Below are 57,671 nucleotides of genomic sequence, written 5' to 3' on the forward strand. Positions count from 1 at the left end.
CGGCGACGAGGAGCGCAACAATCTGGTCGGCCACAATTTGCGAGCTTACATCGAGGACCTTGAACAACGTATGCGCAACGCCGCTGCCGATCTGGAGTTTGAAAAAGCGGGTCGGCTGCGAGATGAAATCCGGATGCTGCAAGCCGATGAGCTTGGTTTGCCCGATGCTGACAGGAAAGCGCAAATTGTCGGTCGCAGCACCGAAGGCAAACCCGGCACGCGCAAAATGAGTTACGGCCAAACCAGACGAAAGTGGAAAAAGTGAAGCAATTGCTCGCAGTGATATCGGTCGCCGCGTTATGCGCGTGCAACCCGCCAGCGGCAGGCGAGGTCGACGAGCGTGATACCACCGAGGCGGCCGGTCTGGGCCCGCTTGCTCCACTTGCATCGCCTGACACTCAAGACGCAGTCTGGGGCACTGGAACGGGCGAACGGCGCTTGATTTACGGAAACCCCGGACAGCCGCCGCTGATATCCTTGGCCTGTGAAAATTTCAACACTGACAAAGCGGTGGTACGGATTGTCCGCTATGTGCCCGGACAATCCGGGGCAAAAGCGCTGTTTGCATTGGTCGGTAACGGAACTGTCTCGCGTTTGAAGATGGACAGCCGGTGGACGGGAAAAGGCTGGCAGTGGGAAAGCGCTGTCGATCCCGCCAGCCCGGATCTGGACGTCTTGACGGGCATCCGCAGCGTGGAGGCGACATTGCCTGGCGGCGGCAGTGTTATTCTCAACCCCAGTCAGGCCCCGCGTGATTTGATAAACCAGTGCCGCAGCGGGATTATTCCCCCGGCGGAAGCGGACGAGATTTTGGAGGAGGAACAATTTCTCGTCGAGGACGGTTTGCCAGATTGACCAAGGTAGCCTGGGTCAGTACCTGCGGCAAAACCTCCTCGGCACCCGACGGCGATATCCAGACATATAGCGGCACGCCTGCAGCGCCTCTGCTTTCCAGATATTCGGTTATCGCAGGATCGCGGCGGGTCCAGTCACCGCGCAACACCTTCACTCCCGCTTTCGCAAAGGCATCGCGCGTTGCCGCGCGCTCTATCGCCGCGGCTTCATTGACCTTGCACGTAACGCACCAGTCGGCCGTAAACCACAGGAACACCGGCGCGCCGCTTGCCCTGGCATCGGCCAGCGCAGCCACGCTATAGGGCTGTTCCTGCAGCAACCCGCTCGGCTGGGCCTGATCGGTAAGCGTGTAGGCGCGGGGCAGCATGATCATGGCCAAAATTGCGACAATCGAAAGCCGCAAAAACAGGCCAAGTCCCGTCTTGTGTCCGCGCCTGCGTTTCCGGTCCGAAATCACGAATGCGACAATAACGCCGCCCGCCAATGCAACTCCTAACCCTGCCAATGGCACGCCGCCAAGCCGCCACGTAAGCCAAAGCAGAGCCAATGCCGTCAGCCCCATGGGGATTGCCATGAGCTTCCGGAAAGTCTCCATCCACGGTCCGGGCTTTGGAAGAAGGCGGCGCACTGCCGGCACAAAACCCAGCAGCAGGAAAGGCAGCGCCAGCCCCAGCCCAAGCATCCCGAACAAAACCATCGCTTGCGCTGCCGGAAGCAGCAGCGCTGCGCCCAGTGCAGCGGCCATGAACGGTCCGGTGCATGGAGTCGCGACCACTGCCGCCAACAATCCGGTTGCAAACGCGCCTAGCGGTCGGCCTGAACGGGTAATTTGCACGCCGGGCAGTTCGAACAGGCCTGCGAAATTTGCGGTGATCGCTGTCGCCAGCATCAACAGCGCGGCGACCACGCCAGGTTCTTGCAACTGGTATGCCCAGCCCACCTGCTGTCCTGCTGCACGCAGAGCCAGCAACAAACCCCCAAGCGCGAGGCAGGCCAGAACCACGCCTGCGCTATAGGCTATGCTGTCCTTGCGGGCAGCCCCCTCGTCGCCGCCGGCGCGCACAAGGCTGATCGCCTTGAGGCTGAGGATGGGAAATACGCATGGCATGATGTTAAGCAGCAGTCCGCCCGCCAGCGCACCCAGTATCAACGTCCATAAAGGTGCGGCCTCCCGGCCGGTACCAGCAAGCGGAGCGCCATTTTTCGGTACCGGTCCCGGCAAGGCGGATATTCTGACCCCCTGATTGTCGCCAAACGCCAGCACGGCTTCGAAAGGCCCGGCCGCTGCGCGCTCGCTCGCCTCGAGTTCGGCGACCAGCAGATCGCCGACCTTGCTAAACCTTTGCGGTGCGGCATATTCGATCAGCCCGTCGTTGCTGACGAACAGATGCGGGGTTCCGACATCAAGGCTATTTGGCAGCGGCACCGCGACCCGCAACAATCCTCCGGTTATTGCAAACGTAGCGTTCCTGTCGATCCGCGGCGGTATCGCCGATTGCCACGTTGCGAATTGACGCACATCTGCGGGATCGACAGGATTGCCGACAGCCGCGGTCAACACGGCGTTTTCAGGCACGCAAATCGCATCGGTGCAGGCCAGCCAATCTGCCGCTACCGATATCGGCGCCGGGCCCAAAACAGCAGCGTTTGGTCCGGCGATTAACGGCACCAGCACCGTATATTTGCCGTTATAGACATGGTTCATCAGCCCGCCGATGAGCAACGTTTCGGGCACCGGGTAGCGCGGGTTTCCGGCCCGCCATCCTTCGGGAAGCCGCCATTCCAGCGTCATCCCGAAACCGGCATCTCCCGGGTTTTCCCAATAGCCATGCCAGCCTGGCTTAGGCTCGAATACCAGTGCGGCCTCACGTGTCTGGCCGGCTTCCTGTGGGCCGGATATCACCAGTCTGGCGGCGATATTGTTCTTGCTTTGCGGCAACGCAGATTGCGCGTTCGCAACCGGCAGATCGGGCACAATCGCCAGCAGCAGGAATACCGCGAACACGCGCATGAATGCGGGCACATACACCAAACTGGATCGTTGTGATTTCACCGTGCTCCTCGTAGAACGGTCAGTCTGAACCTTCAATGGCCTCCACAATCCGCGGCCCAGTCATTCACGGAACCACGCATGGACGAAAAACGCGACCTCCTGATTATCGGCGGCGGACTGGTCGGCATGACCCTGGCGCTTGCTGCCGCGCATAGGGGAATTTCAAGCCATGTGGTCGATCGCGCCGATCCGGCCGAACTGACCGCCGAAGGTTTCGATGGCCGCGCTTCGGCCATATCCACCGCCAGCTGGAACCTGTTCACCAATATCGGCTTGGCATCGCGGCTGGAACCCCATGCCTGTCCGATCACCAGCATCGCGGTAACCGACGCGATGCGCCCCGGCCAGATCGACTTTACGCCCGAAGCGCATGAGGGAACGCTTGGGCGAATGTTTGCCAATCGCATATTGCGGCTGACGCTGTTCGAAGCCGCGCGTGAGCAGCCGTTGATAAAATGGCATTCGAACGCCGATATCGTTGATCGCGCGCGCAGCGAATTCGATGTCTCGGTCCAGCTTGCCGATGGCCAGACAGTCTGCGCCGATTTGATGGTTGCGGCGGAAGGCCGCGGATCACCCACCCGCGAGGAAGCCGGCCTGAATGTGGCGAGATGGGATTATCGCCACCGCGCAATCATTGCCGGGCTGGAACACGAATTGCCGCATGAGGGTGTGGCGTGGGAAATTTTTTACGAAACGGGTCCGTTCGCCTTGCTGCCGATGCGCGATCTTGAAGACGGAACGCATCGCAGCGCGCTGGTCTGGACGGTTGACGAAAGCGAAGCCGCAGGCACGCTGGCAATGGGCGACCGGGCGTTTCTGGCCGAAGTGCAAAAAAGGATGGGATCGATTCTGGGCGAAGTCCGCAAAACCGGGCCACGTTCGTCCTATCCGCTTGGGTTTCACCACGCAGCGACGATTACCGGCAACCGTCTGGCATTGATCGGTGATGCAGCCCACGGCATCCATCCGATCGCCGGCCAGGGGCTGAACCTTGGGCTGCGTGATGTCGGCGCCTTGGTTGAAGTGATAGCAGACGGGCAGCGCATCGGCCTGAGCCCGGGTAACGCGCAAATTCTCGATAAATATGAACGCTGGCGCGGGCTTGATGCCTTTAGCGTGGCACTGGCGACTGACGGTTTGACACGGCTGTTCGGCATCCCTGGGCGCACGGCATCGGCTGTGCGCAGGCTAGGGATGGCGGGTGTGCAACGCGCGCCGGTGTTGAAGCGCTGGTTTATGGACGAAGCGCGCGGCGTGTCGGGCGATATGCCGGACTTGCTGCGCGGTTGAATTACTGGTTTCCGCTGCCTGCGGGGCTAAGCTGTTCGATCCTGTTGCCAGCACCGTCGCGCAATTTGCGTGGTTCCAGTACAGCTGAGGTTTCCACCAGATCGAGCGCGCGCATCGTCGCAGAATAACGTTCCGCATCGGCAACCCAGCCGGATGCATCAGCCGCTCCGGGCAAATTCCTGACTTCCGCAATGGCTGCTTCAACGCGCCCGCTTTCCAGAAACAGCCGCGCGCGTTCCATCCGGCGGGTCGGCTGCGGCGACGGCGCACTTTCGCGGCGAACCACAAATAACCCGCTCACTTCGCGCTTGATGCCTTCCCACCCGCCAACACCGGGTGATTGTGCCAAGCGGGGCGATAATCCTTCCAGCCGCGCGACCAGCTGTTCCAGCGTTACGGGATTGCGCGAGTTGGAAATTATCGTCGCCACCGCGTTGGGTAAGGCATCACCGAACCTGAGCCGCAATTGATCAGCCAGGTAACCCAGTTCGGCACCCCGCTCGATTGCACGACGCGCTGCAAACGCGATCAGCAAACCTTCGGCACGGGCGGCGTTGCCGGCCGCTGCCTGCGCCTGAAGATCAAGATTGGCCAATCGTTGTTCCGCCGCCGCCAGCCGCTGGTCGAGGCCGCCTTGCGTTTCGGCCATCTGCACTACAGCTTCGGCAGCTTCTGCCACATTCGTCGGCGCGGGGCTGGGCGAAATAAACGGTTGCGGGTCCGCATCGCCGGGCACTGATGTTACGCCGGAATCGACGCCGGTAACCGATTGCGCCGGACCATCGGTCCAGTAGCCATGTTGCCATGCATAATATGTCAGCGCCGCCCCGCCAAAAGCAATTATGCCGATACCGAGCAAGAGATTGGAGCGGAGACCGCCGGTTTTTGCAGTTTGGGTAGAAGCGTGTTCGTAAGCCATAAATCGGGGCGCCCGAAACCGGAAGTGACAGGCACCAATATCTCCGCGAAGTTACCGTCAGGACGGTTCATGGCACATGCTGCGGGCCAGCGCCAGCAGCGCAGCATCTGACGGACGTGCTGCAACCGCGACCTGCGCCCATCCGCCTCCGGCAGCCGACGCAATCCGCGGCCCCAGTGCCACAAGCGTAATGTGCGATGGATCGATATCAAGCCTTCTGCATTCATTGGAAAAATGCTGCGCCGCCGCCGCAGAATGAAGCAGCACCATAGCTTTTCCGCGTAAAATGTCTTTCAGCGAATGCGGCATTGGCCGCGCGCAAGAACGGTAAACAATTCGGCGGGTGATGTGCACATGGTCTGGCGGTTCAAGCGATATGTGGTTTTCGCCTGCAAGGCGGAGCAGATTGATCGGCTCTGCAGGAAGTTGATCGACCAGTTGCTGCAACCCGCCCTCGCCGGCCAGTCTGACGGTAAAACCGTGCGCCGCGGCAATATCGGCAGTTGCGGCGCCGACAGCAAGGACCTCCAGCCCCGTATATTGCCGCAACTGGTCGCCGCCATGCCGAAAGACGTTCGCACTACCCGCCAGCAATGCGCCAAACCCTGCCGGCGGCGGACCGTCCCAGCCCACCGGTTCGATTTCGAAAAGCGGATAAGCCTCAATTGCCAGACCGAGCCGGGACGCAGCGATGACTGTCTCACCCGATCCCGGTTCGGGACGGATTGCAACGATTTTCACGCGTCTGCCTGTCCGCTAAACACCGTGCGTATATTCGCGGGCGCTCGGCCCAGCAATTCCTGCGCCAGACGTGCCGCCGCCCCGGTATTGCCTGCGGTTATTATGGCCGAACCTTCCACTTTCACCGCACCGTCCGGACTGAACAGGACTACCCGAAGCACGATCCGGTCCGCGCCCCCGCTTGCGTGTGCAGCAACAGGGCTGTGACAGGTGCCGCCAAGCGCCAGCAAAAGCTCCCGCTCTGCCGAAACTTGCGCGCGCGTGTCGGCATCATCTAACGCTTCCAGCAGGTTGCGGGTACGCGCATCTGCGCTGCGGCATTCCAATCCGATGCAGCCTTGCGAGGCGGCAGGCGGCCAGTCATCGATGCCCAGCGGGGTTCCCACACCGGTCTCGCCCAGTCGCTGCAAACCGGCTGCCGCCAGCAGGGTTACATCCGCCTCTCCGGCGGCCAGCTTGGCCATGCGGGTCGCAACATTGCCGCGAAATCCGACAATTTCCACATCCGGACGCAGATTTAGCATCTGTGCTGCACGCCGCGGCGAACTTGTTCCGACCTTGGCCGCTCTGGGAATTGCGCGGATTGACGCCGCACCAAGCAAGACATCGCGGACATCGGCGCGCGGAAGCATTGCCGCAATCGTAAGCTGCGGCGACCGAACCGTCTCGACATCCTTGAGCGAATGGACCGCTGCATCTATTTCGCCGGAGGCAAGCCAGGCATCCAGTTCCCTGGTCCACAGCGCCTTCCCGCCAATATCGGCTAGCGGACGATCCTTGATTTTGTCCCCGCTGGCCAGCACCGGAACCAGTTCGACCTGATCTTCTCGCCAGCCATGCGCCTGGCAAAGCCGCGTGCGCGCCTCAACCGCCTGCGCCATCGCCAGGGGCGATCGCCGCGTGCCCAGCCGAAGCTTGATATCGGGATTTTCGGTTTCGTTCGTCATGTCGCAAGGCTTGCCCTAAACAAGCCGCTCGTTCAGGGGAAGCCGCGATGGCATTGATGCTCGGAATAGAATCCAGCTGCGATGAAACCGCAGTGGCGCTGGTTGACAGCGAACGCCGGATTGTGGCCCAGCGGATCGCGTCGCAGGACGAAGAACACGCGCCCTATGGCGGTGTTGTCCCTGAAATCGCAGCGCGCGCCCACGCCGAAAAGCTGGCGCCAATGGTGCAGGCCGTGCTTGATGATGCACAAATAACCCTGGCCGATGTTGACGGGATTGCGGCGACCGCAGGTCCGGGATTGATCGGCGGTGTGATGGTCGGTCTGGTGACCGCAAAAGCGCTCGCAATGGCCAGCGGCAAACCGCTCATCGCCGTGAACCATCTGGAAGGGCACGCCCTGTCGCCGCGGCTGGCGGACCCTGCGCTGCAATTTCCCTATGCCTTGCTGCTGGTATCGGGCGGCCATTGCCAGATCTTGCGGGTGGACGGTGTCGGGCAATATTGCCGGTTAGCCACCACGATCGATGATGCCCTTGGCGAAGCGTTCGACAAGACTGCCAAAATCCTGGGGTTGGGGTTTCCCGGCGGCCCTGCGGTTGAGCGGCTGGCGCGTGACGGTGATCCCGCTGCCGTCCCACTACCCCGCCCGCTTTTGCGTAGCAAGGAACCGCATTTTTCCTTCGCCGGCCTGAAAAGCGCGGTGCTGCGCGCAAAACAAAGCGGCAAATATGTTGACGCCGATCTTGCAGCAAGTTTCCAGCAGGCGGCAATCGATTGTGTAATTGACCGGCTGGGGAAATCGCTCGGCCTGATGGGTCATGTCACTGCATTTGTGGTTGCTGGCGGCGTGGCTTCCAACAAGGCAATCCGTACCGCGCTGGAGGTTCAATCGCGCGCGCACGGGCTGCGATTTGTCGCGCCTCCGCCTGCACTTTGCACCGATAATGCCGCGATGATCGCATGGGCCGGGATCGAGCGTATCGGACAATCCGATCCGCTGGATATTGCCGCACGCCCCCGCTGGCCGCTAGACGCCGACGCGGAACCCGTCCGCGGTGCAGGAGTGAAAGCATGATCGGCGTATTGGGAGCAGGTGCATGGGGGACTGCGCTGGCGCAGATGCTGGCGTCGGACGGCCGCGAAGTGATCCTGTGGGCCCGCGAGTCCGAACTGGTTGCCGAAATAAACGCGCTGCACACAAACAGCATATTCCTGCCTTCTGCCAGACTTGCCAAAACTATCCGGGCAACCGGAAATCTGGCCGATCTGAACGGGCTGGACGCGTTGCTGGTCGTCACGCCGGCACAGCATATGGGCGACATACTTGGCGCTATGGGTTCCATTCCCCGCGATCTGGTGCTGTGCAGCAAAGGGATCGAAAAGGAGACCGGCCGCCTGATGAGCGACGTCGCATCCGATGCGGCGCCCGATAGCGAGGTTGCCGTACTCTCGGGACCGACATTTGCCCATGAAGTCGCCGCCGGCCTTCCTACCGCTGTCACGCTGGCTTGCGGCGGCAAGCGCAGTCAATGGCAGCGCCTTTCGCCCGCCATCGCCCGCCCCAGTTTCAGGCCATATTATTCGGATGATGTCGTCGGCGCAGAAATTGGCGGATCGGTGAAAAACGTCCTCGCGATAGCGTGCGGCGTGGTCGAAGGGTTGCAGCTTGGCCAAAATGCCAGAGCGGCACTGATTGCCCGGGGATACGCCGAAATGCAGCGGTTTGGTGATGCGCTCGGGGGAAATGCGGAAACATTGGCGGGTTTATGCGGTCTGGGGGATCTGGTCCTGACCTGCTCATCGACAGCCAGCCGGAATTTTTCGCTCGGCAAGGCGCTGGGTGAAGGAAAATCTGCCGAAGAATTGATGGCTGACCGCCGCACGGTGGCGGAGGGCGCACACACCGCACCCGTACTGGCCCAACTGGCCGCGAGCCACGGGATTGCCATGCCGATTGTAAGCGCAGTGAATCGTTTGCTTGACGGCGCTCCGGCGCGCGAAGTCGTCTCCGGTCTGCTCGCTCGCCCGCTGAAGGACGAACAAGGGCCGTCTGCGTGAGCACCCAAACCTCACAGGCTGATATTGCCGCACTGGCAAAGGGCGGGCGAACAAACTTCTTCGGGTTCCTGCTTCGCCTCGCTGCCCGCTTGCCGTTCCTGTTCATTGCCGGCCGGCTGTACGGTGCCGACGCGCTTGGACGGTTTGCCTCTGCGCTGGTGGTTGTCGAACTGGTTTCGCTGGTTTGTTCGATGGGCGAAAAGCGCGGACTGGCGCAGCGCCTGACCAACGGGACTACCGACGAGGTCGGGCTGGTTTTCGATGGCATGCTGGTGGCCTTCGTGTTTGCCTGCGGTGCGGCATTGATACTGTATCTGTTTCCGGCACCACTTTTCCCGAGCGGTAATTATACCTCGCTCGACAGGCTGATCGTTATCGCAATTCCCGGATATGCGTTGACCGAAATCGTGCTGGCTGCGCAGGCTTATAAATTCGACATCGGAACGACTGTGCGTGCGCGCGCCGTGGTCGAGCCCTGGACCATATCAATCATGGCCGGGATACTGTTTTACCTGTTACCGGCTTCTGGCCTTTCGATGGCATATCTGTCAGCCATCTATGCCGGTTTGCTGACCGGCCTGTGGTCGTTTTTCCGGACATACGGGTTGCCCAAGGCATGGGATCCCAACCCCGCCCGGATTATCAGAATGATCGCGCGCGCCTTTCCGCTGGCGGTTTCCGACGCGATCGAATGGGGTACGCGGCGCGTCGATATTCTGATCCTCGGATTTTTTGCATCACCGGCAGTTGTCGGTGTTTATTATGTTGCACAGCAGGTCGCCAGCCTGCCGCAAAAGCTGAAAACCAGTTTCGAGCCAATTCTTGGTCCGGTGATTACCCGCAATCTGAAGGAGAACAATCTGCCCGCCATCGCCGCTCAGGTTTGTCAGGTCGGATTCTGGATCATCGCCGCGCAAGCAGGCATTGCGCTGGCACTGGGTATTCCCGGCGAAGCGGTCATGGGGCTGGTCGGACCAAACTTTGTTTATGGTACGGCTGCGCTGGCGTTTTTGCTCGCAGCGGAAGTCGTGGCGGCAACAGCGGTCGTGTCCGAGGCCGCGCTGGTCTATGTTGCGCGACTAAGGAACCTCTGGATTTCCATTTTCACCATCGCCTTACAGGCAAGTTTGACTCTGGGTGCCATGGTGCTGGTTGATAATTACGGATTGGGTGATGTTTACCGCGCGGTCGGCGCTGCCATGTCGCTGATGGTTGCGCTGGGCATTGCATCGCTAATCAAGGCCACCCTGCTATCGCGGATATTGGGCGCATCGGTCAACAATTGGCGCTGGGCACTTGTTTATGCTGCGGCGCCGGCAGTCGTGGTCGGATATCTCGCCACGTACCTGCCCGAATGGGCGGAGCTGCTATTCGGCATCCCGGCCATTCTCGGCGTGTATGGCTGGGTGATCTGGCGCCGTGGTTTCGGGCCCGAGGACCGGGTGCTGTTCCGCAAAAGTGTCGTCGAGGCGGAACCCGAGGAAAGCTGAGCTTTCGTTTCCCTGATCTGCCAGCTAAAGGCGCTTGATGTTTACCAGACCCATCACCGCAATCGCTGCCGGAGCAATTCTGACTGTAATTACGGCGCTTTTGGGCGCCAGCGCGAGCGATCAGGACCTTTCGGCATCGCTTTCTGCCCAGGCAGGACAGGCGATTGCGAGAGTAGGCGGCGGCGGCGTCACGGCAACGTTCGCATCGATGAACGGTTGGCCGTCGCGCCATCCGGTACTTTCGGGCGGGGAAAATGTCGATGACAACAAACGGGCCGAAATTGCCCGGTCCGTTGGCAATATTCCCGGTGTGGGCGGCGTGTTCTGGGCCGATGGCACGATGATTGCCGAACGCGGGCAAAGCAGTCGGGCGCCTACACGGTGCCAGGGTGATATCGAGGCATTGTTGCAGGCCCGTTCGATCCGGTTCGAAGAATCGTCAGCGCGGATGGACCCGGCCAGTTATGAACTGGTCAAGGAAGTGGCGCGGGCCCTCAGGCCCTGCCTCGGCGCGATTATTGCTATAACCGGCCATACCGACACGTCCGGCGACGAAGAAGCCAACCAGACGCTGTCCCGTCAGCGCGCGCAGGCTGTGCGCCGCGCGCTGATCGATCTGCAAATTCCCGGTGCAGGCCTGAAAGCCAGCGGATCAGGGTCGAGCGAACCTGTCGAAGGGTTGGAACCAACCGATCCTGCAAACCGGCGGATTGAATTTTCGGTTATCACGACAATGCCGCTGGTCCCCACCCCTGTCGATACGCCGGGAGCACGATAATGGCGATTTGGGGAGAGCTTCTGTTTCTTATGCTGGCCACTTATGTGATCGGACTGGGCATCGGATGGATTATCTGGGGCCGGAAAAATTCTTGATATGGAGCAACTGGAAATGATCGAACTGGTCGAAGCCAACTGGCTATTGTTCGTAATCGCCCTGATTATCGGCATTGCGGTCGCCTGGTACGTATTCGCGGCGACCCGCCGGACTCGCGTTGAAACCGACAAGCGTGACGTGCTGGACGACAATGCCGCACCTGCCGCGCGAAACCAGGCCTTGCTGGACGCTGCGCCTGCCGCTGGCCCCGCGACGGTGGTTCCGGCGGCCAACCCGGGCATTACCGCTGCCGCGGGATCGGCCGTCGCTGCTGTGGTTCAGGAACAGACGGCCAAGGCTGACAGCGCCCCGCCGGCATCCGCACAGGACGATGATCTTGCCCGCATCAAGGGCGTCGGGCCAAAGCTGCGCATGCTGCTGGCCGAACTGGGTGTTACTTCGGTGTCGCAGGTCGCCGCATGGACCCAGGACGATATCGACCGGATTGATCCGCTGTTGGGCAAGTTTGCAGGGCGCATTCGGCGCGACCAATGGACCGAGCAGGCGAGGTTGCTGGAAGGCGGGGACCGCGCTGCCTACGAAGCGAAATTCGGCAAAGGCTGAAAGCGACGCGCAGCTTGGCAATTTTACTGCCCGACGCTAGGGCGGCATAAACCCCTAGCTAGGATAATAAACATGGCCGGTATGGCACCTTTCGACTGGGCCGATCCTTTCGATCTCGAAACCCAGTTGACCGAAGAGGAGCGCATGGTGCGCGATGCGGCCAATGGCTTCGCGCAGAGCGAGTTGCAGCCCCGCGTCCAAGCGGCGTACCGCGGTGAAGTCGATGCGCCGGAACTGTTTCCGCTGATGGGCCAGGCGGGTCTGCTTGGCGTCACGGTTCCCGAAGAATATGGCGGCTCCGGCGCAAGCTACGTGGCCTATGGGCTGGTTGCGCGCGAGATCGAGCGGGTGGATTCGGGCTACCGCTCGATGGCCTCGGTCCAGTCCAGTCTCGTGATGTATCCAATCCACGCCTACGGATCGGAAGAACAGCGCCGGAAATATCTCCCGGGCCTTGCCAGCGGCGAATTGATCGGCTGTTTCGGCTTGACCGAACCTGATGCCGGTTCCGACCCGGGCGGAATGAAAACCGTTGCCAGACAGGACGGTGACGGATTTATTCTCAACGGAACGAAAACGTGGATCAGCAACGCCCCGTTTGCCGACGTATTTGTCGTCTGGGCCAAGTCCGAAGCGCATGGCGGCGGTATCCGCGGCTTTGTTCTGGAAAAGGGCATGGCAGGCCTGTCAGCCCCGAAAATCGAAGGCAAGCTGAGCCTTCGCGCATCAACCACCGGCATGATCGTGATGGAAGATGTGAAAGTCGGCAATGACGCGCTGCTGCCCGACGTACAGGGGTTGAAAGGCCCGTTTGGCTGTCTCAACCGCGCCCGCTACGGAATTAGCTGGGGCGCGATGGGCGCAGCCGAGTTCTGCCTCCACGCTGCGCGCCAATATGGCCTCGACCGCCAACAATTCGGCCGCCCGCTTGCTGCAACCCAGCTGTTCCAGAAGAAACTGGCAGATATGATGAGCGACATCGCGCTGGGCCTGCAAGCCAGTCTGCGCGTGGGCCGCCTGATGGATGAAGGCCGCTTCGCGCCGGACATGATTTCCATTGTCAAGCGCAACAATGTCGGCAAGGCGCTCGAAATTGCGCGCCACGCGCGCGATATGCATGGCGGCAATGGCATTTCCGATGAATATCAGGTGATGCGCCATATGGTGAATCTGGAAACCGTGAACACGTATGAAGGCGCGCATGATGTGCACGCCCTGATTCTTGGCCGCGCGATCACGGGGATCTCCGCATTCTGATTTTCTCTTGTTAGGCAGGCTGCAACGGCTAGGTTACATCGCTGGTCCTGTGGGAGAATACGAGTGAGCGACGCGGTCTATCCTGTGCCTTCGGACTGGGCCGAGAATGCCCTGATCGATGCTGCCACTTACGAGGAAAAATATCGCCGGTCGTTAGATGATACGGACGCTTTCTGGCGTGAGGAAGCCCGGCGGATCGACTGGGCCACGCCCTTCGACACTGTGAAAGACACCGGTTTCGACGAAGCTGATTTCCGCATTCGCTGGTTTACCGGCGGCAAGCTGAACATTGCCGCCAATGCGCTCGACCGCCATCTTGATATGCGGGGTGACAGGGCTGCAATCATCTGGGAGCCGGATGATCCATCCGAACCGGGCCGCACGATAACTTACCGCGAATTGCACCGCGAGGTCTGCCAGTTCGCCAATGGGCTGAAGGCCAAGGGTGTGACCAAGGGCGACCGGGTCACGATCTATCTACCGATGGTCCCCGAAGCCGCGGTCGCAATGCTCGCCTGTGCCCGGATCGGCGCCGTCCATTCGGTCGTGTTTGCAGGATTTTCCCCTGATGCGCTGGCCGGCAGAATACAGGATTGCCGCTCCGATATCGTGATCACGGCTGACGAGGGGCTGCGCGGCGGCAAGACAATACCGCTAAAGGCCAATGTCGATGCTGCGCTGGAGAAAACGCCGGTTTCGACGGTCATCATGCTGCGCCGCACCGGCGCCGATGTACCGATGACGCCAGGCCGCGATGCGGATTGGGCAGAACTTGTCAGCGCGCAGTCCGGCGAATGCCCGCCCGAGATTATGGATGCCGAAGATCCGCTGTTCATCCTGTACACATCAGGCTCGACCGGTAAGCCCAAGGGCGTGCTGCACACTACCGGCGGCTATGCAGTATGGACCAGCATGACGCATGAGGCGGTTTTTGATTACCGGCCCGCCGAATCGGGTCCGGCTCCGGTCTATTGGTGTGCTGCGGATGTGGGCTGGGTAACCGGACATTCCTATGTCGTTTACGGCCCGCTTTTGAACGGAGCCACGCAGGTCATGTTCGAAGGCGTTCCCAATTATCCCGACCATTCGCGGTTCTGGAATATTATCGACAAGCACATGGTCGAAATTTTCTATGCAGCCCCCACCGCGCTGCGCGCATTGATGCGTGAGGGTGATGAATACGTCACAAGAACCAGCCGCAAGTCACTTAGATTACTCGGTTCTGTGGGCGAGCCGATCAATCCGGAGGCCTGGGAATGGTACCACCGCGTTGTCGGCGAGCGCCGCTGTCCGATCGTGGATACATGGTGGCAGACAGAAACCGGCGGGGCGATGATTACCCCGCTGCCCGGCGCGACCGATCTGAAACCCGGCAGCGCGAGCAAGCCGATGTTCGGTGTCCGGCCCGCGCTGGTCGATCCCGAAACCGGCAAGCTGCTAGATGGTGCGGCTTCGGGCGCGTTGGTCATCCAGGATAGCTGGCCCGGCCAGATGCGGACGGTTTACGGCGATCACGAACGCTTTTTCCAGACCTATTTCAGCACTTATCCCGGTTATTATTTTACCGGAGACGGATGCCGCCGCGACGCGGACGGATATTATTGGATCACCGGCAGAATAGATGATGTGATAAATGTGTCAGGTCACCGGATGGGCACTGCGGAGGTTGAAAGCGCGCTGGTGGAACACCCGGCTGTCGCCGAAGCGGCGGTCGTGGGAATGCCGCACGATATCAAGGGACAGGGCATTTATGCCTATGTCACCACCAATGCCGGCACCGCCGACACCGACGGGCTGCGCGCTGAACTGGTGATGTGGGTGCGGAAGGAAATCGGACCCATCGCCGCGCCCGATGCGGTGCAGTTTGCGCCCGCTCTGCCCAAAACCCGCAGCGGCAAGATCATGCGGCGTATCCTGCGCAAGATCGCCGAGAACGATACGGATAATCTGGGCGACATCTCGACGCTGGCCGATCCGTCGGTGGTTGACGATCTGGTTAGGAACCGTCAGGTTTGAACAGTCTTTCGGCCGTAACAATGGGGGAATCCGATGAGAAAAACAGTGACCAAACTCGGCATCGCAGCATTTGCCGCGGCGACATTTACGCCGGCACCCGCAATGGCGGGCACAGATGTCTATCTTGGCGAAATCTTCGCGGTCCCTTTCAATTTCTGTCCACGAGGATCGGCGCTGGCTGACGGGAAGTTGATGGCGATATCGCAGAACACCGCGCTGTTTTCACTTCTCGGCACACAATTTGGCGGAGATGGCCGGACAACTTTCGGCCTGCCTGACCTGCGGGGCAAGCTGACAGCGGAAAATGGCGGCAATATCCGCTACTGCATCGTGACGCAGGGAATATTTCCGCCCCGCAATTGAGATCTGGCTGCAATCGAGAACCGGCCGCTCTGTTAAACGCCCGCGACTGATAAACGGCCTGGCTAACTAACCGCGCGCATCATGGTCGCCGCCAGAATTGCGCCATAGGTGCCCAGCGCATATCCAAGCACCGCCAGCAGCACCCCGACAGGCGCCAGCGCAGGATGGAAAGCGCCCGCGACCACGGGTGCAGAGGCCGCGCCGCCGACATTCGCCTTGCTGCCCACAGCAACAAAGAAAAAAGGCGCCTTGATGAGCTTGGCGACCGCTAACAACAAAATCGCGTGAAACAGCATCCAGATCATGCCCACGGCCATAAACAGCGGGGCATCGCCAAGCTGGAAAATATCCATCTTGGTGCCGATAATCGCAACCAGCAGGAAAATGAACACGGTGCCGAATTTTGAAGCGCCGATCCCCTCCAGACTGCGGGCGCGCGTGAAACTGGCAGCCAGACCGATGGTTGTGGAAATGACCACAACCCAGAAAAATCCGCTCGCCAGCACAGCATCCGGTGTGCTGAACAGATTTTCGAAAAAGCCTGGCAACATTCCGGCAAACAAATGCGCTGTGCCGACCGCTGCAAATGTCACCCCCATCAGCACGATCAGGTCGTTCGAGCTAGGTGTGCGTTCAACCTGCGCGGAATATTCCGCCATCGTATCGCGCAACCGGTCGATCGACGAGCTGTCGGCCCCAAGCCATTTGTCGATCTTGTCCGACATTCCGGCACCGTAAAGCAGGAACGCCATCCAGATATTCGCTACGACGATATCGACCGCGACCATCGCGCCGTAGCGTTCGGGATTATACTGGTACACTTCCAGCATTGCGGTCTGGTTCGCGCCGCCGCCGATCCAGCTGCCCGCAAGCGTCGCGAAACCGCGCCATGCCGCATCGTTTCCTGAACCCAGGACTGAAGGTTCGAAACTTGCCACCAGCCACAGTGCCACCGGGCCGCCCAGCACAATGCCGACAGTCGCGGTAAAGAACATGACCAGCGCCTTGGGTCCCAGCCCGATGATCCCCTTCATATCGATGCTGAGCGTAAGCAGGACCAGCGCGGCAGGCAGGAAGAAATCTTTCGCTACCGTCCACAAATTCGATTCGGACGTGTCGATAAGACCGAAACTGACCAGCAGCGACGGCAGCAAATAACACAGCAGGATAATGGGTATGAAAGTGAACACGCGGTCCCACACCCCGCCCTTCTGTCGCAGAAAAAACAACAATGCGAGGATGGCCGCAAGAATGCCGAAAATCACGATGTCATTTGAAATCATCGCTTAGCCAAGCCGCTTTGCAAGTTTGACGAACAGCGCAATCAGCGGCGGCACGAAAAGGAATGACAACACGACTTTGGCCAGCATCTGTCCCGCCAGTAGCGAGCCGATCGGAAATTCGCCGTAAAACGCCAAAGTCACGAAAATCAGCGTGTCGATGGCCTGGCTCAGCGCGGAAGCAATTGCCCCGCGCAGCATGATCGAAACCTGCCCACTTCCTTCACCGCTGCCGCGCAGCATGGAAAATATTTTCACGTTAAGCAGCAGCGAAACCCCGTAAGCCACCGGCCCCGCAGCCATTATTCGCGGCGTCTGCGACAATACGGTTTCGAACGCAGCAATATTTTCAGGCGGCATATTGGCTGACGGCGGCAGCAGCAGCACGAATGAAATCAACAGGATCGAAACACCAAGTGGAACAAAGCCCCAGAACACCAGACGCCGGGCCAACATATCGCCGTAGAGTTGCGAGACAGTGCTGGAAATCACCACCAGCATCAGGAAGGCAAAGATGCCCGCTTCCACGGCAAGCGGCCCCAATGCCACCTGTTTGAAGCCCAGAACACCGGCAGCCACCGTCATCCCGCCATATAACAGCGCCAGAAAAAACAGCCCGCGCGGAAGGGGTTTGTTGTCGGCCGCAGCGGCCATTTGCGAAGATGTGTTCTGGGTATCGTCCATTTGAGATTGCTATGGCGGCTGGACACAAAAGGGAAGACTTGTCCCCCGCATAGCCCACAAGGCTGTTTGACCTTATGCGCTCACGCGGCAAGAAACACCCATCTGTTTCGCTGCAAGCGAGTAACCCTATGCCTCCCTTCATTATCAACATTATCGGCATCGTCGTAATTCTGCTGATCGCCTTCCTGCTTTCGGTCGGCAAACGGCGGATCAGCCTGCGGATCGTCGGCGCCGCTTTTGCCCTACAGGCGCTGCTCGCGTTTCTGGTTTTGCGAACGCCGTGGGGCCGCGCGGCTATCCAGTGGATGGCCGACGGGGTTTCGGCGCTGCTTTCCTATGCCGGCAAAGGAACCGAATTCCTCTTCGGTCCGAACGAGACAAATCCGCTTGCCAATACATTCGCGCTAGGCGCCCTGCCGGTAATCATCTTTTTCGCATCGCTGGTGTCGATCCTGTATTATCTTGGCATCATGCAGCGGATCGTGCGCTGGGTTGGCGGCGCAATCGGCTGGATCACCGGCATCAGCAAGGTCGAGGCGCTGGGTTCGGCCGCCAATATCTTTGTCGGGCAATCCGAAAGCCCGCTGGTGGTGCGTCCGTATCTGGCGGCACTGTCACCCTCGCGCCTGTTCACGCTGATGACAGTCGGCATGGCGGGCGTCGCAGGCACCATTCTGGCAGCTTATGCAGGGCTGCTCGGCAGTGATTACCTGCCTTTTCTGTTGGCAGCCGCCTTCATGTCCGCGCCCGGCGGCATATTGATGGCCAAGATCATCATGCCCGACGATGGTGAACCCAGCCCCGAGGCAGAAGGCGAACTTTCGTTACCCAAAAAACGGATCAGCGGCGAAGGTCCGGCCGCCATGGTCGAAGGCGGCAAACCGCATGAAGTGGAGATTGCCGAAACTTTCGAAGATGGCGAAGCGCCTGCCAACATCATCGAAGCGGCCGCGCAAGGCGCGCAAACGGGCGTGAAGCTGGCGGTGGCGGTCGGCGCAATGGTGCTGGCATTTGTCGCTCTGGTCGCGCTTGCGAACGGGATGCTTGGCGGTATCGGCGGCTGGTTCGGCTATCCTGAATTGTCATTCCAGCAAGTCGTCGGCTTCGTCTTTGCTCCGGTCATGTTTCTGCTCGGGATTCCGTGGGACGAGGCGCTGGTTTCGGGCGGATTGTTCGGGACCAAGATTGTTCTCAATGAATTTGTCGCATTCATCGATCTGGGTGCGCTTGAACCCGGCACGCTGAGCGCGCGCAGCCTGGCAATCGTCACTTTTGCGCTATGCGGATTTGCCAATTTCAGTTCCATCGCCATCCAGATGGCGGTGACGGGCGGGCTCGCGCCCAACCAGCGTCCGGTTATTGCCCGGCTCGGCCTGCGCGCGCTGGCTGCCGGCTCGCTGGCAAATCTGATGAGCGCAGCACTAGCGGGACTGTTCCTGCCGTATTAAGAGCGTGGGCATGACAAAATCCATGACTGAAATAGCTTCCGTTTCCCTGGCCCGCCCGCTGGAGGAATTATCCGACGAACTGGGGCAGAGTTTTGCCGAATACGGTTTCGCCATCGTGCGCGACCACGGCGTGCCGGCGGATCTGATCGCCAAAGGCGAACAGCTCAGCCGCGATTTCTTCGCGCTGCCCGATGACGCCAAGCGCGCATATCACAACCCCGGACAAGGCGGCGCGCGCGGATACACTCCGTTCGGAACCGAAAAGGCCAAGGATGCCGAGGTTAAGGATCTGAAGGAGTTCTGGCACGTCGGCCGCAGTTTGCCCGATAGCCATCCGCTGGGCGAATATATGGCGCCCAACAGCTGGCCGGCCGAGGTGCCCGGCTTTCGCGAGACTTTCGAAGCCCTGTTTGTCGCGCTAGAAGAAAGCGGCAAACGCATCTTGCGTGCAATTGCCCTGCACCTCGGGCTGGCGGAAGATTATTTTGATGCCACCGTGCTGGACGGCAATTCCATCCTGCGGCTGATCCATTACCCGCCGGTATCCAAAGAGGCCGAAGGTGCGATCCGTGCTGCCGCGCACGAGGATATCAATACAATAACCCTGCTGTTGGGGGCCGAAGAAGCGGGGCTGGAACTGCTATCGAAGGATGGCGAATGGATCCCGGTATCGCCTCCCCCCGGCGCGCTGGCGGTGAATATCGGCGATATGCTTCAGCGGCTCAGCAATAACCGGCTGCGTTCGACCACGCACCGTGTGGTGAACCCGGTTGGCGATGCTGCCCGCCGCGCGCGTTATTCAATGCCGTTTTTCCTGCATTTCAGGCCGGATTTCGTGATCGAAACATTGGCCGAATGTGTCGGCGAGGATGGCGCGAATCACTATCCCGATCCGCTGAGTTCGCACGAGTATCTGCAGCAGCGTTTGCGCGAGATCGGTCTCGCCTGACCACCTATTATTCCACAGTGTGGCAATATCTAATCTATGTTGCATCGCGGCAACACACCTCAAAAGACCAGTGAAACTGCGACTTTGGGTCAAATTGGAATCGTCGCACAGCCCCCGCTGCGAACGAGTCATCAAGCTGTCACAAAAGTTCCCTCTTGCCGAGTTGAAGCCAGCCTAGCAGGGGCTGGCCAGCGCGCGTGGCTTCGCGATTTGGGCCCACGCTACCGATTGCTCACCACTAGTGCCAAGGGGCTCTTGTCCAATGAAAACCATGTTTCTCCGCAGCACCGCACTGATCGCTCTGGCGATCCCGTCGGTCGCTCATGCCCAGTCAACCGGTTCGGTGGATTTCGACGATACCGAAATTGTCGTTATCGCCGGTACCGACGATGTCGGCGGGATCGAAATTCCCAATACAACCAAGGCCAAGCAGGTCGTCACCGAAGAACAAATCCGCCGGCAACGCCCCGGCCAGACGGTCAACGATATTATCAACCTGGTTCCAGGTGTCAGCTTCCAGAACAACGACCCATGGGGTTCTTCCGGCGGCGGCTTCACCGTTCGCGGTTTCGGCGCTGACCGCGTATCGCAGACGCTTGACGGTCTGCCGCTCAACGATTCGGGCAATTATGCACTTTACACCAATCAGCAGGTCGACTCCGAAGTCCTCTCGCAGGTTAACGTAAACCTCGGCACTACCGACGTTGACAGCCCCACCGCTTCGGCAGCCGGCGGCACGATCAACATTCGCACGCGAGAGCCCACCGATTACTTCCACATCACTTCGACCCTGTCGGTTGGCGATGTGCTGGCAAGCGGCGCATCCGATACATTGTATATGCGCGGTTTCGGCATGATCGACACCGGCGATTTTACCGGTATGGGTACCAAAGCCTTCGCTTCGGTCAGCTACACCCGTTACGGCGTTCCCTATAATCCGTATGGCCAAGTCGATAAGACGCAGTTCAACGGCCGGATCTGGCAGGACCTTGGTGACAATGGCGATTTCGTCTCTGTTTCCGGTCACTTCAACCAGAACCGCAACAATTTCGCCGGATCCGAAAGCCTGAACAATCTGCTTTCCTATTACGACGGCGGCTTCACCAAGGAAGAGCGTTTCTCGGTTTACGAGAATTCCGAAGTTTATCCTTGTGCGGTCGATCCTCGGGTGGTTTTCAACGGCGGCGGCAGTCCCGGTGCCACTTCGCGCTATGATGACCGTGCAGGTTGCGGCTCGGCATTCTTCCGCCGTTACAATCCTTCTGACACGGGCAATATCCGCGGTGCATCGCGCTTCTCGATCACCGATGCACTCACTCTGACACTCGACCCAAGCTACCAGTATGTGAAAGCAAACGGCGGCGGACCCGACGATCTGCGTGAAGAACTCTTCGTTCCGCGCGGCGGAACCATCGGTCTGACCGGTGCATTCAATGGCGGTTACTACTTTGGCCGCGATCTGAACGGCGACGGCGATTTGCGTGATCGTATTGCGGGTAACGACCCCAGCGAAACGCAGACAAACCGCTACGGTCTGGTTGCCAACATGATCTATGACATCAATACCGACCACCGTGTCCGCGTTGCGTACACATGGGACCGTGCCCGTCACCGTCAAACCGGCCAGATCAGCGTAATGCAGGCCAATGGCGAGCCGATCGACGTGTTCGCGATCGACAGTGCTCTGCTCGACGTAAACGGCAACGAAGTGAACAAGCGTGACCGCAAGTCATTCGCCATCCTGCATCAGCTGTCGGGCGAATATCGCGGCCGGTTCGGCGGTTTGACCGCTGTGCTGGGTCTGCGTGCACCGTTCTTCACGCGTGAACTGAACCAGAACTGTTTCACGACATCGATCAACGGTTTTGTCGATTGCCCGGCTGCGGGTCAGAACCTGACGCAATATCAGACCCTGAACCCGACTTATGTCGCGCCGTTGTCGCGTGAATACAAATATGACGAGCTTTTGCCGAACGTAGGCTTCACCTATGATTTCAACTCCGGCCTGTCGCTTTTTGCAAACTACGCCAAGGGCCTTTCGGTACCGGGCACCGATCCACTGTATGATTCGCTGTTCATTCCTGATGACGAGCGCGCTCGTCCGGTTCCTGAAACCACAGACAGCTTCGATACCGGTCTGCGGTTCAACCAGGGCCGGATCACAGCCCAGATCGCCGGCTGGTTCACGCGCTACGAAGATCGCCTCGCATCCGCGTTCGATCCGACAGCCCGTGACGGCGAAGGTGCCACCGTTTTCCGTAACCTGGGAACGGTCGACAAATACGGCATCGATGGTTCGGTCGCGTGGCGCCCGACACGCAACAGCCTGCTGTATGTCTTCGGTTCGCTCAGCGAATCCGAAATCAAGGATGACGTACAGGTTGGTGTTGCCGCAGGCGGGGCTCCGATTTTCGCGGCGACCGGAGGCAGCCGTGAAAGCGGTACGCCGACATATTCGGTCGGTGCACGCGGTCAGCTGGCATTTGGCGGCGTTGAACTTGGCGCACAGGTCAAACACACCGGCAAACGCTACATCAACGATCTGAACACCGACACTGCACCAAGCTACACGCTGGTCGATTTCGATCTTCGTTACCGGCTGGGCGAGTTCATCAACGGTACCGACGCTGCCCTGCAGCTGAACGTAACCAACATCTTTGATGAATATTACGTCGGCTTCTTCGGTGGATCGCTTGACGGCTTTGGTTTCGCACAGATCGGCGCGCCGCGCGCTGCCAGCCTGTCGCTTACCCTCGGCTACTAAAACAGGCGCAAGCGGCTAACCGCCGCTTCTCCTTATCAGAAAATTCGCTGCGGCGGCTCCTTCGGGGGCCGCCGTTTGCGTTTGTGCGCTATGTTCGCTCACCGTGCTGACTGAAATGCGGACGCGGCCAGGCCCGGCCAGCTATGGCTTCGCCAGCCGGCAACCGAAAGACGTTCCGCCCCGCGGGAAGCGACCTGGCCGCCGGCGTCACCATAGTTACCAAGCCAGGCACAGAAAGCGTGCAGATTAGCGTGACGGACGGCAGGTTCAATCCGGTGTCGTTCGATCCCCTGCTACTTCGACGGTCAAAAGGATTTGGGCATTCCCAGAACATGGGTCGCGACATGGCTCAGGATCAGGTTCGTGCTGATCGGCGCGATCTGGTAAAGGCGGGTCTCGCGAAATTTGCGCTCCACGTCATATTCCTCGGCAAACCCGAACCCGCCATGCGTTTGCAAACAAGTGTCTGCAGCTGCCCATGATGCCTCCGATGCCAGCATTTTCGCCATATTGGCTTCAGTCCCGCAAGGTTTTCCGGCTTCGAACAATTCGCAGGCCCGATTGACCATCAGCGCGGCAGCCTCGACCTGCGTAAAATTGCGCGCGATGGGAAACTGGACTGCCTGATTGGCGCCGATCGGGCGGCCGAATACTTCGCGCCCGGCGGCGTAGGCGCTGGCCCGGTCGATAAAAAAGCGCCCGTCCCCGACACATTCGGCAGCGATCAGAACGCGCTCCGCGTTCATCCCGTCGATGATATAGCGAAATCCGTTGCCTTCTTCACCGACAAGGTTTGCGGCCGGTACCGGGACCTCGTCGAAAAACAGTTCGGTGGTTGCGTGGTTGATCATCGTGCGAACGGGATTGATGGTCAGCCCGTTCTGCTTCGCATTTTGCAAATCTACCAGCAGCACACTCATCCCGGCTGTCGGTTTGCCGGCATCCTCGCGTTTGGTCGTGCGGCACAGCAGCACCATCCAGTCGGAATGCTCGGCCCGGCTGATCCATATTTTCTGGCCGGAGACGTAAAAGGTATCGCCGCGCTTTTCAGCAAAGGTGGTGATCCGGGATGTATCCGTTCCCGCCGTCGGCTCGGTCACGCCAAAGGCCTGTAACCGCAATTCCCCCGATGCGACCAAGGGCAGAATCGCCTGTTTCTGCGCTTCGCTGCCGTGGCGCAAGATTGTCCCCATAGTGTACATCTGTGCGTGACAAGCGCCGCCGTTGCAGCCCGAACGGTGTATTTCCTCGAGGATAGCGGCCGCCGCAGAAAGCCCCAGCCCCGCGCCGCCATATTCTTCCGGTATCAGAACAGAGAGAAATCCCTCCCTGGTCAAGGTCTGGACGAACTCGGTGGGATAAGCGCGCTCGCGGTCCAGTTTCTGCCAATATTCGCCCGGAAATTGCGCACAAAGCCGGCGAACGGATTCGCGGATTTCGGGATAGTCGGTAGCGGTATCTTCAATCATGCCCGACTGAATGCCGCATTTCGGCGATGAGTGTAAGCGGTTTTCAACCCGCAGTTAACCGTCCCGGCCCGCTAACATTGGAGTGGAAGAATCTCGGCGATAGCACCGGCGCTGGCGGCAGGGGAATGCGCGCGGCGGCGGATGAGGCAATTGGCCATCATAAAGGGCGTGATGAGCGCGCTGTCCTGGCGTTCGAGCGGTGCGGCATGCTGGCACCCGTCCTTGTCAATCCGGCTGATTCCGCGCACAAAAGTCTCGCGTGGACCCTCGGCTGAAACTGGCTTTGACAGCTTTGCAAATTGCCACGCCAGCGGGGCGTCCGTGTCGATTAGCGTGCGGAGGAACAATTGCGCGCAGACATAGGCAGAAGCCGGGTTTCCCGGCAGTCCCAGCACCAATTGTGTGCCCATCGTGCCAAACCATGTCGGCTTGCCGGGCCGCACCGCAATTTTGCGGAACACCTCCTTCAGTCCCAGCTTCGAAAAAGCTGCATACATATGGTCGTGATCACCGACGGACGCGCCGCCAACCGGCACGATAATGTCAGCATCACGAGCCGCGGTTACACGCTCGCAGATGGCTTCGACCGAATCCGCAGCAATTCCGCCGTCAGATGGTTCCCCGCCCCAACGCTGCACCAGCGCAGACAATCCGGCATAGCTCGACGCTGCAATATCGCCCTGCGCAGGATCACCGCCCGGCGCGCGCAATTCGTCACCATTGGCGATGAAGGTGATTTTAAGTTTGCGGACAACAGTCACTTCGCCGTGATCGGCGGCAGCAATTGCAGCAATCTCCGCCGGACCCAGCTTGGCGCCCGATTTCACCAGAACATCACCTTCCGCAAAATCGAGACCCGCTGCACGAATATTGGCGGGCCTTTCCTGGGGCGCCGTCACTCGCACGGCATCACCGATACGCTCGGCTTGTTCCTGGATCACGATATGGTCCGCGCCCTCCGGGACATGGCTGCCGGTAAAAATCCGGACAGCCTCCCCCGCGCCCACCTGACCGCGAAAGGGGCGGCCCGCAGGCGCTTCGCCAATTACGGTCAGCCCGGTTCCATCTGCGGCCAGATCGGCAAAGCGGACCGCATAACCGTCCATCGCCGATACCGGATGCGGGGGCAGCGTCACACGCGCACGAACATCGGCAGCCAGCACACGGTCCAGCGCGCTGTGAATGCCGACCACTTCGCTTGGCATCACGGGCCGGCGGCGTGCGAGCATTGCCAGCGCTTCATCCACCGAAATCACGAATCTAGCCGCCCGTCATGGCCATCGTGCGGGGCACGGCAGGTTTTTCGCCCGACGTCCGGATGGCAAAGTCGTGCCGTTCGGGCTTGGCCCCCAGCGCCCTGTCGAGCGCAGCATTTACCGCGCCGTCATCCACCGGATTTTCGCGCATGATATCGCGCAGATCGACATGATCTTCATGCCCCAGGCACATGAAAATCCGTCCGGTGCACGTCACCCGCAGCCTGTTGCATCCAGCACAGAAATTATTTGTCAGCGGCGTGATAAATCCGATCCGCCCGCCTGTTTCCAGCATTCTGGCATAACGCGAAGGTCCGCCCAGAGCATCCGCTGGTGCCAGATCGGTGAGGCTAAACCGCGCCTCCAGGCTTTCGCGAATTACCGAGAGCGGAATATATTGGTCAAAACGGTCTTCACCCGTTTCCCCCAGCGGCATGACTTCGATCAGCGTGACGTCGATACCGCGCCGATGGGCCCATTCGACAAGGTCGGGTATCGAATCTGCGTTGCCATGCTTCAGCGCGACAGTGTTGAGCTTGACCGCAAGTCCGGCGGCCTGCGCGGCGTCGATGCCGCGCAGCACGGCATCCAGCGATCCGCGCCGGGTAATGGCCGCGAATCGCTGAGGATCGATGCTGTCGAGCGATACGTTGACGCGTTTGACACCCGCCGCGGCCAGTTCGCCGGCATATTTTTCGAGCAGGGTGGCATTTGTCGTAAGCGTCAATTCGTCCAGTCCGCCGCCCAGCTTGCGCCCGAGATTGGCAAACAGCCGCATGACCCCGCGCCGGACCAGCGGCTCGCCGCCGGTAATCCGGATTTTCCGCACGCCGCGCTCGATAAAAATGGCTGACAGACGCTCGAGCTCTTCAAGCGTCAATAATTCGTCGCGCGGCAGGAATTGCGGGCTTTCAGCCATGCAATAGGTGCAGCGAAGATCGCAGCGGTCGGTCACCGACAGACGCAGATAGGTAATCTTGCGGCCGAACTGATCGATCAAGGGTGCGCCAGCTGGCATTGGGTGCGCTCACTCCGACGGTTGAACTTCAGGCCGCCATTTGCAGAAGCCGTTTGGCTTCGTCAGACAGCTTGGCCCGGGGATGCCGCCCTAACAATAATTCGCCGCACTAGCCATAGCCGCTATTTTGGCGCTCCGGCCTGCTGTTTGGCGAAAGCCGGGTGCAATCGCGCGCCGCGCAGCTATGGACGATCGTATGGACGATAACACTCCGGTCATCATTGGCGTAGGCCAATATTCAGAACGCATTGGCGAGAAAGCCTACCGCGCCCTTTCACCGATGGATCTGGCCGGGGAGGCCGCCCGCGCGGCGATTGCCGATTGTCAGGCGGTCGGCCGCGAGAGTTGTGCTGTGGCGGGTGCGATCGATACGGTAGCGGCGATCCGCCAATTCGAAATATCACACCCCGGCGCGCGGGCCCCGTTTGGCAGCTCCAGCAATCCGCCGCGGTCGATTGCACAGCGGGTGGGTGCCGATCCGCAGCGCGCAATCCTCGAAATTGTCGGCGGACAGGGGCCGCAGAAACTGGTGGGCGAATTGGCCGCACAGATCGCCGCGGGCGAAAGTTCGTGCTGCATGATCGCCGGTTCGGAAGCGATTTCGACCATGCTGACCTTGCTGAAAGTCGGCCGGCAGGCTGACTGGTCGGAAGCGCCCGAAGGACAACTGGAAGATCGCGGGTTCGGCGTGGCAGGTCTGGCCGAGAAATCCGCCACCGCAAACGGACTGGGATCGCCGCTGCCCGCTTACGCCTTGTTCGAAAATGCGCGCAGGGCAAGATTGGGCTTGCCGCGCGAGGCATACCGAGCCGCGATGGCCGAATTATTTGCTCCTTTCACACGGGTGGCAGCGGCCAATCCCCACGCCGCCGCGCGGGCAATCCGCAGCGCGGAAGATCTGGCACAGATTACGCCGCGTAACCGGATTGTGGCTGATCCGTTTCCGCGCATGATGGTTGCCCGCGATCAGGTGAACCAGGCGGCGGCCATCATCCTTTGTTCGGTGGGCAAGGCGCGCGAACTGGGCGTTCCGTCAGACCGCTGGGTGCATATTCACAGTGTCACGTCTGCAGCCGAGGCGCCGCTTCTGGCGCGCCCCGATCTGGGCCGCAGTCCCGCGTCGATTGCGGCGGTGCAACGCGCGCTGGCATTGGCCGGTGTGGCCATCGGCGATGTGGCCCTAATGGATTTCTACAGTTGTTTTCCGATTGCCGTGTTCAACCAGATCGACGCGCTGGGTATCGCGCCCGATGATCCGCGCGGATTGACATTGACCGGCGGCCTCCCGTTTTTCGGCGGCGCGGGAAACAATTATTCCGCGCACGCCATCGCCGAAGCGGTTGGACGGTTACGCCGCAACCGTAAGGCCTACGCGCTGATTGGCGCAAATGGCTGATATATGAGCAAATATTCGGCGGCAATTTATTCCTGCCGTCAGGCCGACTGGTCGCAGAGCCGCTGGCAAGAGCTACCCGGTCAAACCCGGCTGGTTGATGTGCTCGGTGCCTATTCGGGCGAGGCCATCGTCGAAACCTATACAATCCAGCCCGGCAATCAGGGCGCGGCAGCGTCGATTGTCGCCCGAACGCCCGGTGGCAGCAGACTGGCCGCCACAATCGATCCCTCCGACGATGAAACGCTGGCAGCCATGCACACCGCCGATCCGCTGGGCCGGACCATAAATGTGCGGCAGGCCGATGCGATGCGGAATTTTTTCGAGTTCAAAAACTGAACCGACCCGGGTTTGGCGGCGAGAGAACAGCCTGCGACCAGCGCGGATTCGGCTCCCGAAAGGTAAACCGCAACGCGGTGCTCTTTCCGGGCGCAGGATTGTCTGGCAAAAGCGATGCTTATGGTTTTAAAAACAACGCTCGCCCCGATACCGCAACCCCCGGGCAAGCCGCTGATCGGTAATGCCGTGACGGTGGATGCATCGCGCATGATCCAGTCGCTGATGGAACTGGCCGACGAATACGGGCCGATATTCAAGCTCGACATGATGGGAACGACCATAATCATGGTTTCGGGTGCGGATCTCGTGGCCGAGGTTTGCGACGAAAAACGCTTTGACAAGACCGTGCGCGGGCCGCTCAAACGGCTTCGGCTGATTGCCGGTGACGGCCTGTTTACGGGCGACACACAGGATCCCAATTGGGCCAAGGCACATAATATACTGCTGCCGTCGTTCAGCCAGAAGGCGATGGGCGGTTATCTGCCGATGATGATCGACATCGCCAGTCAGCTGATGCTGAAATGGGAGAGATTGAACTCGGACGATGTGATCGATGCGCCCAAGGACATGATCCGGCTGACGTTGGACACTATCGGCGTCTGCGGTTTTGGTTACCGCTTCAATTCGTTTTACCGTGATGATTTCCACCCCTTTATCGAAGCGCTCAACCGGACGCTTGGCACTACACTGAAAATGCGCGGGATACCGGGCGAAAAGTTGTTCAAGGGGGAACAGATCAAACAGCTGCACCAGGATGCGGCCTACATGAATAATCTGGTGGACGAGATTATTCGCGAACGGCGCGGCAATGGCAGCAACGGGCAGGATGATCTGCTGGATTTCATGCTGTCGGGCCGTGACGCGGTGACGGGGGAGCGGCTGTCGGACGAGAACATCCGCTACCAGATCAACACATTCCTGATCGCGGGCCACGAAACCACATCGGGGCTGCTGTCCTTCACACTGTATTACCTGCTCAAGAACCGCGACGTGATGGCGCGCGCCTATGCCGAAGTGGATGCCGTGCTTGGCCGCAACATCGACCAGCGCCCCACTCTCTCGCAAATTGGTAGACTGCCCTATATCCGCGCGATCCTGTCGGAGGCGCTGCGGCTGTGGCCCACCGCGCCCGCACTGGGGCTGGCACCATTCGAAGACGAAGTTATTGGCGGCAAATATCTCATCCCCAAAGGGACGTTTACAACTGTTCTGATACCATCGCTGCACCGCGACACTTCGGTCTGGGGGGACAACCCCGACCGCTTCGACCCCGCTCACTTCGAAGCCGAAGCGGAGGCGGCGCGTGATCCCGCTGCTTACAAGCCGTTTGGCAACGGCCAGCGCGCTTGCATCGGCAGACAGTTCGCGCTGCAGGAATCGATATTGGTGCTGGGAATGATCCTGCAGCGCTTCGATCTGTTTGATCATACCGGGTACCGCCTCGACATCAAGGAAACGCTATCGATCAAACCCGACGAGTTTTTCATCAAGGTCCGGCTGCGTGATGATGTCGAGCGGGGCGGCACAAATGTAACCCCCGCTGCAGCGGCCACCGAGACTGCGGTACCAGCTCCGGTGCCCGGCCATGGCACCCCGCTGCTGGTCCTGTATGGATCTAATCTGGGTTCGAGCGAGAGTTTTGCGCGCGAACTGGCTCAAAGGGCTGAATTCAGCGGCTTCGACGTCACGCTGGCTGAACTTGATAGCCATGTCGGAAAGCTGCCCACCAAAGGCGCGATTGCGATCGCCTGTTCGTCTTATAACGGAATGCCGCCGGACAATGCGGCAAAATTTACCGACTGGATCGAACAGACCGGGACTGCGGAGCCCAAACTGGATGGCGCGGCCTATTTCGTACTTGGCTGCGGCAACAGTGATTGGGCTGCGACGTTCCAGGTGGTGCCGCGTAAAATCGATACGCGGCTTGCGCAGCTGGGTGCGCGCCGGATCGCGGAAACCCGCGAACTGGATGCACGCGGAGATATCGATACCCGGTTTCACGACTGGCTTGATGCAATCATCCCGCAGATGGGCGCCGAATTCGGGATCGACCTTGCCGGCGACAACGATGCCATCGCCCAGCCGCTCTATTCGGTTGAAATAACGCAAAGTGTCACCGCGAATCCGGTCGCCGACAGGATTGGCGCGCACGAAGTCGAAGTGATCAGCAATACCGAGCTCAAGGATATCAGCCAGGACGAGGGCCGTTCGACCAGCCACATCGAAGTCGCACTCCCGCAAGGGGTAAACTATACCCCCGGTGACCACCTTTGTGTGGTGCCCGTCAATGATGAAGCCGTTGTCAGCCGGCTGCTCAAACGGTTCAAACTTGATCATGACACCTATGTCCGGATCGAATCTCGCAGTGAAATGCGCGGCCCCTTTCCCAGCGGCAGTACTTTTTCGGTTCGCCATCTGGCCCGAAGTGCAGGCGAACTGCAGGCGGTCGCCACGCGGCGCGATATTGCGACGCTTGCCCGCTATACTCAGTGTCCCAACTCGCGCGCCGCGCTGGAAGCTCTGGCGCGGCCAGCCGGTGCGGATGGTGCGGATGATATGGATCGGTACACCGCCGAAATCTGGGAGAAGCGCAAATCGGTGCTGGATATTCTGGAGGGGTACCCCGCTTGCGAACTGCCGCTGGCGGTTTTCCTCGAGCTTATCCCGTTTCTGAGCCCGCGCTATTATTCGATCTCGTCTGCTCCGGGCGATGATCCGCGTCGCTGCTCGATTACTGTCGGTGTGGTCAGCGGTCCGGCACTATCAGGCAATGGTACATTCAACGGGACTTGTTCAGCCTATCTTGCCGGCCTGAAACCCGGCGACAGATTTCAGGCCGCTGTACGCGAGCCTACGGGCAATTTCCGGCTGCCGGATGATCCTGGCGTACCGATAATCATGTTCGGCCCGGGCACAGGTATCGCGCCTTTCCGCGGCTTCCTTCAGCAGCGCGACTATCTTCAGAAAAATGGCCGGACGCTTGGCGAAGCCATGCTGTTTTTCGGCTGCCGTCACCCGGAACACGACTATCTCTACCGCGACGAAATCGCCGATTACGAACAGCGCGGCATCGTATCGGTCCAAGCAGCTTTCTCGCGGCACGATGGAACTCGCACATATGTCCAGGATCTGGCGGCACAGAATGCAGACAAGGTCTGGTCGCTTATCGAAGCGGGCGCGCGAATCTATGTCTGCGGTGACGGAGCGCGGATGGAACCCGGTGTACGCAGCACCCTCGCGTCGATTTACGCAGAAAAATCAGGTTGCAGCGGCCAGGCTGCAGCGAACTGGATAGAGACGATGATCGAAGACGAACGTTATGTGCTGGACGTCTGGGTAGGTTAGCCCGCCCGCGGGGCAAAATGTGTAAAAAGTTGTTACCGGGTGCCCGCAGGGCCTGATTTGTCAGCCAGACAGGAACGGACGGACTTGTCAGCTTCCGCCCGGCTCATTCCGGGCGGGCCGGGGTAGCCGACTTTTGCCATCAGCAGCTCATATGTTTCCAGTGTGAATGTGGGATCGATCCGTCTGGCTCTTGCCGCGGCGTCGGTTGCGCGCGCAACATCGCCCAGCAGGCAGGAATAATGGACGTATGAATAATAGGGGCCGGGATAATTCGGGTTGCGGTCAATGGCATCCTGCGCGGCGTCGCGGGCCAACAGATTCTCACCCACCGAGCCGTAACAGCCCGCTCTGAACCATGGCCAAATGGCGTATCGGGGGTGGCGAGGCGCGCGCGCCTCTGCCTGTGTTATCAGGCGAAACCCGGCGTCGAAGTCGCCGCCATAACATTGCTGGCTGCCCAGGATGACGGCGGCGTGCGGTTCATTGGGATCGATGGACAGGGATTCTTCCAACAACCGCACAGCGCCGTCGCGGTCGCCCTGAACATATAAACGGACCAGCGCCGTCGCAGTCATGACTTCGGGGTTACGCGGTGCTTTTGCACGCATTTCGTCCAGCATTCCTAGCGCAGCGGGAACATCGCGGGCGGGATTGTCGGAATACCCGCTGATCACATTCTGGGCCAATTGCGTCGCCAGTATCGCCTGGGCCGAATAATTTTCGGGGTCGATGGAAAGCGCGCGCTTGGCATCGTCAATGGTCAGCATCGCGGCTTCTCGTCCGTAGGCATAGCGCCGCGACTGGGCGCTTTGCACCAGTTCGTAAACCGAGAGATTAAATTCGTCCTTGCTCCTGATAGCTTCCATTTCGGACGCATGAATTTCCGACGAAACCGATGTAGCAACCGCCTGAACCACATCCTCCTGAAGAGCGAAGAAATTTGCCAGTGGCTGCGAAAACCGTTTCGACCACACCTGCCTGCGCGAGACCGCATCGCTCAAGTCCACCCTTAAAACCAGATTGCTGCCTTGCCTGGTCAGCGAACCCGATACGATATAGCGAACATCCAGCACTTCTGCCGCTGCGGGCCCGCTGTTGTCTTTCCCCGCAAACGTTCTGGCCGAACTATAGGGTGCGACGCGGACATCGGGCACCCGCGACAAAAGCGATGTGAGATCGCGCGTCATCCCGTCGGCCAGAAAGGCCTGCCGGTCATTCTCGGTCAGGTTTTCAAACGGAAGCACCGCAAGACTGATTTCCAGATCATCTGCGCCACCTGCTCGCTCCGCTTTCCATAACCCGCTCCACCATGCCGCAGCGGCCAAAACCATGAGAACAGCGAATCCCGCGGCCAGCCACAATGTGCGGCGGCTTGGGGAAAGTAACGGCACAGACGCGGCCTCCGCCGGACTGCCGTCAGCGGCGCGCGGTTTGCCGCCTGCAGGAAGCGAGCGGACCTCGCCGTCAAGCCGGTATCCCAGCGTTGGCACAGTTACGATAACCGCAGCACGCGCGTGATCGCTCGCGAACGATTTGCGCAAAAGGGAAACAAGCCGGCTCAAACCCTCGTCGCTTCCCTGGCCGGGCGGCCACAGCGCGTCACACAGTTCTGCCCGCCCCCATAATTTCCCTGGGCGCTGCATCAGGATAACAAGCAACGCCATCACCTTGGGCTCGAGAAGCGAGCGCCCCTGCTCGCTGGAAAGGCACAACGCTGACGGATCGACTGTTACGCCGGCGACCGAAGATATGCCCTGTGTGTCACCTGCCAGCTTGTTGCCCGCCGGCTCGTTGCCCGCCACCTGTGGTCGCCCCTGATACTATCCCTGAAAAATACCTTAAGCGAAGGCGGCGGCTTGCGCGAGTGAAACTTTGGCTCGTCTTTTGACTGATATTTGCATTATATTTCAACGCTTAAGGAAATCCTAAGCCATAATTCAGCTAATAATCAGGACCAACGCGTCGCTGCGGTCCATCAGCTGCGGTCTATCCGGACACTGGCCGCGCATCGCGCTTGCAAGGCGCTTTGGTCGGGCAGCAGACAGGGGATTTTCGTGATCATGCCCGATAACCAAGTGTCCCGCCGCCGGTCCGCACCCGGTACTGCCGCAACCGCCGGCCTCGCCTTTGCACGCTCGCAGATCTTCACGACCTGCAAGACCCGCGACACACATGGAACCGATCATGACTGACATTCACAAGGGCCGCTGCCAATGCGGTAACACTGCCCTGCAGTTTTCCGGCGAGCCCGAGCTGACTTTTTATTGTCATTGCAAAGATTGCCAGCTGACGACCGGCAGCCCGTTTTCGGTGGAACTGATGGTCCCCGCCGCCGGCTTTTCAGCCAAGGGCCATCTTTCTACCTATACTGTTATCGGTGATTCCGGGCGTGCCGTTCACCGGCGCAGCTGCGCAAAATGCGGTTCGGGACTGTTTCTGGAATGCGATGCCGATCCCGGTTACGTGTTTGTCAAACCAGGCGCGCTGGACCATGCCTCTGTTGTCGAGCCGCAAATTCACATCTTCGTCGGCGGCAGACAGACCGGACTCGATATGGCTGACGATTTGCTGCAATAGGCAGCATTGCCTTACGGCGGAATGAAATTGCATCGGATCCGCCGTCAGTTCCGGGCCGGCTGGCGGTAGTAGAAAGCCGGTAAAGGCGGACGGCAGGATAATTTTTCCGCAAGAACCGACCAATTGATCAAAATTCCGCATTTTACCGCCAATTCCGTAATATCTGCGTCACATGAAGGTTGCATCACAAGCTCCGAAACGGGGCTTAAGGGCTATGCAGGTGGTAAACATCCTAACGACAAGTGCAGTGGGCGAAAGCAACCTGGACTTTGTTCATGATGACAAGAAATTTACCTTCGACAGAATTCGCGGCGACGCGCCGATAAGACTGACCGACGGGCCGGTCTGGGCATTTGTCGACTGGCTGATGCCGGATCTTTCAGGGCTCGAAATGTGCCGGCGGCTGCGCGCCGACCCGCGCACGGCCGATGCCCATGTTACAATGGTTCTCGAGCGTGACGACGTACAGGATCGCCGCCGTGCGCTAAGCGCGGGTGCGGATGATTACATGGTCGGTCCCGTTGATCGCACGGCAGTGCTCGACAGGGTGATGGCCTTGCTGGCGACCAGCCGGCGCCATTCGCTGAAGCAACTGGTGGTTGGCCCATTGGTAATCGATATGGAGGCACTGATAGCCCGCTGGGACGGTGTGCCGATCGCACTTCAACCAGGTGGCTTCCGGTTACTGAGGTTTCTGGCGGAAAACCCCAACCGGCTTCTGTCCCGGCAGGACGTGATCGAAGCAATATCGAGCAAGGAACAAAAAATCGACGAACGCAGCGTCGATGTCTGGATCGGGCGACTTCGCAAGGCGCTGAAAAAGGCGGGTGCAGGCAATCCTGTCAGGACGGTGCGCTGGCACGGCTATGTGTTCGACGCGCCGAACGCCTGACTGTCCGCAATTCCTGACACAATAAAGGGCAGCCATAAGCTGCCCTTTTTCGTGTCGTCAGAACTCGGCCGAAACCCCGAGCGAGAACGATGTGCCCAGATCATAGCTGTTGATTTCGATCCGGTTGGTACCGTTCGTCTGGTATTCCTGAAAGCTGCGTCCGAAAATATTGCGGACTTCGCCCTTGATTTCGAAATCCTGCCCGAACACCGTCGCCAACTGGCGTACAACGAAATCGACTTTCAAACCGGGATATTCGACAATATCGGGCAACGCATTGGTGCCGCGGCTTGTAACCCGTTCGCTGCCGTATGAGACAAGCAAGGTGAATTGCTGCAGGCGGTCCAGATCCTCCAGACCAAGCTGGACGTTTACAAGATGGTCGGACTGACCTGTCAGCGCTCCGCCATCGCGGAAAAAGTCTGACGCAGGTCGCGTGCCGCCCGGGAAAACGCTTGTCGTGTCACCATCGGCAACTTTTATTTCGGACCGGGTATAAGTGTAATTGGCACTGAACACGGCTTGTTTGGATTCGAACCAGCTGCCCAGATCATACAGGTCATAATTGTACTGGATATCGGCTTCGACACCGTAAAGCGTTGCTGACGGCGCATTAGCGAAGCTGGTTACCTGTTCATTGTCGGAGAAGCTGGAATAGGCTTCGATCGGGTTCGTGATGTCCTTGTAGAAACCAGCAACCGCAATACGCTTGCCGCGGTCGAAATAGTATTCGGCCTTGACCTCGGCATTGATCAGTTCGCTATCGACCAGAAACGGGTTGCCATTGAACTGGCGGTTGGTGTCCGGATCATAATAGGTCTGAAAAACCAGTTCGCGAAATTGCGGCCGGGCAATGGTTTTTGACGCTGCAAGCCGCAGCTGCAAACTTTCCGTCGCTTCGAAGGTCAGCGTTCCTGCGGGCAGAAAATAATCATTCGACAGCGCCGTATTATTGCCCGAATCGATGGCGACCGCGAAAACATTCACCGGATCAACCGTTTGGTCCGCGGTTTCGTACCGCACTCCGATATCCAGCGTGACGCGATCGACCGGGGTAATCTGCAGCTTGCCGTAGCCCGCATGGATTTCCAATCCGGCCTCGAATGCCGGGTCGGACTGCGTGGTCTCGATCAAACCGACGTCATAAAAATCGATAACCGCGTCACCAAGCAGGTAATCGGGGCGAAAAGCGCCCACCCCGTCGGGAAAATCGCTGCTGGCGTCGAACAGAAACTCGCGCCGTTCAGAATATCGGTCAGTCTTGGTATATGCATAACCGGCGGTCGCGCTCAGCCAGGTGGTGAGCGGATAATTGACGTCGAACCCGGTGTAGTAAAGTTCTTCCTGCAATTGAGAGAAAGTAACCGAGGCGTTGCCGCGTTGCCGGTCGAGCACATTGACGAACAGCTGGCCAAAGGGATCATTGGCTTCGTTGGTGCGGACATATTCGAAAGAATATTCAAACGGTGCCTCACGCTGCGTTTGCGCGTATCCGGCGCGCACATCCACGCCAAGATCGCCAAACTCCATCTCGCCGACAAATTGCGTATCCAGCAATTCGCGTTCGAACCAGCCGGTGTTCTGGATCTGCTTGGAAAAACCCGACTGGAAATCGTCTCCGAATGACAGTTGCGCCTGCTTCAGGGTGTCGCGGATATACAGATTGGTCCAGCGGAACTGGTGTTCGCCTATCTCCAGACCAAAACCAATCAGGCCGTTCACGACAATCCGGTTGTCGGTCGTGAAATCACGAAAATCCGAATCGAGATCGAGATCGGCGTTGACTGCGCTCTGATTGGTAATGACGCGGTTGCGCCATTTGTTGCTGATCGATGCAGTCGCAATCACTCCAAGGCGGCCATCGGAAAAGGCATCGAAGGATGTTCCACCAGTAATCGAGCCCGAAAAATTCGCCGGAATCCCGCCCAGGTTCTGCGTCAGAACAAGGTTTGGATTGCCCAGCTCCCGGCCGATCGCCTGCTGGTCCACCCCAAGGTCGGACAAGCGCGCCCCGCTGTCGAAAAATTGCTGCAGCGCACGGGGCACGTCGCGCGTACCGTCATCAAAACCGGTCCAGTCAATATCAGACCCGTAATAGGCATAACCTTCCATGCCCGTAGTCTGGCTGTCGCCGCTGATGCTGCCGCCGATTTTCAGAAAACTTTCTTCCGGTACCGCGCGGGTCGTCAGATTGATGACACCGCCGCCAAATTCGCCCGGAAAATTTGCCGAATAGGTTTTTTGCACCAGACTGGAGGCGACGATATTGGTCGGGAAAATATCAAGCGGAACGACCCGGCTCAGCGGCTGCGGGCTCGGCAGCGGCAATCCGTTGAGCAAGGCCAGCGAATAACGGTCGCCAAGGCCGCGCACATAAACCAGCCCGTTTCCGCCGGTTGAAAGGCCGGTTACCCGGCTCAGCGCGCCGGCAATATCACCTTCGCCTGTGCGGGCGATATCAGCGGCTGAAAGGACCGAAACCACCTGCGTCGAACTGCGTGTGACATCACGGTCGCGGCGGCCGGTGACGACAATTTCGCCGCCCCCGCCAGGGATCGATACATCCGCTTCCTGCGGGTCCTCCTCCGTTTGGTCCTGTGCGCTATCCTGCGGCTGCTGGTCGCCATCGGCGATGGTTTCGCGTTCATCCACAGCCGGAAGGTCGCCGGCGTCCTGTGCGAAAGCCGCCGCCGGCAGCGTCAAGGCTGTAGAAAGCAGCAGGATAGCCAAGAGCCGGATCCCTGCGGTCGGCGTGCGGGCGGGATAGATGCCAAGAGACATTTGGAAGACCCCTTCGTAAATCAGGTCTGTAATTGCTACCGGTTCGAAAACTCCGGCGAAAAGATGAAGGGATGCGTCCGCCGCAGCGCACGCATCCCTCCAAGGCGCTGCTTAATAGACCGGGAGGGTCGCGCAGTTGCCGGTGTTGCTACCAAAGGACGCTGCGGATGAGTTGCAGGTCCAACCCTGGTACCAGGTGTCCGCAGCTCCATTCACCGCACCGACATAAGCGGCGTTGTCGAAGAAGGTTGACGCACCGGTCGGATTGAACGCGGTCAGCCCGGATTCGTTGGCTCCGTTTATGAACAACATCGCGAGCGTGTTGATGAAGGTTCCGTTGTTGTTGGTCCCGCCGTTAAACAGGGTTTGAGCCTGGGCAGCCGAAGCGCCGCCGCTGCTGCCATCGCGGAAGTTGGTCGTGCAGTTCAGCGCGGTGGAGTTGAAGCGCGGCGGACCGGCTTCGTCAGCACCGGCATTGGCGGCAGCAATCGTTGCTGCATCGTCGATGCGGATGCAGGGAACGCCGCTATCGGCAACCACTACGGTGTTGAACAAGGCATAGTCAGTCCCGCCGCGAAGCCGGATGGCTTGCGGGGAACTGGCATTGCGGTGCTGGAATACGGCGTTTGAGATTTGCGTATTCTGGCGCGGCGTTTGCGCTTCCAGACCATTGCTGGAATCCGCCTCGATAATGGTGTCACCGGCGCCGGCGCGCTGGATGGCGATGACATATTGCAGATTGGCTTTCACGCCTGTGTCCGTGTCGAGCGAATCGTCTTCAGCGCCCACGACGATCAAGTTTTTGACATTTACCCGGCCACCAAAGAATTCGACGCCGTCATCCGAGCTGTTGTAGCTCATGATGTGGTCAATCCTTGTGCCCGAGCCGCTGCCGCCGGTCGTGAGAGACTGAAGCTCGCTATCACCTGACAGAACGAAACCGGAGTAGCGGATTTGCACATATCGCAACGTGCCCGAGCTGTCGCCAGGGGTTGCGCCGCCGAACAGGGCCGGCTGCGCCGCACCTTCGACCTGGCGTTCGCAGCCCGTCGTGCCCGGTGTCGCGCCCGGTGCGATACAATCGGTTACCGGAGCACGGCCCGCCAATACGACGCCGCCCCACTGACCCGACGATGTTTCGGAATTGAGGCCGAGCACATTGTCGCGGCTGGTGAAGATGATTGGCCGGGTTGCTGTCCCGGCTGCGTTTATCCTGTTGCCGCGGTTGACCATCAGGAACGATGATCCGCTGGCGTAAACGATAGCGCCCGGCTCGATCGAGAGCGTCACGTTGGTGTCAGCCGCGCTTGCAGTTGGCCCGCCGTCCGTTCCCACGTCCACACGTCCGGGCATCCGGTACACGAGGCCCCTGATATAAGGGAGCGTGGAGGATGAGTTGAAGCGCGAAGGCATGGCGCAGATGCGATAGGTGCCGGTGGGCCCGCTGATCGTGCCTTCGTCTGTCAGGCCTTGTGGATCGCTGATCGTCGGGCAGCCGCTTGCCGCCGTAACTGTGGCCGTCGGCGTCGGTGTTGGTGTGGCCGGCGGCGTGGGTGACGGATTGTTGATGGTAATATTGCCGCCGGTACCGGGGGACGAAATTTCATCGGGGCCGCAGGCGGTAAGTGCCAGCATACTGCAACCAAGAATAAGCGAACGGGTGAAATGTGTCATGGCGGACGGCCCCTCAATAAAACCGGAGAATCAGAGTGCGAAACGGTTTCGCTGAGGAAGCAATTAGGGGCGGTCTATGACAGTTTCTTTTCAAAAAATGCTTTTTTTAACCGTCGCTTATGTGTGCCTTATATGACCAATATGACAACAGTTGCGAGTAGTCGCAGGATTCCAGCGGTTTACTCTGTGGACCGCTACGATAGCGGTATATTACAGTTTAATGACAATGTTACAATTTTATTGCAGTTCTGGTTTGCAGGTTCATAATCCATCCTATCGAACACTGTCTTGGGAGAGACGATATGACGCTCATAACTGTCCTTGCAGCAGCAATGCTTGCTCAGGCTGCCCCCTCTGCGGCGGACCAGGTCGATGTGGCTTATGTTCAGCTGGCAGCCGATCAGAACGCTATTGCGCTGGAACATCTGGAAGCGCGGGTTGCCAATCAGCCGGCCGATCCCGCAGCGCTAATCAATCTGGGTATTGCTTATGCGCGTGATGGACGAACCGCCCAGGCCAGGCAGATGTTTCTGGCAGCACTGACAAGCAGCGAACGGTTCCAGCTGGAAACTGCCGCCGGAAACTGGGTCGACTCGCGGTGGCTCGCGCGTAACGCGATTGCCATGCTGGATACGCAGGCAAACGGTTCCGGTCCGCAATTTGCCAGCGCAAAATAGGGTATCCATCCGGCATTTGCGGACAGCAGGCTGGACGAGAATCAAGGGCCTGCACTGGTTCCTTATAGAACCAAGTTCCGTTATCGAATGTCGTGGATTGCCCTGAACCCGGGCCGTAACTGCGGCGTTTGACCGGCTGCGCAGTTCTTACCGGAAAAATGACCTGCCTGTCACAGGATTGTCATCTCGCGGTTTCATCTAGCTCCAAACGGAGGGTTAGATGTTTACGCGCGTTACGATTCGGCAGCAAATTTTGGTGGCGACAGCTCTGGCCGCACCCTTCTGCTTGCCCGGCGTCGCCATTGCCGATGTCTTGGAAATTGATGACGGCGCCTATTCATGGATCGCCGGCGGACCAGTTTCCCCACTGTCCGGTGCTTTGGAAACCACAACGGGCGAGCCGAACCTCACCTTCTTTGCCGAAGGCGAAATGCCCGTCGTTCCCGATCACGCGGTCGCTTATCCGCAAGTCGCGGCTGCCAACCTTCCCGCCGCCTATTCTGCCAAAGTTCATGAACTGTCCGCGCGATTCGATCTCAGCCCTTCGCTGATCGAAGCCCTGGTTTGGCAGGAGAGCCGCTGGCGCGCGAATGCGGTGTCGCCGGTGGGTGCACGCGGGCTTGCCCAACTGATGCCGGGCACTGCACGGGAGCTGGGCGTGAACCCTGATGATCCCTTCGCCAATCTCGAGGGCGGCGCGCGGTATTTACGCCAGCAGATCGACCGCTTCGACGGCGATCTGGAACGCGCCCTCGCGGCCTATAATGCCGGGCCAGGACGCGTAATCCGCGCCGGCGGCGTGCCCGAAATTCGTGAAACCAAAAACTATGTTGCGGCCATTATGGGCCGCCTGTCCGATCATTCCCGGAGATGACTTGATGAGTTCGTCCACTCGCCTCGCTGTGCTGACCGCAATTGTATCAGCCCTGTCGCCAACCGCTGTGCTGGCGCAATCTGCCGATCCGCAAGGCTCCGGCCCGATCGTATCCGCACTTGCCTGGATGCAGGGAACGCTGCTGGGCAATGTTGCCACTGCCGTCGCGGTTATGGCGGTGGCTGCTGTCGGCTTCATGATGCTCACCGGGCGGATGAACTGGCGCTTCGGCGCAACGGTCATCATCGGCTGTTTCATCCTGTTTGGCGCTGCATCGATCGTGTCGGGCATCCAGTCCGCAGCGGCGGTAGGTTGAACTGTGACTGCGCTGATCCGCCACCCCGTCCACCGCGCGCTTACCAGGCCGCAGATGTTTGGTGGCGTCACTTATAATTTCTTCATTATCAATGCCGCTGTCACGACCGAATTGTTCCTGATCACCGGCAGCTTTCTCGCGCTGCCTGCTGCACTGGTCATTCATGGCATCGGATATTTCGCCTGTCTGCGCGAACCGCGCATTTTCGACTTGTGGCTTACGAAAGTCAGCCGCTGCCCGAGAGTAAAAAACTGGAAGCGCTGGGGTTGCAATTCCTACGCCCCCTGAACCGGCTTCCGAGCCCTTGGCCTGAGGAGGGCCGCGCGACGTGAACAAATGGATTGGAGCAGCCGGGTGGAGCGCGAAGGAAGCCGCTGCCGGCGACCGCTTGCCTTACGCCGAACTGCTCGACGATCACTGTCTCGCGCTGCGGGACGGTTCGCTCATGATGGCGTTGCAAGTGCCCGGACTGTTGTTCGAAACCGAAGATTCCGAAGCGCTCAATGCGCATGCCGCAACCCGCGAAATCATGCTGCGGTCTGCACTGGACGCGCGTTTCGTGCTGTACCATCATGTCATCCGGCGGAAGGTCGAAGCCACTTTGGACGCCGAGTTCAGCGATCCGCTGTCGGCACATATCGATAATCGGTGGCGCGAACGGCTGGGCTCAGGGTCCTTGTTTATCAACGACCAGTTTATCACGCTGATCAGGCGCCCCGCACGCGGCAAGGCCGGTTTTGCGGAACGGGCAGCCAAATTGTGGCGCAAGAACGGTAAGGGCGAAACCGAGACGGACCCGCGGGACCTGCGCGCGTTACGCGCGGCCGCCAGCGGGCTGGTCGCTTCGCTGGGCGCTTACGGCGCACGCTTGCTTGGCGAGTATCCGGCAAGCGGCGACAAGACGAATTCGGAAATTCTCGAACTGCTTTCGGCACTGTATAATGGGGAAATGCGCCCGGTCCGCTGTCCGGCGGAAGAAACAGACATCGGTCATATGCTGCCATATCGCCGCGTCAGCTTCGGCCTTGATGCGATGGAAACCCGCGGAGCAAGCGGGGCGGAATTTTCGTCGATTTTGTCGTTGAAGGAATATCCAGACGCCACATCGCCGGGCCTGCTGGACGGTCTGCTGCGGTTGCCCTGCGAAATGATCGTGTCCGAAAGCTATGCTCCGGCAGAACGCCAGACAGCGCGCGAGAAGATGGATCTGGCGATCAGGCGTCTGCGTTCTGCCGATGAAGATGCGGCAGCGGAACGTGCCGATATGCTGGCTGCGCGCGACGAACTGGGTGCAGGCTCTGCCACTTTTGGCGATCATCATCTGACCATTCAGGTTCGCTCGCACACGCTTGACGGTCTTGACGACATGACTGCCGCCGCTGCTGCAGCCCTGGCCGATAGCGGCGCGATTGCAGTTCGCGAAGACACCAATCTCGAGCCCGCGTTCTGGGGCCAGTTTCCCGGCAACGAAGTCTATCTGGTCCGCCGCGCAATGATATCCAGCGCCAATATGGCAAGTTTCGGTTCGCTGCACGGCTTCGCGCTGGGCCAGGCCGAAAACAATCATTGGGGCGATGCTGTAACCTTGCTGGAAACCACCAGCGCCACGCCGTTTTTCTTCAATTTCCATCACGGCGACCTAGGAAATTTCAGTGTCATCGGCCCCAGCGGTTCGGGCAAGACCGTGGTGATGAACTTCCTCGCGGCGCAGGCGCAGAAGTTCAATCCGCGGACCATTCTGTTCGACAAGGACCGCGGCGCCGAAGTGTTCGTGCGCGGAATTGGTGGGCGATACGACAGGATCAGCGCGGGCGAGCCGACCGGGTTCAATCCGCTTGCCTTGCCCGACACGCCAACAAACCGCGCCTTTCTGCGCGATTGGCTAGGCGTTCTGCTGAAGGCCGAAGGTCCTGAAGAGTTGGCGTTGCTGGCCGAGGCGGTGGATGCAGCCTATGCCAATGACGCCGGCTTGCGGCGCCTGCGGCATTTCCGCGAGTTGCTGTCGGGTGCACGCCGTCCGGCGCCGGGCGATCTTGCTGACCGCCTGACCCCGTGGATTGACGGGGGTGAGCATGACTGGCTGTTCGACAATGAACATGACCGGCTGGATCTGCGCAACCGCGTTCTCGGCTTCGACATGACCGCGCTGCTTGATAATCCGCGCCTGCGTACACCCACCATGATGTATCTGTTCCACCGGATCGAGGAGCGGCTTGACGGTGAACCGTCGATGATCCTGATCGACGAGGGGTGGAAGGCGCTGGATGACGAAGTTTTTGCCGCGCGTATCCGTGACTGGCTTAAAACCTTGCGGAAACGCAACGCACTGGTTGGATTTGCCACGCAAAGCGCGCGCGATGCGCTCGATAGCAAGATTGCTACCGCGCTGGTCGAACAGACCGCGACGATGGTGTTCATGCCCAATTCGCGTGCGCGGGCAGAGGATTATTGTGACGGCTTTGGCCTAACCGCGCACGAACTCGCTCTTATCCGTTCGCTGCCCGCGCATAGCCGGTGCTTTCTGGTCAGGCAGCCCGATGCCAGCGTTGTCGTGCGGCTTGACCTGTCGAGCGCGCCCGAAGTGCTGACTGTGCTGTCCGGCCGCGAAAGCTCGGTCCGCAGCCTTGACCGGATCCGCGCTTCTGTCGGGGATGATCCGGCCGACTGGTATCCGCTGCTCACAGGTCATGACTGGCCTGGCGAGCGTATGACCGATGATTATCCGTTGGCGGCTGCAGAATGAATCCGTCCTGCAACAATTCGCTGGAGGGCCTGGGCTCGGGCATTGCAGCCAGCCTGCGGGCCGTGGACTGTCTTGCCGCCGAAACAACGCAATCCGCATTTGGCCGTCTGTTCGGCAGCGAAGGCGCGCTTGCACCTGCGCTTACCATCCTGCTGACGCTGTTTATCGCCTTTTTCGCTTTTGCGTTGATTACCGGGCGCAGCCGTATCGGAATTGCCTCACTGACACCGCGAATGGTCACGCTGGGACTGGTGCTGACCTTTGCAACCAGCTGGGCCGCGTATCAAAGCGTGGTGTGGAACCTGGCCACTGCGGCACCCGATCAGATCGCGACGATCATGGCGGGCACCCAACGCTCCGCGACGATCTTGTTTGCGGAAAATATCGACATTGCTTTTGCTGCAATCGAACAGACCACAGCGGGCATCAATTCCGCCGAAATCACGGCGTTCTCGCCCCCCGGCTTGTTGTGGCTTGGGGCGATCCTGTTTTTGTTGGGGACCGTCGGTGTTCTGGTCACCACGCGGATCGCGCTGGCCGTGCTGATTGCTGTGGGGCCGGTGTTCGTGGTGATGGCGCTGTTCCCTGCGACGCGCGGATTGTTCGTGGGCTGGCTGAAAGGCGTGGTGATGCTTGCCATTACGCCGCTGTTTGCAGTTCTGGCAGGCGGCGTGATGCTGGAAGCCGCGGTACCTGTGCTGCGGATACTGGTGCAGACGCCCGGCCAGATTGATGCCCGCGCCGCTATGGCATTTTTTCTGATTGGTGCGGTGCATGTCGCACTGATGGCGCTGATCCTTAAAGTAGCCGGTACCATGGTCGCGGGCTGGACCGTTTTCGGTTTCGCCAAAAGCAGCAGCGAGCGCGATGATCGCCCTGCTGCGGTGATCGTCAACACTGCGGCCGCCCCGCAGTCCGGCGGCATGGCACCCGCGACCATTCTGCCGCCAAATCGCCAGATCACTGTCCCTGCGATGGCGCGGTTGCAACCCGCGAATGACAGCGGCCCTGCCGCCCGCAGCGCGGGTGGCAGCCGTATCGTCAGCATCGAAGGCGCGCGCCCGACAAGAGCGGCAGGCGAAGCGATGGCAACCAAATCACGCGCACAAGGGATCGGTAGCCGCTTTCGCGCTGCACCCGCGCGATCAACGGAGAAACTGAAATGATGCGCGCCGCAATTCTCGCGCCCGCTCTGGCTTTGGCACCCATGATGCCCATGCAGGCCCACGCGCAGGACGCGCGGCTGATCGAACGGATGTACGATCCGGGCGCCGTCGTGCTGATCGAAGGAAAAACCACCGTTCAGGCGACGATCCAGTTTGACGAGGACGAGCGCATCGAGAACGTCGCGATCGGCGATTCGCAAAGCTGGCAGGTCACTCCCAATAAACGGGCCAACCTGCTATTCGTCAAACCGCTCGCGCAGCGTGCTTCGACCAATATGACAGTGGTGACAGACAAACATACCTATCTGTTCGATCTGGTCGCAAACCCCAGAGCAAGGCCGCTTTACGTGCTGCGTTTTTCCTACCCGCCAGAGCCGGAGCAAGATGAACCCGCAATGGCGGAGGCGCCGAGCGCACTTGAAATCGCAGCAGCAAGCGATCCTTACGCCGTGAGCGATCCGGCCGCACTCAATTTTGCCTGGGTTGGTGACGCCGAAAAAAAAGCCGATCGCCGCTTGCTGCCGGACCGGACTTATGATGATGGCCAATCGACGTATCTGGCCTGGCCGGGCGGCAAGGCAATACCCGCCATCCTGATCAAGAATGAAGAAGGGACCGAAGGCCCAGTCAATTTCACCGTTCGCGGTGAGACAATCATTATCGACGGCGTCCCGCGCGAGATATTTCTGCGGTCCGGCGACCATTCAGCAGTGCTGGTCAATCGCGGGCCGCCGCGCGCAACACGCCAATCCGGCGATGCTTCCCTTGCGGGGCTGGTTAACACGGCAGCGGAGAAGAATTGATGCGCATTGCCAATAAACTTTCGAACACCGGCATGGCGGAAGCTGCCAACGACGTCGATCCGCGCGAAGGTGAAAGTGCGGAAATCATCGACCTGGCGAGCCGCAATTCCTTTCCCGCCGTCACCCAGCGGAAAGGCAAATCGGACGGGCTTGGCCTCGCCGCCGGCGTCGCAGTGGTCGGCCTGCTTGGCGCGGTCACGCTGTGGAGCCTGAATGCGACCCGCACCGCACCGCCCGAAAGCATCGGTAATCCGGAAATTACAGCCCCGCCGCCAGCGGTTGTAGCTGCACCGCCCGCAGAAGCCGGCGCGGTGCCCGCCCCGGCCATCGCGCCGCGTGCCGACCCCGCACCATCGCCCGTGCTGGCGGCCCCGCCGCAGACAAATTATGCTCCGATGACGAACCCCTATGCATCACCCACAATCGTGTTTGATTCGGGCGCATCGGCCGCGCCGTTCACGGGCGCATCGGCGGTTCCGTCCGGGCCCGGACCCGACAGCAGCAACGGCACCGATTTCGCCAGCCGCATCGGCGGTGTTGGAGGGGGTCCGGCTCAGGCAGCGCGAACGGTCGATCCCAGAACGACGGTAACACAAGGCACTTTGATCCCGGCAATTCTCGAAACTGCTATCAATACGGATGTACCGGGCTATGTCCGCGCCGTCGTAAGCCAGGATGTCCGCAGCTTTGACGGCGTGCGTATTCTGGTCCCGCGCAGTTCGCGGCTGATCGGCCAGTATCAAAGCGGGCTGCAAGCGGGCCAGAAGCGCGCCTATGTCATCTGGACGCGCGTCATTCGTCCCGACGGCGTGTCGGTCGATCTTGCATCACCCGCAACGGGCTTTGATGGAACCGCAGGCCTGCCGGGCAAAGTGAACAACCATTTCTTCAAACGGTTTGGTTCCGCCATGCTGTTATCGGTTGTCGGGGGACTTTCGACAATTGCCAGCGGCGGCGCTTCGGTGGTCGTAGGGGGCGGCAGCAGCGCAGCGGCAGCAGCGGTCACCGATGGTGGCAAGATCGGTCCCACCGTTCGCGTACGCCAGGGCGAACCGATCCGCGTGTTTACCGCACGCGATCTCGATTTCTCGCAAGTCAGTTCATGATCGACGCCCGCTCGCACGGACTTGCCCGATGAACGCGGAGGTTCACAGATTGCCGCGTGACCCCGGACCCGGGCAATCCGGCGAAAGCGGCAGCGTCTATCTCAAGGCGTATCTCGCACCGTTTACCCGGTGGCTCGAACGCGATACCGTGACAGAAATCCTCGTCAATCAGCCGGGCGAAGTCTGGATCGAGGACGCCGCGGCGGGCTGTATGCAGCGGATAGAAGCACCCGATATCGATGACCGGTTGATCCAGCGGCTGGCTGAACAGGTTGCAAGAGTTAGCCATCAGGGAATTAACCGCGAGCATCCGTTGCTTGGCGCGACCTTACCCGATGGTGCGCGCATCCAGTTCTGCGGTCCGCCGGCGACGCGCAAACACTGGACGCTGGCAATCCGGCGCCACCGCAGGCTCGATTTGCCGCTCGACGCTTACGATTCGGGTCCTTTGAAAACGCCGGTACAGCCAGCCATGCCGGACAAGCAGAAAGAACCCGTTGCTTTTCTGCGGTCCGCAATTGCGCTGCGCAAGACCGTGTTGATATCGGGCGGAACATCGACCGGTAAGACAACTTTCCTCAACGCGATGCTGCGGGAAATACCCCGGGACGAGCGGGTAATATTGGTCGAAGATACGCCCGAGCTGCGAATTCCCGGCGCCAATGGCGTCGGGCTTGTGGCGGTAAAGGGTGAACTTGGCGAAGCGAAGGTAACTGCCAACGAACTGCTTCAGGCAGCCTTGCGGCTGCGCCCTGACCGGATTGTACTTGGCGAATTACGGGGCGCGGAAAGCGTCAGCTTCCTGCGCGCGATCAACACCGGGCACCCCGGCTCTTTTTCAACCATTCATGCCAACAGCATTCGCGGTGCGCTGGAACAGTTATCGCTGATGGTCATGCAAACGGGCATCGGCCTTACGCGCGCAGACACGATTGCCTATGCCGCATCGGTAATCGATGTTTTCGTGCAGCTGGGCAGGAGTGAAGGCCGCCGCGGAATAACCGCGATTGCCGAAAGTTCCGAAGTTATCCCCAACGCGGACCGATAAGCGTTACACCGTCCAAGGCGTGCCGCCGCTAGTATCTGGATTCAATAGTGTTCGAGCTTGTCCAGAAGTTGAGCCAACCGGCGTTCGCTATAATGGGCGTGCTGCGAAAACTGGGACCGCAACGCACGGTCCTTTGTCCAGTTCTGAAGCTGCAACAATGCACCCCGTTCGGGCATGCTGAGACCCGGCCAGTTGCGTGTCATTTCGGCCAGCCGCGCATCCTGCGGTTCGTGCCCGCACATCGCCTGCCGGATAGACTCGATCAGAAGGCTTCGTGTCTCTACTTGCCGGGTCATATGGCTTCTCGTTTTGCCAGGTCATTCAAGCCACGAACTGGAAAGATCAGCGGATTTTAAGCGATTCGCTTGATGCTGGTTGCGAACTTATCCTATCGCGTTGAGGAGTCAAACACCCGGCGCTGGCGGTCACAATGTCCGAAACCCGGACCTGATGGCGCGGCGTCGGTGACTGCGCAGCCAGCTTGTTTGCAATTTGTCGGCGACTGGCAAAACCTGCACTTTCCAACCGCTGCCAGCGCCGCGTGACCTTGCCAGTCACACTGACAAACAAGGGTTCCAGAAATAGCAGCCGCCTCTGTAGATTACTCAGATAATCGCGCCCCGATGTGCCAATGTTTCGCGTGCTTTTGCCTGCCCTGCTTCTACGCAGCTTTCAACGGGTTCGTTCAGCAGCCAGGCGCCCAGAAATCCTCCATTGAATGCATCTCCTGCTCCGCTGGAATCAATAACTTCAGTTGGTATTGCCGGAAAGAGGCGCTGTATTTCGGATTGACGATCAGCCAGAACGCACCCCTTTTCTGCAGCCTTCACTGCCACGATGTCACAACCGGTTTCTACCCATCCTGATGCTATCTTGAACTCGTCTTCGGAATGGGACCAAAGTTCGCACTCATCATTGTTGGTGGGCAGGCCGATGCTGCAATGGCTCATTGCCAAACGGGAGGCGTGCCGCGCTTCTGAAAGGTCCGGCCACAATGCTGGGCGAAAGTTGCTGTCGTATGCCACCGCCTTGCCGGAATTTCGCCTTCGCTCCGATAGGCGCAGCAGCTTACCGCGCCCGTTGTCGTCGATAATGGCGAGCGTAATCAGGCTGTAGTAAACCAGTGTCGCCTGCTCTGCAGCAGCCATCGCTTCAGCGATCCCGGGAAGGGAAAACATTTCGCGCGCCGCGCTGTGGTCGCGCCAATATAGAAAGCTGCGCTCCCCGTGGTCGTCCAGATGGATCGCATAGATGCCAGGATTTCGTTCCGGATGACGCAGTACATAGCGCGTGTCGATGCCTTCCTTGGACCACGCGGCAACCAGCGCATCGCTGATCGGGTCTGTTCCAACCGCCGTGACGTAGGCGACATCATGACCGGCGCGCGCAAGGTGAACCGCCGTGTTTAACGTATCACCTCCATAGCCAAGGCCGGTACCGCCATGGCTATGATATTCCAGCATCGCTTCGCCGAAGATAAAAGTGGTCATATGTTCATCATCATACGTTCTGATCGCGATCACCGGCCGGTGTCAGGAGTAAGCCAGTCCGCCATTGATATCGATGTTTGCGCCGGTAACGTACGATGCCTCGTCCGAAGCGAGAAAGGCAACCAGATCGGCGGCTTCTTCAGCCTTGCCCTGCCTGCGTAACGCTGTCGAATTTGCAACGTTTTCGCGCGCTGCATCGGGTGTGAATTTGTCGTGGAATGCTGTCGCGATCATCCCGGGGCATAGTGCATTAACCCGAATACCCGTGGGGCCCAGCTCCTTGGCCATGGCGCGGGTGAATGTCATTACCGCCCCCTTGGATGTCGCATAGGCTGATGCGCCCCCTCCCCCGCCGTCACGTCCGGCAAGTGAAGCAAGATTGATGATTGCGCTGCCTTCGCTCATGTACGGCACGACGGCCTGCGTTGCGAGGAATGTCGATGTGACATTCAATTGCATGACATGGTTGAAGAACTCCTCATCCATCTCGCCCAGAGTTTTGCGAGCAACCAACCCGCCCGCATTGTTAACCAGTATATGGACTGTATCGCCAAACGCATCACGCGCTGCGGCAACCATCGATGCAACCTCATCCGCTTTCGTCACGTCAGCCTTAACCTTGACTGCCTTCCCCCCGCCCGCTGCCGCTATGGCCGCCAGGGTGGCATCGGCATCAAATTCGTTGCTGAAGTAATTCACGACCACATTTGCACCCTCGCTGGCGAGCTTGACCGATATTGCCCGGCCTATGTCGCGGCTGCCACCGGTTACGATCGCTGTTTTGCCTGCAAATTTCATTTTGTAGTTCCTGTGTTCTGGTTCGGATGGATCATGCGGATTTTGGTTTGAGCGGCTTGATATCGGGGCACAAAATCAAGACCGAGAGCACGGTCATGATTGCCAGGCCGGCGCCAACGACAAAGGCTGGCGTATAACTGTTGATTGTAATGATCGGGATCAGGAAGTTGAGCAGAACGACGGCAAGTTTTGCCGCTGTACCGGCATAGCCTGCAAGTGTGCCGACCGAACTACCGCTGTAATAATCGCTGGGCAAGGTCTGGATATTGCCGACCGCTGTTTGAAAACCGAACAGGATTGCAGCCATCAGCATAACCGCGAGAAACGGCGTTGCTGCCTGCGTGGTCAGCAACAGGAACACCAGCATAATCAGGCCGCCGAGCGTGATCACGGATTTGCGTGTCCTGTTGACGCTCCAGCCAGCGTTGATCCGGTTTTGCGCCAGCAATCCGCCGAACCATGCACCAAGCATGGCACCGACGTACGGTATCGACGCATAAGCTGCGATTTCCTCGACTCCGAACCCGTAGGTTTCGTTGAGATAAAGCGGAAGCCAACCGATGAAGAGCCACCAGATCGGATCGAGGAAGAATGATGCGAGGATTACGCCCCAGCTTTCCTTTTTGGAAAGGATTTCACCCGAACCCGGTGCATATGTCGCAACCTCGTTCGTTTCCTGGTCGCGCTGACCGGTCAAAATGAACTGCCGTTCTTCCTCGGAAAGCCAAGGGTGGGCTTCTGGTCCGGATTTGTAAACGATCAGCCAGGGAATCAACCACAGAAATCCCAATGCACCGACTGCAATAAAGGTGGCCTGCCAGCTTTCGAGAAACACGAACAGCACCCCGATCATCGGTGCCGAAACGATACCGCCAATTGCCGCACCGGAATTGAAAATGCCTTGCGCCAGCGAACGTTCGTTAATGGGAAACCATTCGGCGTTGGCCTTGGTCGCGCCGGGCCAGTTGCCGGCTTCCGAGACACCGAGCAGACCACGGAAAACCGCGAAGGTCGTCAGATTGGTCGCGGCCGCGTGGAGCATGGTCGCCGCCGACCAGACCACGATCGAAAGGACAAATCCAAGCCGCACCCCGATCCAGTCGAAAATCTTGCCGAATAATGTCTGCCCGAAGGCATAGGCGAAAGTGAAAACATTCAATATGATGGCGTAGTCGGTCTTGGTCAGACCCAAATCTTCGGAAATTTCAGGCCAAAGAAAACCCAGCGCACCGCGATCGATGTAATTGATGATGGTCGCCAGTGCGACCAGGCTGACGATGACGAACCTGAAATAACCCTTACGCATACTGACCACCCTCGCCCAAAAGATCTTCGCGCGCAGCGCTGCTGGTTGTCCCGCCACAGGGGCCGTCCCCGACAGCCGCATTTGCCGGTACAAGACCGCCGCCGTCATTGTGCGCCATGGTTGCCAATCTATTCAGCCCCGCCGCCCAGATCGATGCGCGCGGCGAACCCGGTCCACGAAAACTCACGCCCGTCGATGCTCGCGCTGTGGCGCTTGCTTTCGACATTATCGTAAGACACTGCGAGTGCGGTTTTGTCCCCGCTGGTCGTCTCGATAATTACCAGATCGTTTCCGCCTTGCCGGACGTGACGCAGCGAAGCGATTGCGCTCCTGCTGCCGATAGTCTGTTCGGCTGCGCCGTCGTAAAGGCCGTGCGATTCCAGAATGCTGACAAATGTCGCGCTGTCGGTGTTTTGAATTCTTTGGATAATGATCGGCTCACGCCGCAAATTGAAATCCGGATCGTTCGCCCCGCTTTCGGCCAGATAGACTTCAAGGGCGCCGGATGGCACAAAGCGGTAAGTGTAAAACCGTCCATCCAGCAACCAGGTCACGTAAGCATTACCGCCCTTCGGCCTTGCGACCGCATCAACCCATATATGTTGGTAGCCATTATCATCACCCAGTACGGGCCGTGAGGCGACATTGTGCCGGGCGTCAAACCCTGTTTCCATAATATGGCCCGAATAATGAAGAGGAAGATCAAAGGTCAGAGCACCCTCGCCGCTTGCTCGCATGACATCGATCGTTACAGGTGCGGTAAGGCCGGTCACATCCATCCGCGCCAGCGTGCGCGTCATTATGACATTTTCACCACGATAGGCACTATCGATGGTGGCTGTACTGACCTGCAGCTCCGGCTTGGCCGAAAAGTAAAGTTGCCTGGGCGCAAAGCTGTCGGCTATGTCCACGTTGCCGCCGAAATGGCTTGTTTCGTTCACGACAAGCGCGTTATGGGCAACGCTCTGTTTGGCCCAGCTTTCGTTCTCGGGCAAATACCGACCACCCTCTTTCGCTTCGATATTCAAAAATCGCGCCGCACCGTAATCGCGCACCACTTCGTGGCCATTGTCATAAAGCTGCCAGCTAAGCTTGTCGAAATGGCCATGTCCCATGCCCTGAGAACTGTTCTTGGCAACCAATGCAGTATGGCGCGGGCCGGTGCCATTGCGAAACACGGCAACCGCACCCTTGTCTCCTTCGGGGCCATCGCGAAAAAGCATCGAACGAAAGCCGAACGGTGCGGCCTTCCCGGCTGCAAGATCCCGCGATACCTTCAGCCCGTTATTGCTAAGGACTGTCCGGTCCTGAAAATCCGCTATCGACAGCAGGCCCGGATCGCCAGACACCGAATAGGCGATAGCTACGCCCTCATACAATTCGGCTGTGTTCAGGCTCTTGTCCCGTATGGCATCGTTAAACGGGAAAAAATGACCACCGTAAGTCAGCTGGATCGTCGTGGTCAGAGCCTTTTGCAGGATTCCGTCACGGTGCGCAAAGATTTCCCGTTCGGGCTCGTTCCGTTCGATTGCGTCTGCAAATACCATGAAAGGCAGCAATGCGAACCGCTGATAATATGGCCCTTCGGTGTAATATCCGTCGGGCGAAAACAGCAATTCGGTTTGCCGGAGAAAACCGCTCTCGCCGCTTTTGTCGGACCCCAGCAAAGCGCGGTCGACCATATCGCGGTCACCCAGCAAATAGCCGGTCATGCCGACACCGGCGGTCGCCCATGTCGCGTGATTGTGGATGAGGTTGAAAGTTCGGTTGGAATCGACCGAAAGGAACATCGCAGCAGGGCGGAAAACGTTGTTGTCGATCCGCTCTCGTTCATCCGCTGAAAGTGTATCGCGAATTGCGCCGTAACCCTGCACTGTGTGGACCAGCCACATGGCATCGTTCAGCACCTGCCAGAACAAGCGCCCGACATTCTGATTGGCCTTGGCAGGATGTTCGCCCAGAGCCGGGTACAGATCGGCATAGGCAAACAGCATATCGCGCACATAATTGCGGTATTTCTGCTCACCCGTTATCCGGAAAAGCTGACCTGAAAGATGGATCGCGCGGTAATTCCGCTTGTGCTGCTCGTGGGTGTAGCCGCCGCCGGGATCTTTCGGCACGGGCACCACCACACCCTGCGCCATCATGCCGGTAACAAATTCCTCGGAGCGCGATAACTCGGCTGCATAGAGCGGGGGCAAGGCAACAGGCTGATCTTGCGCGATATTGGCCGCATTCACCGGAAAGCCAAGCCCGCCAGCGACCAGCATCAACGTGGCAAACAGCAAGAAAGTGCCCCTCATTCCGCCATCGCCCCATCAATGATATTTCGCGCGGCAGTGACACGCGCTGGCCCGTCGAAGACCAGTTCTTCGAGAATCGGTTCGGGAGTTTCTGCAAAGCTGTTGTCGGTAACAGATGTTTTCGGCGTTCCCACGGTGTGCACGATTCTGAGCGGCGCCGAACCGGCAAACGCATTGCCCGACAATTTTGCAGTCTGCACCCCGTGCAGGTTGATCGCAGCGCCCGACCTGTTCGTGGACGCCCTGCCCACATCGGCCAAGGCATTGCCGCTGATATTGACGTAGGGACCAAAGGTGCTTTCGTCGCTTCCGCCACGATAGACGTCCGCAATGGGACCGCCGACATTGGTAAAGCTGCTGTCGATAATGTCGAGATATTCGACGTTATACTGGCCGTAATCCTCGGTCTCGGCCGCAGCTGAAACAATAGTCCCGGAAATATCAGCAAAGTTGCTGTTCTTGATCGCTATGCGGTCGGCCAGAGTGCTTTTGCCAAGGGTAATCACGCTGAAGGATTTGTTGACCGTCAGATTACGCACAGTCACCCCGTCAAACTCGATCTGCATGTTTGACTGGATCGGATAAATGGTCGTCCGTATCACAGAGTTTCCAACAGAATCGGGCGCAAGCTCACCATCGATGACAAGCTGTGCAAGCTGGAGATTGCCGCCTTCGCGCAACTCGATCAGCGATGGCCTCGCGAACCGGATTACCGGCAGATTTTCGCGATCCTCCCCTCTGAGCGTCAACGACTTACCCAGCGCAACTGTCCGTTCCACGATGTATTCGCCTGCCGACAGCGTTAGGATATCGCCGGATTTTGCAGCGGCAATCGCGGCAACCAGTGTGTCACTTCCCGGCGCGACCTGTGTGACCATGCCGCTCGACCCGAAGGGACGATCGGCAGTGGGCTTAGGATACCAGGAGACGCCCACCTGATCGAGAGCCACCGGTGTTAAATCGCGCGGCGCACCAACATTCGCGAGCGCCGGGTCCACCGGATAAAGCAAACCGTTGCCTGCGCGTGCCAACTTACCCGGAGCAACCCCAAGCTGCGGCAAAGCAGCGTCTATCCGGCCTGCAAGAACGCGGTTGCCGCCAAAAGTGATACCGGAGGCGTCAGCATCAGCGACAATGAACTCTTCCGCTCCCGTTCCACTGAGCAAGTTACCGGAAAATACCGTTTTGGAAGGAATTGCCGAACGCTCCTCGTCCGCGCCCAGACCAAAGGTAATGCGCGTGCTATCCACGACCGTGTTGCCCGAAATCCTGGCGTTCTCGACTTCCACGTAGCGATTGACCGGCGAATTGGGTACGCCGTTCATGACTGCAACCGCGCTGGAGAAACCGTCGCCGCGCAGCCCCTCCATATAATTGTCACTCACCTTCTGGTCGCGGTTGATGATCCGGACACCGCCCGTGTAATCCTTGCCCCCGCCAAGAAAGACATTTCGCTCGACCAGGTTGCCGTCACCGTGGCGAAGCGTCAGTGTGCCGCGCGAACGCAAGAACACATTACCGCGAAAAATATTGCCGCCGGATTTCGAGGAAATTATCTCGACTTCACCGTCCGCACGGTCGAACACGTTATTTTCGACCAGCGTGTTGGAATTGAACATCGAATAATGGCTGGTTCCGATGCGCAGTGTCTCGCCGCCATTCGATCCCAACACGGGCCGCGGGCCGAAATAGTTATGATCGATCCGGTGACCGTTCTCGCGGCTTTCCTCGCTGTCGAGCCGCACCGCGAATGTCACGCCCTTGTTGGTCTTTCCGGCCAGATGATTATGGTCGAACCGGTTGCCGCGGCCATACATGGCGACCCAGTAGTCGGACTCGTACCGGTCGGGTTTGCTGAAGCTGTCGATGACCACGTCTGTAACGCGGCTGTTGGATGCCTGGTCCTGTGCACTCTGGCGGAAGGAAATGACCTCGCCCCTCGGGCTGTATCCGTTTTTGAAAACCAGGCCCGAAACAACAATATACTCACCGCCGATCCGGAGACTCGATTGCCCGGTCAGCATGACTGATCCACGTGTTTGGGAGGTAACCGTAATCGGTTTGTCAGGCTCTCCCTTGCCGGAAATTACCATTTCGAAGTCGCGCCACTCACCGCTGGCCAATGTGATCGTGTCGCCCGCGTTCACTTGTCCGGCGGCGGTGACATATTCTGCCTGGTCATGAACGAGATAATTCTCGGCAGTTAGCGGACTGGAAAGCCCGCAAACAAGCATCGCACCGGCAACCAAGCGGGCCGTCAAATATCGGGCCCCCTTGGCCGGCAGCCTCTCGCTCCTGATCGGCTCCAGCCCAGCGGCCGACTGGCCAGGAGACGGGGTAATGCCCGGTATGTGCAGCGCTTCTGCCCCGCCAGACTTTGCCGCGAAATCCGGAGCCTGGACAAATCGTTTGTGACCAGCCGCGTTAACCCGGAGCATATCTTCGCCAAAAGCGGGAAAATCAGTCATTTTTTGCTCCGATAATGGTGTCCGGCGATTCTGCGTGACGGGTCTGCAGCACCGCAGTCACACTCTATCATCCGGTGCGATCGAGCAGCTATCCAGACGGCGGCCATGACCTATCTATCTAGCCAGCCAGCCGCCATCAACGGCAAGGATATGCCCCTGAATATACCGCGCAGCATCCGAGGCGAGGAACACCGCCGCTCCGCCCAAGTCTGATGGCGCGCCCCAGCGACCCGCAGGGATACGCTCAAGAATCTGGCGATTGCGGTCCTGATCAGCTTGTAGTGCAGCGGTGTTGTTGGTCGCGATGTAGCCGGGTGCAATTGCGTTGACGGTGATGTTCTTGCCCGCCCATTCGTTTGCCAACAGTTTGGTCAGGCCGCCGACGCCGCTTTTGGACGCGGTATAGCTCGCGACGCGGATGCCTCCCTGGAACGTAAGCATGGAGGCTATGTTGATGATCGAACCGCCCCCGTGCGCGATCATGTGCCTGCCTGCCGCCTGGCTAAGGAAAAACAAGACCTTGAGATTGGTGTCAATGACTGCATCCCAATCATCCTCGGTAAATTCGGTGGCATCATTGCGGCGGATAATCCCGGCATTATTGACCAGAATATCAAGCCGTCCCAATCCTGCGACCGCTTGGGCTACGATCCTCTCGCACGGATCTATGGAGGACAGATCAGCGGTAATAACGAGCGCGCGCCGCCCCGCTTGTTCGATCAACCCCACTGTTTCGGACGCATCGCTTCGGGCAACCAGCGCAATATCGGCGCCAGCCTCGGCCAGAGCCACAGCGATCCCCTGTCCGATGCCGGTGTTCGCTCCGGTCACCATGGCGACCCTGCCGGACAGATCGAATGGATTGCAGGCCATCATGACCTCAGAAATGTGAGAAAGGTTCTGGCCCGCATCACAGGCCGCGCAGATAGGCGTTGATATCTTCATCCTGAGAATTCGCGTAAAAATATTCGCCGAATTTCTCGCCAGCGATCGCCGACTTGAGCAAATCCTGATTGACGTTTTTGAGCACCGTCAGCATGTCGTGACAGGTTGCCGACTTCATTTCGGCCAATATGCCGCGGTTGGTCTTCATGATTGCAGCACGTTCTTTTGGATAACCAATTCCGCTCTCGCCCTCGAAAAGCTTGCGATAGCAATCCTGCAGGTTCAACTCGGCAGCCCAGCCAAATCCCTTGGCGTAGGGCATGGCGATGGCGTTCCCGTCGTTAATCTGAGCGAAGAGGAACGCGTCGGTCGGATCGATCACGAGGCC

49 protein-coding genes (2 of these 49 running past the window's edge) are annotated in these 57,671 nt (G+C 59.3%); 29 read left to right on the forward strand and 20 right to left on the reverse strand.

Annotated features, from left to right (window positions below; all coding sequences use genetic code 11):
- Together uvrB and WFP06_RS10065 are read left to right on the forward strand one after the other, a co-directional pair.
- Nucleotides 1–265, forward strand: the end of a protein-coding gene (gene uvrB / locus WFP06_RS10060; RefSeq protein WP_336987033.1) for an excinuclease ABC subunit UvrB. 1,922 nt of this gene lie to the left of the window's left edge; the window shows 265 of its 2,187 coding nt (coding positions 1,923–2,187); its start codon lies off the left edge, out of view; its stop codon occupies nucleotides 263–265.
- Nucleotides 262–855 carry a hypothetical protein gene (locus tag WFP06_RS10065; RefSeq protein ID WP_336987034.1) on the forward strand — a complete coding sequence of 198 codons (594 nt, stop codon included), beginning with the start codon at nucleotides 262–264 and terminating at the stop codon, nucleotides 853–855. Before uvrB ends, WFP06_RS10065 begins: the two co-directional genes overlap by 4 nt.
- Here the strand turns inward: WFP06_RS10065 and WFP06_RS10070 are convergent.
- The gene (locus WFP06_RS10070) at nucleotides 782–2,908 is read right to left on the reverse strand and encodes a protein-disulfide reductase DsbD family protein (RefSeq protein WP_336987035.1); all 2,127 of its coding nucleotides are present in this window, start codon (nucleotides 2,906–2,908) and stop codon (nucleotides 782–784) included. The two genes, WFP06_RS10065 and WFP06_RS10070, sit on opposite strands and share 74 nt — an antisense overlap.
- A 78-nt stretch (nucleotides 2,909–2,986) precedes the next feature.
- On the opposite strand from WFP06_RS10070, the gene WFP06_RS10075 reads away from it, so the two are divergent.
- On the forward strand, nucleotides 2,987–4,201 hold the full coding sequence (locus WFP06_RS10075) for a UbiH/UbiF/VisC/COQ6 family ubiquinone biosynthesis hydroxylase (RefSeq protein ID WP_336987036.1): 1,215 nt from the start codon (nucleotides 2,987–2,989) through the stop codon (nucleotides 4,199–4,201).
- 1 nt (nucleotide 4,202) lies between these two features.
- Here the strand turns inward: WFP06_RS10075 and WFP06_RS10080 are convergent, their stop codons facing one another.
- Genes WFP06_RS10080 through hemC form a run of 3 tightly spaced genes read right to left on the reverse strand, consistent with a single transcriptional unit; the run spans nucleotide 4,203 to nucleotide 6,808 of the window.
- Entirely contained in the window at nucleotides 4,203–5,120 is a 918-nt protein-coding gene (locus WFP06_RS10080; protein ID WP_336987037.1) for a hypothetical protein, read from the reverse strand.
- Nucleotides 5,121–5,177: 57 nt separating this feature from the next.
- Nucleotides 5,178–5,861, reverse strand: a complete 684-nt coding sequence (locus WFP06_RS10085; protein WP_336987038.1) for a uroporphyrinogen-III synthase — start codon at nucleotides 5,859–5,861, stop codon at nucleotides 5,178–5,180.
- The gene (hemC, locus tag WFP06_RS10090) at nucleotides 5,858–6,808 is read right to left on the reverse strand and encodes a hydroxymethylbilane synthase (protein ID WP_336987039.1); all 951 of its coding nucleotides are present in this window, start codon (nucleotides 6,806–6,808) and stop codon (nucleotides 5,858–5,860) included. Before hemC ends, WFP06_RS10085 begins: the two co-directional genes overlap by 4 nt.
- 47 nt (nucleotides 6,809–6,855) lie before the next feature.
- Here hemC and tsaD point away from each other — a divergent pair, with 47 nt between their 5' ends.
- From tsaD to WFP06_RS10130, 8 genes are all read left to right on the forward strand, one after another.
- Nucleotides 6,856–7,884: a tRNA (adenosine(37)-N6)-threonylcarbamoyltransferase complex transferase subunit TsaD gene (gene tsaD, locus WFP06_RS10095; protein ID WP_336987040.1), complete on the forward strand. Its 1,029-nt coding sequence runs from the start codon at nucleotides 6,856–6,858 to the stop codon at nucleotides 7,882–7,884.
- The gene (locus WFP06_RS10100) at nucleotides 7,881–8,867 is read left to right on the forward strand and encodes an NAD(P)H-dependent glycerol-3-phosphate dehydrogenase (protein ID WP_336987041.1); all 987 of its coding nucleotides are present in this window, start codon (nucleotides 7,881–7,883) and stop codon (nucleotides 8,865–8,867) included. The genes tsaD and WFP06_RS10100 overlap by 4 nt, the downstream gene beginning before the upstream one ends.
- Nucleotides 8,864–10,357 carry a lipopolysaccharide biosynthesis protein gene (locus WFP06_RS10105; RefSeq protein ID WP_336987042.1) on the forward strand — a complete coding sequence of 498 codons (1,494 nt, stop codon included), beginning with the start codon at nucleotides 8,864–8,866 and terminating at the stop codon, nucleotides 10,355–10,357. Before WFP06_RS10100 ends, WFP06_RS10105 begins: the two co-directional genes overlap by 4 nt.
- 37 nt (nucleotides 10,358–10,394) lie before the next feature.
- Entirely contained in the window at nucleotides 10,395–11,135 is a 741-nt protein-coding gene (locus tag WFP06_RS10110) for an OmpA family protein (protein ID WP_336987043.1), read from the forward strand.
- A 96-nt stretch (nucleotides 11,136–11,231) separates the two neighbouring features.
- Nucleotides 11,232–11,795, forward strand: a complete 564-nt coding sequence (locus WFP06_RS10115; RefSeq protein WP_336987044.1) for a hypothetical protein — start codon at nucleotides 11,232–11,234, stop codon at nucleotides 11,793–11,795.
- A 72-nt stretch (nucleotides 11,796–11,867) separates the two neighbouring features.
- Nucleotides 11,868–13,052, forward strand: a complete 1,185-nt coding sequence (locus WFP06_RS10120) for an acyl-CoA dehydrogenase (RefSeq protein ID WP_336987045.1) — start codon at nucleotides 11,868–11,870, stop codon at nucleotides 13,050–13,052.
- 63 nt (nucleotides 13,053–13,115) lie between these two features.
- Nucleotides 13,116–15,068: an acetate--CoA ligase gene (gene acs / locus WFP06_RS10125; protein WP_336987046.1), complete on the forward strand. Its 1,953-nt coding sequence runs from the start codon at nucleotides 13,116–13,118 to the stop codon at nucleotides 15,066–15,068.
- A gap of 33 nt (nucleotides 15,069–15,101) precedes the next feature.
- A complete protein-coding gene (locus WFP06_RS10130; RefSeq protein ID WP_336987047.1) occupies nucleotides 15,102–15,431 on the forward strand; it encodes a phage tail protein in 330 nt (109 codons plus the stop codon).
- A 62-nt stretch (nucleotides 15,432–15,493) separates the two neighbouring features.
- Here the strand turns inward: WFP06_RS10130 and WFP06_RS10135 are convergent, their stop codons facing one another.
- Together WFP06_RS10135 and WFP06_RS10140 are read right to left on the reverse strand one after the other, a co-directional pair.
- Entirely contained in the window at nucleotides 15,494–16,714 is a 1,221-nt protein-coding gene (locus WFP06_RS10135; RefSeq protein ID WP_336987048.1) for a DUF819 family protein, read from the reverse strand.
- Between the two features lie 3 nt (nucleotides 16,715–16,717).
- The gene (locus tag WFP06_RS10140) at nucleotides 16,718–17,395 is read right to left on the reverse strand and encodes a queuosine precursor transporter (protein ID WP_336987049.1); all 678 of its coding nucleotides are present in this window, start codon (nucleotides 17,393–17,395) and stop codon (nucleotides 16,718–16,720) included.
- A 128-nt stretch (nucleotides 17,396–17,523) separates the two neighbouring features.
- On the opposite strand from WFP06_RS10140, the gene WFP06_RS10145 reads away from it, so the two are divergent.
- The 3 genes from WFP06_RS10145 (at nucleotide 17,524) to WFP06_RS10155 (ending at nucleotide 22,556) form a co-directional block, all read left to right on the forward strand.
- Nucleotides 17,524–18,843, forward strand: a complete 1,320-nt coding sequence (locus WFP06_RS10145; RefSeq protein WP_336987050.1) for a NupC/NupG family nucleoside CNT transporter — start codon at nucleotides 17,524–17,526, stop codon at nucleotides 18,841–18,843.
- Between the two features lie 22 nt (nucleotides 18,844–18,865).
- A complete protein-coding gene (locus WFP06_RS10150) occupies nucleotides 18,866–19,792 on the forward strand; it encodes an isopenicillin N synthase family dioxygenase (protein ID WP_336987051.1) in 927 nt (308 codons plus the stop codon).
- A gap of 262 nt (nucleotides 19,793–20,054) precedes the next feature.
- Nucleotides 20,055–22,556, forward strand: coding sequence for a TonB-dependent receptor (locus WFP06_RS10155; RefSeq protein ID WP_336987052.1), 2,502 nt, complete (start codon nucleotides 20,055–20,057; stop codon nucleotides 22,554–22,556).
- Nucleotides 22,557–22,861: 305 nt separating this feature from the next.
- Here the strand turns inward: WFP06_RS10155 and WFP06_RS10160 are convergent, their stop codons facing one another.
- The 3 genes from WFP06_RS10160 to moaA form a co-directional block, all read right to left on the reverse strand.
- On the reverse strand, nucleotides 22,862–24,025 hold the full coding sequence (locus tag WFP06_RS10160; protein ID WP_336987053.1) for an acyl-CoA dehydrogenase family protein: 1,164 nt from the start codon (nucleotides 24,023–24,025) through the stop codon (nucleotides 22,862–22,864).
- A 71-nt stretch (nucleotides 24,026–24,096) separates the two neighbouring features.
- Nucleotides 24,097–25,281, reverse strand: a complete 1,185-nt coding sequence (locus WFP06_RS10165) for a molybdopterin molybdotransferase MoeA (protein WP_336987054.1) — start codon at nucleotides 25,279–25,281, stop codon at nucleotides 24,097–24,099.
- 4 nt (nucleotides 25,282–25,285) lie between these two features.
- A complete protein-coding gene (gene moaA, locus WFP06_RS10170) occupies nucleotides 25,286–26,299 on the reverse strand; it encodes a GTP 3',8-cyclase MoaA (protein ID WP_336987055.1) in 1,014 nt (337 codons plus the stop codon).
- 184 nt (nucleotides 26,300–26,483) lie between these two features.
- On the opposite strand from moaA, the gene WFP06_RS10175 reads away from it, so the two are divergent.
- The 3 genes from WFP06_RS10175 to WFP06_RS10185 all read left to right on the forward strand — a co-directional run bounded on the left by WFP06_RS10175 (nucleotide 26,484) and on the right by WFP06_RS10185 (nucleotide 31,376).
- The gene (locus tag WFP06_RS10175) at nucleotides 26,484–27,695 is read left to right on the forward strand and encodes an acetyl-CoA acetyltransferase (RefSeq protein WP_336987056.1); all 1,212 of its coding nucleotides are present in this window, start codon (nucleotides 26,484–26,486) and stop codon (nucleotides 27,693–27,695) included.
- A gap of 3 nt (nucleotides 27,696–27,698) precedes the next feature.
- Nucleotides 27,699–28,031, forward strand: coding sequence for a hypothetical protein (locus tag WFP06_RS10180; RefSeq protein WP_336987057.1), 333 nt, complete (start codon nucleotides 27,699–27,701; stop codon nucleotides 28,029–28,031).
- Nucleotides 28,032–28,151: 120 nt separating this feature from the next.
- Entirely contained in the window at nucleotides 28,152–31,376 is a 3,225-nt protein-coding gene (locus tag WFP06_RS10185; RefSeq protein ID WP_336987058.1) for a bifunctional cytochrome P450/NADPH--P450 reductase, read from the forward strand.
- A gap of 32 nt (nucleotides 31,377–31,408) precedes the next feature.
- Here the strand turns inward: WFP06_RS10185 and WFP06_RS10190 are convergent, their stop codons facing one another.
- On the reverse strand, nucleotides 31,409–33,178 hold the full coding sequence (locus tag WFP06_RS10190; protein ID WP_336987059.1) for a winged helix-turn-helix domain-containing protein: 1,770 nt from the start codon (nucleotides 33,176–33,178) through the stop codon (nucleotides 31,409–31,411).
- A gap of 258 nt (nucleotides 33,179–33,436) precedes the next feature.
- Here WFP06_RS10190 and WFP06_RS10195 point away from each other — a divergent pair, with 258 nt between their 5' ends.
- The 3 genes from WFP06_RS10195 to WFP06_RS10205 all read left to right on the forward strand — a co-directional run bounded on the left by WFP06_RS10195 (nucleotide 33,437) and on the right by WFP06_RS10205 (nucleotide 34,845).
- Complete coding sequence (locus tag WFP06_RS10195; RefSeq protein ID WP_336987060.1) at nucleotides 33,437–33,568, forward strand: hypothetical protein; 132 nt, start codon at nucleotides 33,437–33,439, stop codon at nucleotides 33,566–33,568.
- The gene (locus WFP06_RS10200; RefSeq protein WP_336987061.1) at nucleotides 33,561–33,953 is read left to right on the forward strand and encodes a GFA family protein; all 393 of its coding nucleotides are present in this window, start codon (nucleotides 33,561–33,563) and stop codon (nucleotides 33,951–33,953) included. The genes WFP06_RS10195 and WFP06_RS10200 overlap by 8 nt, the downstream gene beginning before the upstream one ends.
- Nucleotides 33,954–34,167: 214 nt before the next feature.
- Complete coding sequence (locus WFP06_RS10205) at nucleotides 34,168–34,845, forward strand: response regulator transcription factor (protein WP_336987062.1); 678 nt, start codon at nucleotides 34,168–34,170, stop codon at nucleotides 34,843–34,845.
- A 57-nt stretch (nucleotides 34,846–34,902) separates the two neighbouring features.
- On the opposite strand, the gene WFP06_RS10210 is transcribed toward WFP06_RS10205, so the two are convergent.
- On the reverse strand, nucleotides 34,903–37,626 hold the full coding sequence (locus tag WFP06_RS10210) for a TonB-dependent receptor domain-containing protein (protein WP_336987063.1): 2,724 nt from the start codon (nucleotides 37,624–37,626) through the stop codon (nucleotides 34,903–34,905).
- A gap of 111 nt (nucleotides 37,627–37,737) precedes the next feature.
- Entirely contained in the window at nucleotides 37,738–39,300 is a 1,563-nt protein-coding gene (locus WFP06_RS10215) for a hypothetical protein (protein ID WP_336987064.1), read from the reverse strand.
- A gap of 302 nt (nucleotides 39,301–39,602) precedes the next feature.
- Between WFP06_RS10215 and WFP06_RS10220 the strand changes: the two genes are divergently transcribed.
- From WFP06_RS10220 to virB11, 9 genes are all read left to right on the forward strand, one after another.
- The gene (locus WFP06_RS10220; RefSeq protein ID WP_336987065.1) at nucleotides 39,603–39,977 is read left to right on the forward strand and encodes a hypothetical protein; all 375 of its coding nucleotides are present in this window, start codon (nucleotides 39,603–39,605) and stop codon (nucleotides 39,975–39,977) included.
- A gap of 220 nt (nucleotides 39,978–40,197) precedes the next feature.
- On the forward strand, nucleotides 40,198–40,851 hold the full coding sequence (locus tag WFP06_RS10225; protein ID WP_336987066.1) for a lytic transglycosylase domain-containing protein: 654 nt from the start codon (nucleotides 40,198–40,200) through the stop codon (nucleotides 40,849–40,851).
- A gap of 4 nt (nucleotides 40,852–40,855) precedes the next feature.
- A complete protein-coding gene (locus tag WFP06_RS10230; RefSeq protein ID WP_336987067.1) occupies nucleotides 40,856–41,167 on the forward strand; it encodes a TrbC/VirB2 family protein in 312 nt (103 codons plus the stop codon).
- Nucleotides 41,168–41,170: 3 nt separating this feature from the next.
- A complete protein-coding gene (locus tag WFP06_RS10235) occupies nucleotides 41,171–41,455 on the forward strand; it encodes a VirB3 family type IV secretion system protein (RefSeq protein WP_336987068.1) in 285 nt (94 codons plus the stop codon).
- A 40-nt stretch (nucleotides 41,456–41,495) separates the two neighbouring features.
- The gene (locus WFP06_RS10240; protein WP_336987069.1) at nucleotides 41,496–43,910 is read left to right on the forward strand and encodes a VirB4 family type IV secretion/conjugal transfer ATPase; all 2,415 of its coding nucleotides are present in this window, start codon (nucleotides 41,496–41,498) and stop codon (nucleotides 43,908–43,910) included.
- On the forward strand, nucleotides 43,907–45,076 hold the full coding sequence (locus WFP06_RS10245) for a type IV secretion system protein (protein WP_336987070.1): 1,170 nt from the start codon (nucleotides 43,907–43,909) through the stop codon (nucleotides 45,074–45,076). Before WFP06_RS10240 ends, WFP06_RS10245 begins: the two co-directional genes overlap by 4 nt.
- Nucleotides 45,073–45,879 carry a TrbG/VirB9 family P-type conjugative transfer protein gene (locus WFP06_RS10250; protein ID WP_336987071.1) on the forward strand — a complete coding sequence of 269 codons (807 nt, stop codon included), beginning with the start codon at nucleotides 45,073–45,075 and terminating at the stop codon, nucleotides 45,877–45,879. The genes WFP06_RS10245 and WFP06_RS10250 overlap by 4 nt, the downstream gene beginning before the upstream one ends.
- Complete coding sequence (locus tag WFP06_RS10255) at nucleotides 45,879–46,985, forward strand: TrbI/VirB10 family protein (protein WP_336987072.1); 1,107 nt, start codon at nucleotides 45,879–45,881, stop codon at nucleotides 46,983–46,985. Before WFP06_RS10250 ends, WFP06_RS10255 begins: the two co-directional genes overlap by 1 nt.
- 28 nt (nucleotides 46,986–47,013) lie before the next feature.
- Nucleotides 47,014–48,033, forward strand: coding sequence for a P-type DNA transfer ATPase VirB11 (virB11, locus tag WFP06_RS10260; protein ID WP_336987073.1), 1,020 nt, complete (start codon nucleotides 47,014–47,016; stop codon nucleotides 48,031–48,033).
- Between the two features lie 41 nt (nucleotides 48,034–48,074).
- Here virB11 and WFP06_RS10265 read toward each other — a convergent pair whose 3' ends face one another.
- The 8 genes from WFP06_RS10265 to WFP06_RS10300 form a co-directional block, all read right to left on the reverse strand.
- The gene (locus WFP06_RS10265; protein ID WP_336987074.1) at nucleotides 48,075–48,329 is read right to left on the reverse strand and encodes a hypothetical protein; all 255 of its coding nucleotides are present in this window, start codon (nucleotides 48,327–48,329) and stop codon (nucleotides 48,075–48,077) included.
- A gap of 309 nt (nucleotides 48,330–48,638) precedes the next feature.
- Nucleotides 48,639–49,523, reverse strand: a complete 885-nt coding sequence (locus tag WFP06_RS10270; protein ID WP_336987075.1) for a sugar kinase — start codon at nucleotides 49,521–49,523, stop codon at nucleotides 48,639–48,641.
- 42 nt (nucleotides 49,524–49,565) lie between these two features.
- Nucleotides 49,566–50,321 (reverse strand): SDR family NAD(P)-dependent oxidoreductase, encoded by a 756-nt coding sequence (locus WFP06_RS10275; RefSeq protein ID WP_336987076.1) that lies wholly within the window; start codon nucleotides 50,319–50,321, stop codon nucleotides 49,566–49,568.
- Nucleotides 50,322–50,352: 31 nt separating this feature from the next.
- Nucleotides 50,353–51,684 carry an MFS transporter gene (locus WFP06_RS10280; protein ID WP_336987077.1) on the reverse strand — a complete coding sequence of 444 codons (1,332 nt, stop codon included), beginning with the start codon at nucleotides 51,682–51,684 and terminating at the stop codon, nucleotides 50,353–50,355.
- A gap of 71 nt (nucleotides 51,685–51,755) precedes the next feature.
- Nucleotides 51,756–53,930: an alginate lyase family protein gene (locus WFP06_RS10285; protein WP_336987078.1), complete on the reverse strand. Its 2,175-nt coding sequence runs from the start codon at nucleotides 53,928–53,930 to the stop codon at nucleotides 51,756–51,758.
- Complete coding sequence (locus WFP06_RS10290) at nucleotides 53,927–56,398, reverse strand: polysaccharide lyase 6 family protein (protein ID WP_336987079.1); 2,472 nt, start codon at nucleotides 56,396–56,398, stop codon at nucleotides 53,927–53,929. Before WFP06_RS10290 ends, WFP06_RS10285 begins: the two co-directional genes overlap by 4 nt.
- A 114-nt stretch (nucleotides 56,399–56,512) precedes the next feature.
- Nucleotides 56,513–57,271, reverse strand: a complete 759-nt coding sequence (gene kduD, locus WFP06_RS10295; protein ID WP_336987678.1) for a 2-dehydro-3-deoxy-D-gluconate 5-dehydrogenase KduD — start codon at nucleotides 57,269–57,271, stop codon at nucleotides 56,513–56,515.
- A 37-nt stretch (nucleotides 57,272–57,308) separates the two neighbouring features.
- On the reverse strand, nucleotides 57,309–57,671 hold the 3' portion of the coding sequence (locus WFP06_RS10300; protein ID WP_336987080.1) for an RpiB/LacA/LacB family sugar-phosphate isomerase. The gene runs 270 nt beyond the window's last position; only the last 363 of its 633 coding nucleotides appear in the window; its start codon lies off the right edge, out of view; the stop codon is at nucleotides 57,309–57,311.

Source organism: Altererythrobacter aquiaggeris, assembly GCF_037154015.1.
Taxonomy (GTDB): domain Bacteria; phylum Pseudomonadota; class Alphaproteobacteria; order Sphingomonadales; family Sphingomonadaceae; genus Aestuarierythrobacter; species Aestuarierythrobacter aquiaggeris.

Excerpts from the sequence above, each read along its gene's own strand:
- WFP06_RS10200 (WP_336987061.1), top strand. The coding sequence starts at position 33,561 with ATGACTGACATTCACAAGGGCCGCTGCCAATGCGGTAACACTGCCCTG.
- WFP06_RS10275 (WP_336987076.1), bottom strand. The coding sequence starts at position 50,321 with ATGAAATTTGCAGGCAAAACAGCGATCGTAACCGGTGGCAGCCGCGAC.
- WFP06_RS10175 (WP_336987056.1), top strand. The coding sequence starts at position 26,484 with ATGGACGATCGTATGGACGATAACACTCCGGTCATCATTGGCGTAGGC.
- WFP06_RS10230 (WP_336987067.1), top strand. The coding sequence starts at position 40,856 with ATGAGTTCGTCCACTCGCCTCGCTGTGCTGACCGCAATTGTATCAGCC.
- WFP06_RS10130 (WP_336987047.1), top strand. The coding sequence starts at position 15,102 with ATGAGAAAAACAGTGACCAAACTCGGCATCGCAGCATTTGCCGCGGCG.
- WFP06_RS10155 (WP_336987052.1), top strand. The coding sequence starts at position 20,055 with ATGAAAACCATGTTTCTCCGCAGCACCGCACTGATCGCTCTGGCGATC.
- WFP06_RS10195 (WP_336987060.1), top strand. The coding sequence starts at position 33,437 with ATGCCCGATAACCAAGTGTCCCGCCGCCGGTCCGCACCCGGTACTGCC.
- hemC (WP_336987039.1), bottom strand. The coding sequence starts at position 6,808 with ATGACGAACGAAACCGAAAATCCCGATATCAAGCTTCGGCTGGGCACG.
- WFP06_RS10205 (WP_336987062.1), top strand. The coding sequence starts at position 34,168 with ATGCAGGTGGTAAACATCCTAACGACAAGTGCAGTGGGCGAAAGCAAC.
- WFP06_RS10115 (WP_336987044.1), top strand. The coding sequence starts at position 11,232 with ATGGAGCAACTGGAAATGATCGAACTGGTCGAAGCCAACTGGCTATTG.
- WFP06_RS10075 (WP_336987036.1), top strand. The coding sequence starts at position 2,987 with ATGGACGAAAAACGCGACCTCCTGATTATCGGCGGCGGACTGGTCGGC.
- WFP06_RS10225 (WP_336987066.1), top strand. The coding sequence starts at position 40,198 with ATGTTTACGCGCGTTACGATTCGGCAGCAAATTTTGGTGGCGACAGCT.
- WFP06_RS10250 (WP_336987071.1), top strand. The coding sequence starts at position 45,073 with ATGATGCGCGCCGCAATTCTCGCGCCCGCTCTGGCTTTGGCACCCATG.
- WFP06_RS10100 (WP_336987041.1), top strand. The coding sequence starts at position 7,881 with ATGATCGGCGTATTGGGAGCAGGTGCATGGGGGACTGCGCTGGCGCAG.
- WFP06_RS10120 (WP_336987045.1), top strand. The coding sequence starts at position 11,868 with ATGGCCGGTATGGCACCTTTCGACTGGGCCGATCCTTTCGATCTCGAA.
- WFP06_RS10080 (WP_336987037.1), bottom strand. The coding sequence starts at position 5,120 with ATGGCTTACGAACACGCTTCTACCCAAACTGCAAAAACCGGCGGTCTC.
- WFP06_RS10210 (WP_336987063.1), bottom strand. The coding sequence starts at position 37,626 with ATGTCTCTTGGCATCTATCCCGCCCGCACGCCGACCGCAGGGATCCGG.
- tsaD (WP_336987040.1), top strand. The coding sequence starts at position 6,856 with ATGGCATTGATGCTCGGAATAGAATCCAGCTGCGATGAAACCGCAGTG.
- WFP06_RS10150 (WP_336987051.1), top strand. The coding sequence starts at position 18,866 with ATGACTGAAATAGCTTCCGTTTCCCTGGCCCGCCCGCTGGAGGAATTA.
- WFP06_RS10145 (WP_336987050.1), top strand. The coding sequence starts at position 17,524 with ATGCCTCCCTTCATTATCAACATTATCGGCATCGTCGTAATTCTGCTG.
- WFP06_RS10220 (WP_336987065.1), top strand. The coding sequence starts at position 39,603 with ATGACGCTCATAACTGTCCTTGCAGCAGCAATGCTTGCTCAGGCTGCC.
- WFP06_RS10270 (WP_336987075.1), bottom strand. The coding sequence starts at position 49,523 with ATGACCACTTTTATCTTCGGCGAAGCGATGCTGGAATATCATAGCCAT.
- WFP06_RS10135 (WP_336987048.1), bottom strand. The coding sequence starts at position 16,714 with ATGATTTCAAATGACATCGTGATTTTCGGCATTCTTGCGGCCATCCTC.
- WFP06_RS10245 (WP_336987070.1), top strand. The coding sequence starts at position 43,907 with ATGAATCCGTCCTGCAACAATTCGCTGGAGGGCCTGGGCTCGGGCATT.
- WFP06_RS10265 (WP_336987074.1), bottom strand. The coding sequence starts at position 48,329 with ATGACCCGGCAAGTAGAGACACGAAGCCTTCTGATCGAGTCTATCCGG.
- moaA (WP_336987055.1), bottom strand. The coding sequence starts at position 26,299 with ATGCCAGCTGGCGCACCCTTGATCGATCAGTTCGGCCGCAAGATTACC.
- WFP06_RS10110 (WP_336987043.1), top strand. The coding sequence starts at position 10,395 with ATGTTTACCAGACCCATCACCGCAATCGCTGCCGGAGCAATTCTGACT.
- WFP06_RS10255 (WP_336987072.1), top strand. The coding sequence starts at position 45,879 with ATGCGCATTGCCAATAAACTTTCGAACACCGGCATGGCGGAAGCTGCC.
- WFP06_RS10180 (WP_336987057.1), top strand. The coding sequence starts at position 27,699 with ATGAGCAAATATTCGGCGGCAATTTATTCCTGCCGTCAGGCCGACTGG.
- WFP06_RS10215 (WP_336987064.1), bottom strand. The coding sequence starts at position 39,300 with ATGACACATTTCACCCGTTCGCTTATTCTTGGTTGCAGTATGCTGGCA.
- WFP06_RS10290 (WP_336987079.1), bottom strand. The coding sequence starts at position 56,398 with ATGACTGATTTTCCCGCTTTTGGCGAAGATATGCTCCGGGTTAACGCG.
- virB11 (WP_336987073.1), top strand. The coding sequence starts at position 47,014 with ATGAACGCGGAGGTTCACAGATTGCCGCGTGACCCCGGACCCGGGCAA.
- WFP06_RS10185 (WP_336987058.1), top strand. The coding sequence starts at position 28,152 with ATGGTTTTAAAAACAACGCTCGCCCCGATACCGCAACCCCCGGGCAAG.
- kduD (WP_336987678.1), bottom strand. The coding sequence starts at position 57,271 with ATGGCCTGCAATCCATTCGATCTGTCCGGCAGGGTCGCCATGGTGACC.
- WFP06_RS10160 (WP_336987053.1), bottom strand. The coding sequence starts at position 24,025 with ATGATTGAAGATACCGCTACCGACTATCCCGAAATCCGCGAATCCGTT.
- WFP06_RS10140 (WP_336987049.1), bottom strand. The coding sequence starts at position 17,395 with ATGGACGATACCCAGAACACATCTTCGCAAATGGCCGCTGCGGCCGAC.
- WFP06_RS10285 (WP_336987078.1), bottom strand. The coding sequence starts at position 53,930 with ATGAGGGGCACTTTCTTGCTGTTTGCCACGTTGATGCTGGTCGCTGGC.